The sequence below is a fragment of the Veillonella infantium genome (assembly GCF_002959895.1).
Taxonomy (GTDB): Bacteria; Bacillota; Negativicutes; order Veillonellales; family Veillonellaceae; genus Veillonella; species Veillonella infantium.
The window spans coordinates 1-57,671 of record NZ_PPDD01000001.1; the positions used below are offsets into that span (position 1 = coordinate 1).

General features: G+C 39.9%; 54 protein-coding genes (1 of these 54 running past the window's edge). 14 read left to right on the top strand and 40 right to left on the bottom strand.

Annotation, left to right across the window (positions count from 1 at the left end; genetic code table 11):
- Nucleotides 1–173 precede the first annotated feature (173 nt).
- The gene (locus VCHSUH03_RS00005; RefSeq protein ID WP_105093592.1) at nt 174–458 is read right to left on the bottom strand and encodes a PepSY domain-containing protein; all 285 of its coding nucleotides are present in this window, start codon (nt 456–458) and stop codon (nt 174–176) included.
- A gap of 233 nt (nt 459–691) precedes the next feature.
- On the opposite strand from VCHSUH03_RS00005, the gene VCHSUH03_RS00010 reads away from it, so the two are divergent.
- Nucleotides 692–1,879 (top strand): multidrug effflux MFS transporter, encoded by a 1,188-nt coding sequence (locus VCHSUH03_RS00010; RefSeq protein WP_105093593.1) that lies wholly within the window; start codon nt 692–694, stop codon nt 1,877–1,879.
- Nucleotides 1,880–2,497: 618 nt separating this feature from the next.
- On the opposite strand, the gene VCHSUH03_RS00015 is transcribed toward VCHSUH03_RS00010, so the two are convergent.
- The 22 genes from VCHSUH03_RS00015 to pduB (VCHSUH03_RS00120) all read right to left on the bottom strand — a co-directional run bounded on the left by VCHSUH03_RS00015 (nt 2,498) and on the right by pduB (VCHSUH03_RS00120) (nt 23,676).
- Nucleotides 2,498–6,751, bottom strand: coding sequence for a 2-hydroxyacyl-CoA dehydratase (locus tag VCHSUH03_RS00015; RefSeq protein ID WP_105093594.1), 4,254 nt, complete (start codon nt 6,749–6,751; stop codon nt 2,498–2,500).
- A 476-nt stretch (nt 6,752–7,227) separates the two neighbouring features.
- On the bottom strand, nt 7,228–8,346 hold the full coding sequence (locus VCHSUH03_RS00020) for a 1-propanol dehydrogenase PduQ (RefSeq protein ID WP_105093595.1): 1,119 nt from the start codon (nt 8,344–8,346) through the stop codon (nt 7,228–7,230).
- A gap of 11 nt (nt 8,347–8,357) precedes the next feature.
- Nucleotides 8,358–9,791, bottom strand: a complete 1,434-nt coding sequence (locus VCHSUH03_RS00025; RefSeq protein ID WP_241536878.1) for an aldehyde dehydrogenase family protein — start codon at nt 9,789–9,791, stop codon at nt 8,358–8,360.
- A gap of 128 nt (nt 9,792–9,919) precedes the next feature.
- Nucleotides 9,920–10,186 (bottom strand): EutN/CcmL family microcompartment protein, encoded by a 267-nt coding sequence (locus VCHSUH03_RS00030; protein ID WP_024066335.1) that lies wholly within the window; start codon nt 10,184–10,186, stop codon nt 9,920–9,922.
- A complete protein-coding gene (gene pduM / locus VCHSUH03_RS00035; RefSeq protein ID WP_105093597.1) occupies nt 10,173–10,664 on the bottom strand; it encodes a PduM family microcompartment protein in 492 nt (163 codons plus the stop codon). Before pduM ends, VCHSUH03_RS00030 begins: the two co-directional genes overlap by 14 nt.
- A gap of 1 nt (nt 10,665) precedes the next feature.
- Nucleotides 10,666–11,505, bottom strand: coding sequence for an ethanolamine utilization protein EutJ (eutJ, locus tag VCHSUH03_RS00040; protein WP_233188216.1), 840 nt, complete (start codon nt 11,503–11,505; stop codon nt 10,666–10,668).
- A gap of 10 nt (nt 11,506–11,515) precedes the next feature.
- Nucleotides 11,516–12,136 carry a phosphate propanoyltransferase gene (gene pduL, locus VCHSUH03_RS00045; RefSeq protein ID WP_105093598.1) on the bottom strand — a complete coding sequence of 207 codons (621 nt, stop codon included), beginning with the start codon at nt 12,134–12,136 and terminating at the stop codon, nt 11,516–11,518.
- Nucleotides 12,137–12,142: 6 nt separating this feature from the next.
- Nucleotides 12,143–12,418, bottom strand: coding sequence for a propanediol utilization microcompartment protein PduA (gene pduA, locus VCHSUH03_RS00050; RefSeq protein ID WP_005385294.1), 276 nt, complete (start codon nt 12,416–12,418; stop codon nt 12,143–12,145).
- 26 nt (nt 12,419–12,444) lie between these two features.
- Nucleotides 12,445–12,888 carry a BMC domain-containing protein gene (locus VCHSUH03_RS09590; protein WP_105093599.1) on the bottom strand — a complete coding sequence of 148 codons (444 nt, stop codon included), beginning with the start codon at nt 12,886–12,888 and terminating at the stop codon, nt 12,445–12,447.
- A 22-nt stretch (nt 12,889–12,910) separates the two neighbouring features.
- Nucleotides 12,911–13,753 carry a propanediol utilization microcompartment protein PduB gene (pduB, locus tag VCHSUH03_RS00060; RefSeq protein WP_105093600.1) on the bottom strand — a complete coding sequence of 281 codons (843 nt, stop codon included), beginning with the start codon at nt 13,751–13,753 and terminating at the stop codon, nt 12,911–12,913.
- A gap of 2 nt (nt 13,754–13,755) precedes the next feature.
- Nucleotides 13,756–14,037 (bottom strand): propanediol utilization microcompartment protein PduA, encoded by a 282-nt coding sequence (gene pduA, locus VCHSUH03_RS00065; RefSeq protein ID WP_005385289.1) that lies wholly within the window; start codon nt 14,035–14,037, stop codon nt 13,756–13,758.
- A gap of 44 nt (nt 14,038–14,081) precedes the next feature.
- Entirely contained in the window at nt 14,082–15,089 is a 1,008-nt protein-coding gene (locus VCHSUH03_RS00070) for a nicotinate-nucleotide--dimethylbenzimidazole phosphoribosyltransferase (protein WP_105084998.1), read from the bottom strand.
- 18 nt (nt 15,090–15,107) lie between these two features.
- Complete coding sequence (locus tag VCHSUH03_RS00075) at nt 15,108–15,548, bottom strand: EutP/PduV family microcompartment system protein (RefSeq protein ID WP_105093601.1); 441 nt, start codon at nt 15,546–15,548, stop codon at nt 15,108–15,110.
- A gap of 13 nt (nt 15,549–15,561) precedes the next feature.
- Complete coding sequence (gene eutS / locus VCHSUH03_RS00080) at nt 15,562–15,924, bottom strand: ethanolamine utilization microcompartment protein EutS (RefSeq protein ID WP_038117203.1); 363 nt, start codon at nt 15,922–15,924, stop codon at nt 15,562–15,564.
- Between the two features lie 85 nt (nt 15,925–16,009).
- Nucleotides 16,010–16,732 carry an MIP/aquaporin family protein gene (locus VCHSUH03_RS00085; RefSeq protein WP_105093602.1) on the bottom strand — a complete coding sequence of 241 codons (723 nt, stop codon included), beginning with the start codon at nt 16,730–16,732 and terminating at the stop codon, nt 16,010–16,012.
- A gap of 10 nt (nt 16,733–16,742) precedes the next feature.
- Nucleotides 16,743–17,798, bottom strand: coding sequence for a cob(I)yrinic acid a,c-diamide adenosyltransferase (locus VCHSUH03_RS00090; RefSeq protein WP_105093603.1), 1,056 nt, complete (start codon nt 17,796–17,798; stop codon nt 16,743–16,745).
- Between the two features lie 27 nt (nt 17,799–17,825).
- Nucleotides 17,826–18,200 carry a glycerol dehydratase reactivase beta/small subunit family protein gene (locus VCHSUH03_RS00095; RefSeq protein ID WP_105093604.1) on the bottom strand — a complete coding sequence of 125 codons (375 nt, stop codon included), beginning with the start codon at nt 18,198–18,200 and terminating at the stop codon, nt 17,826–17,828.
- Nucleotides 18,197–20,023, bottom strand: coding sequence for a diol dehydratase reactivase subunit alpha (locus VCHSUH03_RS00100; RefSeq protein ID WP_105093605.1), 1,827 nt, complete (start codon nt 20,021–20,023; stop codon nt 18,197–18,199). Before VCHSUH03_RS00100 ends, VCHSUH03_RS00095 begins: the two co-directional genes overlap by 4 nt.
- 18 nt (nt 20,024–20,041) lie before the next feature.
- Nucleotides 20,042–20,572: a diol dehydratase small subunit gene (locus VCHSUH03_RS00105; RefSeq protein ID WP_105093606.1), complete on the bottom strand. Its 531-nt coding sequence runs from the start codon at nt 20,570–20,572 to the stop codon at nt 20,042–20,044.
- Nucleotides 20,573–20,583: 11 nt separating this feature from the next.
- The gene (locus VCHSUH03_RS00110) at nt 20,584–21,282 is read right to left on the bottom strand and encodes a propanediol/glycerol family dehydratase medium subunit (protein ID WP_105093607.1); all 699 of its coding nucleotides are present in this window, start codon (nt 21,280–21,282) and stop codon (nt 20,584–20,586) included.
- Nucleotides 21,283–21,291: 9 nt separating this feature from the next.
- On the bottom strand, nt 21,292–22,953 hold the full coding sequence (locus VCHSUH03_RS00115) for a propanediol/glycerol family dehydratase large subunit (protein ID WP_105093608.1): 1,662 nt from the start codon (nt 22,951–22,953) through the stop codon (nt 21,292–21,294).
- 21 nt (nt 22,954–22,974) lie between these two features.
- Nucleotides 22,975–23,676, bottom strand: a complete 702-nt coding sequence (gene pduB, locus VCHSUH03_RS00120) for a propanediol utilization microcompartment protein PduB (RefSeq protein WP_105093609.1) — start codon at nt 23,674–23,676, stop codon at nt 22,975–22,977.
- A 480-nt stretch (nt 23,677–24,156) separates the two neighbouring features.
- On the opposite strand from pduB (VCHSUH03_RS00120), the gene VCHSUH03_RS00125 reads away from it, so the two are divergent.
- Entirely contained in the window at nt 24,157–25,047 is an 891-nt protein-coding gene (locus VCHSUH03_RS00125; protein WP_105093610.1) for a PocR ligand-binding domain-containing protein, read from the top strand.
- Nucleotides 25,048–25,151: 104 nt separating this feature from the next.
- On the opposite strand, the gene VCHSUH03_RS00130 is transcribed toward VCHSUH03_RS00125, so the two are convergent.
- From VCHSUH03_RS00130 to VCHSUH03_RS00155, 6 genes are all read right to left on the bottom strand, one after another.
- Complete coding sequence (locus tag VCHSUH03_RS00130) at nt 25,152–25,973, bottom strand: MetQ/NlpA family ABC transporter substrate-binding protein (protein ID WP_060924427.1); 822 nt, start codon at nt 25,971–25,973, stop codon at nt 25,152–25,154.
- Between the two features lie 369 nt (nt 25,974–26,342).
- The gene (locus VCHSUH03_RS00135; RefSeq protein ID WP_105093611.1) at nt 26,343–27,656 is read right to left on the bottom strand and encodes a DUF389 domain-containing protein; all 1,314 of its coding nucleotides are present in this window, start codon (nt 27,654–27,656) and stop codon (nt 26,343–26,345) included.
- Between the two features lie 9 nt (nt 27,657–27,665).
- Entirely contained in the window at nt 27,666–28,703 is a 1,038-nt protein-coding gene (locus VCHSUH03_RS00140) for a nicotinate-nucleotide--dimethylbenzimidazole phosphoribosyltransferase (protein ID WP_105093612.1), read from the bottom strand.
- Nucleotides 28,704–28,811: 108 nt separating this feature from the next.
- Nucleotides 28,812–29,684, bottom strand: coding sequence for a hypothetical protein (locus tag VCHSUH03_RS00145; RefSeq protein ID WP_133159302.1), 873 nt, complete (start codon nt 29,682–29,684; stop codon nt 28,812–28,814).
- A gap of 208 nt (nt 29,685–29,892) precedes the next feature.
- Nucleotides 29,893–31,212: a dicarboxylate/amino acid:cation symporter gene (locus tag VCHSUH03_RS00150; protein WP_105093614.1), complete on the bottom strand. Its 1,320-nt coding sequence runs from the start codon at nt 31,210–31,212 to the stop codon at nt 29,893–29,895.
- Between the two features lie 207 nt (nt 31,213–31,419).
- Nucleotides 31,420–32,592 (bottom strand): iron-containing alcohol dehydrogenase, encoded by a 1,173-nt coding sequence (locus tag VCHSUH03_RS00155; RefSeq protein ID WP_105093615.1) that lies wholly within the window; start codon nt 32,590–32,592, stop codon nt 31,420–31,422.
- Between the two features lie 148 nt (nt 32,593–32,740).
- Between VCHSUH03_RS00155 and VCHSUH03_RS00160 the strand changes: the two genes are divergently transcribed.
- Nucleotides 32,741–34,300 carry a hypothetical protein gene (locus VCHSUH03_RS00160; protein ID WP_105093616.1) on the top strand — a complete coding sequence of 520 codons (1,560 nt, stop codon included), beginning with the start codon at nt 32,741–32,743 and terminating at the stop codon, nt 34,298–34,300.
- A gap of 135 nt (nt 34,301–34,435) precedes the next feature.
- On the opposite strand, the gene VCHSUH03_RS00165 is transcribed toward VCHSUH03_RS00160, so the two are convergent.
- The gene (locus VCHSUH03_RS00165) at nt 34,436–34,951 is read right to left on the bottom strand and encodes a flavodoxin family protein (RefSeq protein ID WP_105093617.1); all 516 of its coding nucleotides are present in this window, start codon (nt 34,949–34,951) and stop codon (nt 34,436–34,438) included.
- A gap of 430 nt (nt 34,952–35,381) precedes the next feature.
- Here VCHSUH03_RS00165 and VCHSUH03_RS00170 point away from each other — a divergent pair, with 430 nt between their 5' ends.
- Together VCHSUH03_RS00170 and VCHSUH03_RS00175 are read left to right on the top strand one after the other, a co-directional pair.
- A complete protein-coding gene (locus VCHSUH03_RS00170; protein ID WP_105093618.1) occupies nt 35,382–37,664 on the top strand; it encodes a ribonucleoside-diphosphate reductase subunit alpha in 2,283 nt (760 codons plus the stop codon).
- A gap of 149 nt (nt 37,665–37,813) precedes the next feature.
- A complete protein-coding gene (locus VCHSUH03_RS00175; RefSeq protein ID WP_105093619.1) occupies nt 37,814–38,842 on the top strand; it encodes a ribonucleotide-diphosphate reductase subunit beta in 1,029 nt (342 codons plus the stop codon).
- Nucleotides 38,843–38,924: 82 nt separating this feature from the next.
- Here the strand turns inward: VCHSUH03_RS00175 and VCHSUH03_RS00180 are convergent, their stop codons facing one another.
- The 3 genes from VCHSUH03_RS00180 to VCHSUH03_RS00190 form a co-directional block, all read right to left on the bottom strand.
- Nucleotides 38,925–39,563 (bottom strand): hypothetical protein, encoded by a 639-nt coding sequence (locus tag VCHSUH03_RS00180; RefSeq protein WP_105093620.1) that lies wholly within the window; start codon nt 39,561–39,563, stop codon nt 38,925–38,927.
- 438 nt (nt 39,564–40,001) lie between these two features.
- Nucleotides 40,002–40,460 carry a DIP1984 family protein gene (locus tag VCHSUH03_RS00185; protein WP_105093621.1) on the bottom strand — a complete coding sequence of 153 codons (459 nt, stop codon included), beginning with the start codon at nt 40,458–40,460 and terminating at the stop codon, nt 40,002–40,004.
- A gap of 85 nt (nt 40,461–40,545) precedes the next feature.
- Nucleotides 40,546–40,962: a GNAT family N-acetyltransferase gene (locus tag VCHSUH03_RS00190; RefSeq protein WP_105093622.1), complete on the bottom strand. Its 417-nt coding sequence runs from the start codon at nt 40,960–40,962 to the stop codon at nt 40,546–40,548.
- Between the two features lie 476 nt (nt 40,963–41,438).
- Here VCHSUH03_RS00190 and aroF point away from each other — a divergent pair, with 476 nt between their 5' ends.
- From aroF to VCHSUH03_RS00230, 8 genes are all read left to right on the top strand, one after another.
- Entirely contained in the window at nt 41,439–42,452 is a 1,014-nt protein-coding gene (gene aroF / locus VCHSUH03_RS00195; protein ID WP_105085021.1) for a 3-deoxy-7-phosphoheptulonate synthase, read from the top strand.
- A gap of 74 nt (nt 42,453–42,526) precedes the next feature.
- Entirely contained in the window at nt 42,527–43,579 is a 1,053-nt protein-coding gene (gene aroB / locus VCHSUH03_RS00200; RefSeq protein WP_105093623.1) for a 3-dehydroquinate synthase, read from the top strand.
- 106 nt (nt 43,580–43,685) lie between these two features.
- Entirely contained in the window at nt 43,686–44,954 is a 1,269-nt protein-coding gene (gene aroA, locus VCHSUH03_RS00205; RefSeq protein ID WP_105093624.1) for a 3-phosphoshikimate 1-carboxyvinyltransferase, read from the top strand.
- Between the two features lie 72 nt (nt 44,955–45,026).
- Nucleotides 45,027–46,121, top strand: coding sequence for a chorismate synthase (gene aroC / locus VCHSUH03_RS00210; protein ID WP_105093625.1), 1,095 nt, complete (start codon nt 45,027–45,029; stop codon nt 46,119–46,121).
- Nucleotides 46,108–47,247, top strand: a complete 1,140-nt coding sequence (locus VCHSUH03_RS00215) for a bifunctional chorismate mutase/prephenate dehydratase (protein WP_105093626.1) — start codon at nt 46,108–46,110, stop codon at nt 47,245–47,247. The genes aroC and VCHSUH03_RS00215 overlap by 14 nt, the downstream gene beginning before the upstream one ends.
- 123 nt (nt 47,248–47,370) lie before the next feature.
- The gene (locus VCHSUH03_RS00220; RefSeq protein ID WP_105093627.1) at nt 47,371–48,606 is read left to right on the top strand and encodes a shikimate kinase; all 1,236 of its coding nucleotides are present in this window, start codon (nt 47,371–47,373) and stop codon (nt 48,604–48,606) included.
- A gap of 264 nt (nt 48,607–48,870) precedes the next feature.
- Nucleotides 48,871–49,485, top strand: coding sequence for a type II toxin-antitoxin system RelB/DinJ family antitoxin (locus tag VCHSUH03_RS00225; protein ID WP_105093628.1), 615 nt, complete (start codon nt 48,871–48,873; stop codon nt 49,483–49,485).
- Nucleotides 49,482–49,772 carry a type II toxin-antitoxin system RelE/ParE family toxin gene (locus tag VCHSUH03_RS00230; protein WP_105093629.1) on the top strand — a complete coding sequence of 97 codons (291 nt, stop codon included), beginning with the start codon at nt 49,482–49,484 and terminating at the stop codon, nt 49,770–49,772. Before VCHSUH03_RS00225 ends, VCHSUH03_RS00230 begins: the two co-directional genes overlap by 4 nt.
- Before the next feature lie 23 nt (nt 49,773–49,795).
- Here the strand turns inward: VCHSUH03_RS00230 and aroD are convergent, their stop codons facing one another.
- From aroD to VCHSUH03_RS00245, 3 genes are all read right to left on the bottom strand, one after another.
- On the bottom strand, nt 49,796–50,590 hold the full coding sequence (aroD, locus tag VCHSUH03_RS00235) for a type I 3-dehydroquinate dehydratase (protein WP_105093630.1): 795 nt from the start codon (nt 50,588–50,590) through the stop codon (nt 49,796–49,798).
- Between the two features lie 321 nt (nt 50,591–50,911).
- Nucleotides 50,912–52,144 carry an MFS transporter gene (locus VCHSUH03_RS00240; protein ID WP_105093631.1) on the bottom strand — a complete coding sequence of 411 codons (1,233 nt, stop codon included), beginning with the start codon at nt 52,142–52,144 and terminating at the stop codon, nt 50,912–50,914.
- Nucleotides 52,145–52,282: 138 nt separating this feature from the next.
- Complete coding sequence (locus VCHSUH03_RS00245) at nt 52,283–52,702, bottom strand: RrF2 family transcriptional regulator (RefSeq protein ID WP_105093632.1); 420 nt, start codon at nt 52,700–52,702, stop codon at nt 52,283–52,285.
- A 143-nt stretch (nt 52,703–52,845) separates the two neighbouring features.
- On the opposite strand from VCHSUH03_RS00245, the gene VCHSUH03_RS00250 reads away from it, so the two are divergent.
- Nucleotides 52,846–54,213 carry an NCS2 family permease gene (locus tag VCHSUH03_RS00250; protein WP_105093633.1) on the top strand — a complete coding sequence of 456 codons (1,368 nt, stop codon included), beginning with the start codon at nt 52,846–52,848 and terminating at the stop codon, nt 54,211–54,213.
- A gap of 109 nt (nt 54,214–54,322) precedes the next feature.
- On the opposite strand, the gene VCHSUH03_RS00255 is transcribed toward VCHSUH03_RS00250, so the two are convergent.
- The 4 genes from VCHSUH03_RS00255 to VCHSUH03_RS00270 all read right to left on the bottom strand — a co-directional run.
- Nucleotides 54,323–55,651: a hypothetical protein gene (locus VCHSUH03_RS00255; protein ID WP_105093634.1), complete on the bottom strand. Its 1,329-nt coding sequence runs from the start codon at nt 55,649–55,651 to the stop codon at nt 54,323–54,325.
- 67 nt (nt 55,652–55,718) lie between these two features.
- On the bottom strand, nt 55,719–56,384 hold the full coding sequence (locus VCHSUH03_RS00260; protein ID WP_241567112.1) for a hypothetical protein: 666 nt from the start codon (nt 56,382–56,384) through the stop codon (nt 55,719–55,721).
- A gap of 89 nt (nt 56,385–56,473) precedes the next feature.
- Nucleotides 56,474–57,235, bottom strand: a complete 762-nt coding sequence (locus VCHSUH03_RS00265; protein WP_105093635.1) for a hypothetical protein — start codon at nt 57,233–57,235, stop codon at nt 56,474–56,476.
- A 234-nt stretch (nt 57,236–57,469) separates the two neighbouring features.
- A protein-coding gene (locus tag VCHSUH03_RS00270; protein WP_105093636.1) for a pyridoxamine 5'-phosphate oxidase family protein crosses the window boundary here: on the bottom strand, nt 57,470–57,671 show its 3' portion. It continues 311 nt past the right edge of the window; only the last 202 of its 513 coding nucleotides appear in the window; its start codon lies beyond the right edge, outside the window — the gene reads right to left on this strand; it ends in the stop codon at nt 57,470–57,472.

Genomic DNA, 57,671 nt, shown 5'->3' on the forward strand with positions numbered 1-57,671 from the left:
AATATTCTTGGTGTTTCTTATATTTTAAAGGGGCTGCAACTAGAATGCGGTAAAACCGCATTCTGTTACAGCCCCTTTTTTGTTGCCACATATGAAAATACTACATATAACATGACTTAATGATACTACAGTTTAGATTTCACTAATTTGCTACATATAATTGTAACAATCTATTAATAAACCTCTTGCTCTACTTCCCACTTAGTAAAGGTTCCAGTATCTGCATCTATTTCAAAATCATATTCATAACCGTTATAATGTATTTCACCTTCATACTCTAAACGACCATTCTCATAATCACGATTGAACTCGATTACATTTGCAACTGTTGCTCCTGGCACACGAGCTAATGCACTCTGTACAGCCTCATCAGAACTAATAGCTTCTACAGAAGAAACTACAGTAGTCCCTAGTACAGCCACTACAGCCAAAATCAAAAATTTTGTCATTTTTTTCATATAATTCTCTCCTACACACATAAATTGAATTAATATTCTAAATATAAATAATATCAATTATTGTAATTGATAAGAAAAAAGATAGCAAATCATAATTATTAACAAGAAAAATCTATAGAAATTATCTACCAATCATGTTACAATACATCGTATCAAATAGAAAAAATTAAATGCAGTCTGCGAAGTGCGATTCGCAGGCTTTTATTTTTCCCATTTTAAGATAGGAGGATTTTATGACTCAAGAAAATTCTGCTAAGGTTTCCTTTATCTTGGTAGTATTCCTTGGCATGTTAACAGCTATTACACCGCTCGCAACAGATCTGTATTTACCTGCATTACCGATTATGCCTGGAGAATTAAATACAACAGCATCAAATATTCAAATGACCATAGGTGTTATGACCTTTGGCGTTGCCTTAGGTCAATTATTTGGTGGGCCTATAAGTGACACAATGGGCCGTAAAATGCCACTTGTTGTAGGTAACTTACTATGCGTTATTTCTAGTATTATTTGTGCCTATGCACCAAGTATCGAAATACTTTTACTAGGAAGATTTCTACAAGGTTTAACCGGATCTGTAGGCGTTGTAATTGCCAAAGCCATCGCTCGAGACTTTGCATCCGGTCAAGAATTAACAAAACTTTTTGCCTTACTCATGATGGTTAACGGCCTCGCACCAGTCCTTGCACCGTTAGTAGGTGGTCAACTGCTCTTATTTACTACATGGCGTGTAATCTTTGTTATCTTAGCAGTATTCTCTGCTATTCTATTGGTAGGCTCTTTTCTTTTCCGTGAAAGCTTACCAAAGGAAAAACGCGTTACTGGCGGCCTTGCTACGGCTACAAAGAACTATCTTACACTAATTAAAGATAAACCCTTCCTAGGACAATCTTTAATTCAATTCTTTGCTTTCGGCGCTTTCTTTGCCTATATCTCAGGTTCATCCTTTGTATACCAAAATATATTTCAACTATCTGCTCAAGAGTTTAGCTATTTATTCGGTATTAATAGTTGCGGCATTATCTTAGCCAGTGCCATTAGCGGACGCGTAAGTAATGTCGTAACCTCTCGTCAACTACTTACATTCAGTCTATGGGAACTTACAATTGGCTCTTTACTATTCTTAGTAGCCATGATTTTTGAATGGTCTCTCATTCCTGTAACAACAATTCTATTCTTTACTGTGTGTACAGTATCCCTATTCGGTTCCGCCTCCTTCTCTATGGCGATGACAAACTATGGAAAAATGGCAGGCAGCGCCTCTGCTATATTAGGCTTTGCAAGCATGTTTGCGGCAGGCATTGTATCTCCACTCGTTGGTATTGGCGGCGATCATACGGGTATACCAATGGGGATTACAATGCTAGTATGTGCAGCGCTTTCCTTATTGTGCTTGTATGGTTTAGTAGGAAAAGAATAATCTCTTTTAAACATTTGTGTAAGTCCTACAATGGGGCCCCGTTACAATAGAATAAATTTTGTATAAAAACAGCGGTACCTTCTTCTTGCTCAGTACGTCACTTCGTTCCGTAAAATCGCTTCGAAAAAGGTACCGCTATTTTTATTAATTTTTGCTATGAAGATGTCCCATTGTAGGACTATCAGACTATAATTAAAATATATTAATTCTTTTTTACAAATACACTAAGCACAATAAAGGAAAGCACCTGTCCAACTGATTGTAGAAAAGAATACAGCCCTCTCTGCAGCGATTTTATGGAACGTAGTGACGTACTGAGCCAAGAGAGGGCTGTATTTTTTCTATACCAATAATATGCAGTTGTATTCGGGCCCCATTATAAAATGAAAGCACCTTATCGCTTATTTACAATAGCTCTATCTCAACTCCTCCCCACTGCACTAGTTATATTTTCAATGGGACATCTTCATAATGGGTGTATATAGAAAAGAACACAGCCCTCTCTGCAGCGATTTTACGGAACGTAGTGACGTACTGAGCCAAGAGAGGGCTGTGTTTTTTCTATACTAGTGATATGTAGTTGTCACGGGGCCCCATTGAAAATATAACAGAGCACTCTTATTCAAACATTGTCGATAGTAGTAGTTTCAACCGATTTGCTTGGTTTACTGCACTGGAGCCTGGATCGTAGTCGATGGCAGCAATGCGCACGTCTGGGTAGGCAGCGGATAGTGTTTTAACCATGCCTTTACCTGTAACGTGGTTTGGTAAGCATCCGAATGGTTGCAAGCATACGATTTGTTTAGCCCCTTTTTCAATGAGGTCAATCATATCGCCGGTGAGGAACCAACCTTCACCGCATTGGTTACCAAGACCAATGTAGTGAGCCGCTTCTTTTGCTACTTCTGTCATACGTTGTAGAGGGTCAAAGTTTTTAGACGCTGCTACTGCTTTAGCGTATGGCAAGCGGTAGAGTTCAAGGGCTTCACGAGCCAATGTACCAAAGAAGCCAGATAGCCATGTGCCATCAAGGTGTTTAGCACGGTATGTGCTGTCCATTGCGCAGTATAAGAAGAAATCTAATAAACCAGATGTAACGACTTCGCCACCTTCTTTTTCAATGAGTTCATTGATATGGTTGTTAGCACTTGGGTGGAATTTAACGTAAATTTCACCTACGACGCCAACGCGAGGTTTTTGTACATCTTTATTAACCGGCAAGTTATCAAAGTCATGAATGATTTCTTTGATGTACTTATTATACTGACGAAGACTTGCAGATGTAATGTTTTCACGTAATTTTTTAATCCAGTAATCACATAATGCATCTGTAGAGCCCGGGTTAGTTTCGTAAGGACGTGTAGCCAATACGCATTGCATGAGGGCATCACCGTAAACAACAGCTTGAATCATGCGATGCAAGAAACCTTTTGTCAATTTAAAGCCTGGTTGACGTTCCATATCGCTTGCATTAAGAGATAGGATTGGCACTTGTTTCATACCAGCGTCAATCAACGCTTTACGCAAATAACCAATATAGTTTGTAGCACGGCACCCACCACCTGTTTGAGAGATGATAACAGCTGTTTTATCGATATCGTATTTACCAGATAATAGTGCAGACATGAGCTGCCCTACAACGATAATCGCTGGGTAACATGCATCATTATTGATATATTTCAAGCCTACTTCAATATCGTCACGCGTTGGAGCTGGCAACATTTCAAAGTTATAGCCTTCATTTTTGAGGACTGGATCTAAGAGGCTAAAATGCAATGGTGACATTTGTGGCACCAAGATTTTATAGGTCTTACGCATTTCCTCTGTGAACACCACGCGATTATAATCGTAGGTTGGCAATTGTTCTTCCACCACTTCTGGTGCCTCTGGGTTGTGATGACGACGCAAGCTACGTTCCATTACAGATTGCAAGGAACGCAAACGAATCGTTACAGCCCCAAGGTTTGTACCTTCGTCAATTTTGAGTAAGGTATGAATCTTATGGTTTGCTGAAAGTATATCTTTTACTTGATCCGCTACGATAGAATCGAGACCGCAACCAAAGGAGTTAAGCTCAACAATTTGGAAGCCTTCTGTTCTACTTACGAATTCAGCAGCGCGGTATAGACGGCTATGGTAAGACCATTGGTCTACAACACGTAGATGCTTAATTTCATTACCAAGTGGCGCAACGCCATCTTCTGTAAGAACAGCCATACCAAGGGATGTAATAAGCTCTGGAATACCGTGATTAATACCAGAGTCCAAATGGTATGGACGACCAGCCAATACGATAGTAGGAATTTGTTCTGCTACGAGGCGAGATACTGTTTTCTTTGTCGTTTCACGGTAAGAAGCCTTACAATTTTCTTGTTCTTCCCAAGCTTTTTCAACAGCATTAGCAATATCTTTCTTCTTGAGATTCAAGAAGTCCAATGCTTTCACAAGAGCAGGAACAAGAGATTTCTTATCAGCTAATGGCAAGAATGGTGCGTGGAATGGAGTATCTCCCAGAACCTCCTGCATGTTGTTTTTGATAAGCTCTGGATAGGAAATAACCATTGGACAATGGTAATTATTGTCGCGGCTAAATTCCTTAGGACCATGTTGAATACAAGGGTACCAAACAAAGTCTACCTGTGCATTCGCAAGATCACGAATATGACCATGAACCGCTTTTGCTGGATAGCAAGCTGTATCGGATGGGATTGTATCGATAGCCTTGTTGTATTGGTCCTTTGTAGTGTAATCGGAAAGAATTACTTCGTAGCCAAGTGTATTAAAGAATGTAAACCAGAATGGAAAATCCTCGTACATATTAAGGACGCGAGGAATACCTACGCGCATTTTACCTTCGAACTCTGGAATATTTTTCTTCAAATAATAGTCGAAGTAACGACGCAATTTAACGTCTACTAAGTTAGGAACAGCTTTGCGTTCCTCTTGAATCATACCGCCCGCACCGCGGTCACAACGGTTACCCGTTACGTAGGTACGACCGTCGGAGAAAGCGTTGATGGTAAGCATACAATTGTTAGAGCAAAGGCCACAATTGCGCATTGTCGTAGATACTTGTAAGGAGTTAAGGCCATTGCTATCGAGCAAAGTACTTTTTTCCTTTTGTAACTCTTCTGCCGTTTCAGCTGCAAGAAGAGCCATACCATAAGCACCCATCAAGCCAGATACGTCAGGACGAATTACTTCTACACCCATCAATTTCTCGAAGGCACGCAATACGGATTCATTGTAGAATGTACCGCCTTGTACAACGATATGATCGCCCAATTCTTTAGGATCTTTTACCTTAAGAACCTTGTAAAGGGCATTTTTAATAACAGAGTAAGCAAGGCCTGCTGCGATATCTTGTACCGTAGCACCTTCTTTTTGAGCCTGCTTAACTTTAGAGTTCATAAATACGGTACAACGAGAACCCAAGTCGATTGGCAAGGATGCCAATAAACCTTCCTTCGCGAATTGATCGATTGGAATGCGTAGACCGGATGCGAATGTATCGATGAAGGAGCCGCAACCAGAGGAGCACGCTTCGTTCAATACGATATCTTCGATATAGCCATCGCGAACCTTACAGCATTTCATATCTTGACCGCCGATGTCTAAGATAAAGGATACATCAGGGCAGAAGTAACGAGCTGCACGATAGTGAGCCATTGTTTCTACTTCACCAATATCGATGCCAAGGGCACGTTTAAGAAATGCCTCGCCGTAACCAGTTACACCAGAATGCGCAATATACGCGCCTTTTGGTAACAGTTCATAAATCTTCTCGATCATTTCACGAGATTTTTCTAATGGTTTACCATGGTTAGGACCATAGTGAGAGAATATGATTTCCTTATTACTATTGATGAGAACGACCTTAAGAGTAGTAGAACCAGCATCGATCCCAAGGTAACAAGGGCCTTGCGCATCTTCAATATTCGCTTTTGGCGTTACAGCCTTAGCGTGACGAGCGCGGAATTCTTCTAATTCTTGTTCATTTTTAAATAGAGGTTCTACACGATCTGTAGCCTCCATAGGAATACCGATGAGGGCACCAATTTCCTTTGTTAATTGACCAACCGTAATCTCACGACAGTCTTCTTTCATCAAAGCCGCCCCTAAGGCGATGAATAATTCACCGTTTTCAGGGATAATGCGATGAGCTTCATCTAGTTCTAAGGTATCGCAGAAACATTGACGAAGTTCGGATAAGAATGTTAACGGCCCCCCAAGGAATGCTACATTACCTTCAATTTTATGACCGCATGCAAGACCCGCAATTGTTTGGTTTACAATAGCTTGGAATACGGATTTTGCAATATTTTCATGAGATGCGCCTTGGTTTAACAAAGCTTGTACGTCTGTTTTAGCAAATACGCCACAGCGTGCTGCAATTGGATAAATCGTATCAGCATTCATGGCCAATTGGTTAAGACCAGATGCATCAGTTTGCAATAAAGTCGCCATTTGGTCGATGAAGGCACCTGTACCACCTGCACAAGAACCATTCATACGGTGTTCTGCCGTTTGACCTAAATAGGTTACCTTCGCATCTTCACCACCAAGTTCGATAATAACATCAGTTTCTGGATACAACGCTTTTACAGCACGTGTTTCAGCAATAACCTCTTGCACGAATGGAATGCGTACCTTTTCAGCCATCGCCATACCACCAGAACCTGTAATACATACATGAACTTGATCATTTTCATGGCCCACTTGAGCCTCTTGGAGCAAGGTATATACGGTGTCCAAAATGTTTGCATAATGGCGTATGTACTTTTTATACAAATAATTATCGTGTTCGTCTAATAGTACAACTTTAACCGTTGTAGAGCCCACGTCAATACCCATGCGTAGCATGTGTTGCATAAATACCTCTCTTTTCAAAAAACGTATGACCACACAAGATCATACTCATATTGTGAAAGTAGTACATTGAGCATGAATCTAAAATAAAATGCACCAAACATCTAATTAAACTTAGATAAGGATAGGCTTTCACAAAAACATCTAATTTTTTAAATATCCTATACATATTATACAACAAATGTAGATAAAATCTATGTTTTTCTATATTCCAATGAGTTATATGGAATATGACTAAACTTGAATAACACCTCTACATCGAGATAGGATGTAAAATTTATTATATCATTCTAAGATGAAAAAAAGTGTATCTAACAGCACATAACTTAAGCAACAAATAGGTAAATATTATTTCTATTTCTATTTCAATTAACAAGAATAAGGGAATACAAAAAGAGGCTTCCATGAAATCATTGAAGCCTCTTGTATTTGTATTGTTCATTATATACTTTTGAGTTTTATTATTCACTCTATATAGGTTACAAAACCTTTTTATATAATCCAATAAGATCATCATGGTTAGCTGGGTATGGATTAAATCTATAACACATATCCTCTAGTGCTCTATCTGCCATGAGGTTAAGTTTTGGTTCAGATGTAGCCTTATCTACACCAAATTCAGTCAGTGTCATTGGACATTCTAAAGTTCGTTGTAGTTTTATAATCGCCTCTAGTAATGCACCTATTTTATCTCCATCGGATGCTTTATGCGATGCAAAGCCCAACTTAGCAGATAGATGGGCATATTTCTTGGCCACCTCTTGGTTACGAGAGCAATTAAATCCAATTACATAAAGCAAAAGCATACTGTTAGCTAGACCATGAGGCACATGAAATTGTCCTCCCAACTGATGAGCCATGGCATGAACTATACCTAATCCGGCCTTGTTAAAGGATAGACCTGCTAAACATGAAGCCTCATGCATAGACATTCTATCTTGCTCTGTTGCTGTTGGCTTATGACATCTTGGTAAGTAAGTAAAGACTAGCTCAATCGCCTGTTGTGCCAACGCATCAGTAAAATTATTTGCAGCCGTTGCTACATAGGCTTCCAATGCGTGAACTAGCACATCCATACCACTGAATGCAGTAACACTTGGTGGAGATGTTTTTACAAATAATGGCGTTAATAATGCTTCATCTGGTAATACCGCATCATCCACAAGAGGATATTTAATTTGTGTTTCACTATCTGTAAGAACAGCAAAAGAGGTCACTTCTGATCCAGTTCCACTAGTAGTAGGAACAGCAATAAAGGATTTGATATCCATATGCTTTAACTTACGACCAAAGTAAGCAATGCCCTTACTCATATCGATACAGGAGCCCCCACCTATGGCAATGATTACAGTTGGTTTAATGCCTTCCATAAACTCAATACCCTTTACTACATGCGTTATGGGTGGATCAGGTACTACATCAGTGTAGATGGTTACCTTATTTTTACTATCCATTAACCCCATCACATACGTAAGACTTGGAGAATCTTTTAAAAATGGATCGCATATGATAAGGATAGATTCATTAGAAAACTCTGTAAGACGATTCAATGAATCTGGCCCTGCATAAATCTGGGTTGGAAAAGTCCATTGATTCATATGCTCACCACCTATCGAATATTAAATCCTGTTGTTAAACAACATCTACGACGTCGCGCAAAGCAACGAGCCGATGTAGTAGATTCCCCAGTAGGTGTAGCAATTGTAAAGGTTGTCGTCCCCTCACCACTAAATCCAAGCCCTGCATAGGACGGACCATTCTTAACAAAAATGGAAGTTTTCATTTTACGAGCCATCCGGTTGAGACGTTCCATATTCAAGGAATGCATTGTGGCCGTATGATGTAAGCCTGCTTCTAACATCAAGCATACATCAAGACCTTCGTCAAAGCTATCTACTGTAACAACAGGTAAAATAGGCATTAACATCTCAATTACTGCAAAGGGATGATTTTTTGGAGCCCGCATGATAATTAACCGTGGATCACCATTGTACGGAATATGTGCTGCATCAAGAATAACGCTTGCATTTTTACCGACAAATTTTTTGTTTGGTGTTCCATTCGGTAACACTGTTAAATCGACTAGGCGTTGAACATCTTGTTTATTTTCAAGGAGAACACAACCTGCTTTTACCATTTCTTGAACTAGCTGTGGCTCGATTTGGCGCATGGCTACAACGCTCTTTTCAGCGATACATAGAATATTATTATCTAGACTAGCGCCAAGAACAATATCTTGAGCGGCCTTTTTAATATCTGCCGTTTCATCTACAAAGGCCGGTGGATTGCCTGCACCAGCACCAATAACCTTTTTACCACTTTGAAGGGCTTGTTTTACTACGCCAGGACCTCCAGTAACAACTAATAGGCTCACATCTGGATGTAGCATCATCTCTTGAGCAGACTCAATAGATGGTTCTCGAAGTGTAACAATAAGGTTTTCAATACCAATCGATTTGGCGATGATTTGATTAAGTTCACTAACTAGCAATCGACTAAGATGCTTAGCACCAGGATGAACACTAAAGAATACAGCATTCCCTGCGGCTAGCATACCTATTGTATTACATATTAATGTTTCCGCTGGATTCGTACTTGGCGTAACAGCACCAATAACACCATAAGCAGACAATTCGTATAATGTCATACCATTATCGCCTGTTTCACACTCTGTAACGAGATCTTCTACGCCCGGTGTTTTATCGAGTGTTAGATTTAATTTTAGTACTTTATCCGCAACGCGACCCATCCCCGTTTCTTCAACGGTTTTCTGAGCCAACTCTTGTACTCGTGGACGCATGGCAGCACGGATGTCTGCTATTACCTTTTCACGGGTTGCTAAGGTGCAATCTTCAAAGCGCGCTTGTGCTGCTTTTGCAGCTTGAATTGCTTCATCAACTGTATCAAATACACCTGGCTCAACTTGACCTCTAGGCGCTTGTTTAATAGGTTGTGATGAGGCCATTTCTTGCTTTTGCCCCTGTAATACATCTATAACCATGGAGCGGATCATTTCTTTCAACTGTGTATTGTTTTCCATCATGAACCTCCATATAGGTTGCATTGCTGATGCAATGACCATGTCAACTAACGGTGTACACAATCAAGGATACATTCATGATGTGACACAATAACTAGGTTTAACTCTGGCACCAGCTATTTCCTATACAATTATTTTTCAAAACTATCAATAATACCCACAATAGCACAATCTACTGCGGTGCCTTTATCATCTTCGAAAATATGCCGTGCCGATGAGCCTCGAGTTAGAAGCACATATTCACCTTCACCAGCACATACTGTATCGACGGCGATTTCTATGCGCCCCGTCAACTCTTGTTCTCCATCGAGAATATCAACCATCATCAGTTTCATTCCCTTTAGAGATTCATGCTTTTGAGTAGATACAATACTACCCACAACTTTACCGACTTGCATACTTCTCGTTCCCTTCAATTATTGTGATACCTAAGCGCTCGATTTCATCTCGAGCAGCCATGGTAAACCGTTGTCCCCTATATATGACGATAATAGACTGACTTTCACAAGATTTAACAAAAGAGGTCGTTATCCACGCTTGATGACTGGCATATATAGGACGACCAAATTTATCTAGAAATTTGATAGGCCAATCTAGAATGACTGATGGATTCATCAACGAGGTTACAGGAACTGCTAGGTGTATCGTCACCTCACAGTCATAGGCTAATGCACGATGCAAATAGGCAACCCAAGGCACCAATCTATCGCACATTAACTCTCGTATATGACCATAATCTATACCACTGAAAGAAATGAGTTGATTCTGCAACAATATATGCTCATCATAGCTATTGCACTCTGTGACCATAAAAGTAGCAGTGGATGTCATGCGCTTTTCTAGGCGTTCTAGCACCAGTTTAACTAATGCATCCATATTAATGCTCACTTCCCATGGCAATCCCTAAGGGCGTTACAAATTCTGGATACAGTGGCTTATGAACAGGTAACCCTATATATTGACTGAAAGTCTTTGTGAACTCCTCAAAATTAGAGGCGCCGCCCACAACAACAATAGGAGTCCCCTTTTCATAGCCGCCCTCATGTAACGCACGCTTAGAAATAGCTGCCATTTTTTCAACTACAGGCCGTATGGTTGCATATACATCACGTTTATTCGCTTCATTGCGCTTATAAGCTTCCGCTTCAGGAATAGAGATGCCATAGGCCCCGCTAATAACAAGGTTCATATGGGTACCTCCTGTAGGCTCATCTACGGTATATACAACTCGGCCATCTTTTAAAATGCTTATGCCCGTAGTACCACCACCGACGTCGATAACAGCGCCATCGGTGATTCCTAGCACATTAGCAGCAGCGGTAGGCTCGTCTAAAATGCAGGTTACTTCAAAACCGGCACTTTCAAGAACATGACCTACTACCTCTTTATTCTTGCCTATCGTTCCAGGTGGAACAGCTGCTGCGGCATATACAAGCTCTGTGCCTAAGGCAGCTTCCGCCTTAGCCTTTAAAGCTCTCGTAATTGTAACAGCTCCTACATAGTCAACTACAAGGCCATCTCGAATAGATTCGTTGTATTCAAAAGCACCATATATAGGTTTACCTTTATCGTTTACTACGGATAGGACAATAGATGATGTACCAAGGTCAATTCCTACGCGCAAATTTTTTTGATTATGAGAGCTCACTTGTTTAGACTCTACAAGATCAGAGAACTCTTGCAAGGTATTATTTGCCTTTTTCAAACCTTTCATCATATCACCTACTTTACTGTACAATTCTCGCCATTACTGTACCTTGTACATTGGCAGCATTTGCCTCATCTGTATCAATATGGAGTTCTAGAACAAATCCCGGTACGGCTCGAACGATGACATCACCAAATACAGTTGTGCGCTCTGATGTTTGAATTTCAACATTTACGCTGTCGCCATCGTTTACAGAAAGCCGTTTCGCATCATCAGGAGACATATGAATATGCCGTTTTGCAACGATGCAAATAGGTTTTGTAATTTCCCCATTTTCAGTACATAGAGTAATCTCTACGGCTGATTCTAAATGACCAGATAGCACAATAGGAGGTTTTATACCCAATGCACGGGCATCGGTCAAAGATACCTCTACTTGTGACTGTTTTCTAAGAGGACCTAATACGCGGACATTTTGAATGACCCCTTTAGGCCCCACTAAAGTAACTGTTTGTTCTGAAGCAAACTCTCCAGTTTGTTTTAAGTCACTTTTTTTAGTAATAGCCTGGTTAGGGAATAATATATCCCAGTCCTCCTGACATAGATGGACATGTCTATTGCTCACACCTACGGGAATGGACGATTCGAACATGGCTTCGATCACTTCTCGTACGATAGCACGAATCTGTTCCCGATCCATAAGCCATTATCCTTTCTTAGGTAAGATTAATTCTACATCGCTATGAGGGCGTGGAATAACGTGAGTAGATACTACTTCACCTACTTTTTGTGCTGCTGCACAGCCCGCATCAACAGCCGCTTTTACAGCGCCTACATCACCGCGAACCATTACTGTTACAAGACCGGAACCGATTTTTTCAGTACCTTCTAATGTAACGTTAGCTGCTTTTACCATTGCGTCAGCCGCTTCAATTGCGCCTACTAAACCTTTTGTTTCTACCATGCCTAATGCGTTATTCATGATAATCTCCTTTATTATTTACTACTTTATTTCTTTTTAGGGTTGTTCTTTGGTGTTGTTTTCTTTGTACCTGTTGATTTAGAACTTTTCGGTTCTATAATCGTGGATACTATCTCATCTAACACCTCAACAACCTTTTCATCTAATTTGGGTTTCTCTGTTCCATCAGCTACCTTAGCCGGCTTATCTGTAAAATCATCATTAAAGGATTCTACTAAACCTTCTGCAGGTCGAGGAATTACTTTGTGAGCTACATACAAGTTCATACCTTTTGTAATCGCTATACCTGTTTGAACAGCTGCTTCAACAGCTGCCACATCACCAGTTACCTTTACGGTCATCCAGCCAAGTCCTCTCGCCTTTTCTATTCCTATGAGCCGTACATTTGCAGCTTTAACCATTGCATCTGATGCGGTGATAGCCCCCAGCAAACCAGCTACTTCTAGTAACCCTAGTGAATCTTTCACCATGCCACCTCCCGACGTTTATTCATTAGATGATGTAAGCATTACCTTTGTTTTTAGGTCTTTCTCCCATAGTTTCTAGTAACGCTAACCCCACATCACGTGCTGCTTTTACAGCTTGTTTAACAGCGCCAGAGTCACCAGAAATTAGTAAAACAACTTCATTAGACATATCTGAGCTCGATGGAGACTGATAATCTACCACATCTACATTAGCTGATTTAACTGCTGTATCTGCCATAACTACACCTATTGCTGCTGGGGCACCTACTAATAACCCAAAGGCTTTACCTTCTGGTGTCCCAAAAGCAGTGACTAAGGCTTCTCCTGCACGCGCTGTATATTGGACCTCCACATGGCCTGCGTCATTCATATATACTTCGCCAAAGGTGCGTTCTAATTCACGTAATGCTACTTCCACAGAACGTCTTACATCGGATACGTCATCGCCACCAAATATGATAAGGGAACCAGAACCAGCGCCACCTTTCATATCACGGGCCAGTTCAATGCTAACAATCTCTGTATTCGTTGCTTTTACAGCTTCATCAGCGGCCATAATTTGCGGCCCTGCACCTGTACGTGAACCTAAGATACCGATGGATCGATATGACTTAGTGAGCTTCATAGCTTCCAATACTTGACTATCAACATTGGCAATTACGAGACCAATTGTATCGCCTGTTGTAGTGCTACCTACGTGTTCAGTAATCATAGAAGTTTGTAGTTGACTTACAGCAGGTGAACTTACATGTGCCGAAGCACATGATGCATTACTAGTGGCGCCTGAAGTTTTGCTTAAATCAGCACTATCGATACGCATCAATACGCGCTTTAAAATCTCGTCTACCAGACTTTTAGTATCGGCCATAATTATTCACCCTTTGTTGGTAAAATACCTTCTACATCTTTATGTGGTCTTGGAATTACATGAGTAGAGATAACAATGCCTACCCGTTCTGCAGCAGCTGCACCTGCGTCTACAGCAGCTTTTACAGCACCTACATCACCACGAACCATAACAGTAACGAGACCAGAGCCAATTTTTTCATTGCCTACGAGTTCCACATTAGCTGCTTTAAGCATTGCATCAGCTGCTTCAATAGCACCTACTAGACCCTTAGTTTCCACCATACCTAATGCTTCTTGTGTCATCTGTTTTCTCTCCTTTTACAAAACATAGAGCAAAGATTACAAATTTATTTTTCTAATAGTTCCACCATGGTACCTATATTCATAAAAGCAAAGTGCGCTGTTTTAAGTAGTTGTACCATGAGTACAGCACCAGTACCTTCACCTAACGCCATTTGTCCATGGATTGGAACTTCATCAAGACGAATATTGGCATAAGCCAATGCTGCGGCCATCCCTACCTCGCGAGAATAATGAGATGGAATACCGTATAATGGAGCGTCTCCATTCATTTGAGTAGCACAAGCCATGGCAACTGCTGTAATATATCCATCGATTACAAATGGGATATGTAAGTCTGTACAAGCTACCATAGCACCTGTAATCGCGGCTATATCAAAGCCACCTACGCGGCTAATTACCTCTTTAGGACTATTTAAGTGTCCCTTATGATGAGATAATGCAGTACGTACAAACTCTCGTTTTTGATTCATGTACGCCTCTTCATCAGGGCCAGATCCAGGACCTACAGTTATCCGTGGGTCTAGTTTTGTAAGACCACTCAGGACAGCTGCTGAAGTAGTCGTATTACCAACACCCATTTCGCCAAAGGAAAATAGATTGATACCCGATTCTGCATAGTAAACAACTCTGTTATATCCAGCTTGATATGCTAGGTCAAACTCTTCAGCACTCATAGCAGCACCATCTAATATATTCTTTGTGCCTTGAGCTACCTTTCGATTTATCCCAATACCTTGTGGGCACGCAATGCCTACATCTACCACTTCATAAGGAATATGGTTAAAGATACAGTAATTAGCAACTGCACTTTTACCATCAATCATATTCTGAGACTGTTTGCGAGTAATCTCATAGTTATAACCGATTAGGCCATCTACGGAAATACCATTATCTGCAGAAAAGATAATATGCTGAGCCTGAATCTCAGGTTTCATATCTTGCCAAGCGAGACACATTTTTTTGAAATATCGTTCCCATAGACCCAAGCTTTTTGGAATGATCGCCTTATTTAAAATAAATTGATTAAGTTGTTCTTCAAACACTTTGTCCATGGAAAAACCTTCTTTCAACTAACCGTATATGTAGTTACATAATTGTTTTAACGACTCTTCGTCGTGAACTGATATTTCAAAAATCTTAGTGGCTCCCGCTAGTTTAAGATTGCGCCGAGGCGCTTCAACATCTTTACCCATATCCACCTTTGATACAACCCCTATAACCTCACGATTTAAGGAGTTTCCAAAATTTGGTGGGAATATGGTTGTTTCATCACCTGCAGGAATCATGAAAATCACTATGTCCGCATCATAGGCGTGCAAGATAATGCCTCGATAGTAATTAGGATTCTCCATATATTCTCCAGGGGTATCGATGAAGTTTCCTACTCTCGTTATGGCTTGTGTCTTATGATACGTAGCCGAGCCATGAGTAATCGTATCTGCTAATGTAGTCTTACCACAACCGCTACGACCTACTAGAAGGATGCGTTTTTCTTTCTTTTCGGTGCTCATAATTACCCTTTCATTAGGATCTTGTTAAATCCGTTGGGAAGAATCCTAATATGCGTTGCAGACCTTCAATTACGCTGCGCAAAGCAGATTCAACAGCAGATACATCACCAGTTATGAGAAGTGCCCCTGAAAATCTATCGATGAAACCGATTTCGATATCACCAGATTTACTTGCAATATCGGCTGCAATAATGGTCCCTTCGCCAGGTGTTATGGTAAGAATTCCAATGGCATTGCGCCCTTTTTCCTCAAGCCCCATTTTTCTAAATAGATCTGGCTTAGGATTGGCAATAACATGGGCTATCGTAACCTGCTTTCCAGGTACAAACTCTTGTATGATGCGCTGTTTTGCATCAATTACCTCTTGAAAGGCCATATAATCTCCTCCTAATGTAATATGTATTCTTTAAACTATACTGACATGTTATAGTTTGTCGTTGTTTTATATACTCTAGCTATAGTTAAGGTGCCACTAATTGGAAGAACAACACGGCTAAGCTTGCCCCAATCAATGGGCCAATAAATGGTACCCATGCATATTGCCAGTTCGCAGTTCCTTTATTAGGAATCGGTAATAAGAAATATGCTAATCGCGGACCAAAGTCACGGGCTGGATTTAATGCATATCCAGTAGTTGCACCAAAGGACATACCAATGGATGCTACCAAAATACCGATGACCATAGGTGCTAAACCATCGGCCATTTTTCCTAAGCAGAGAATCGCTAGCATAAACATAAATGTTGCTATGATTTCAGATATCAAATTGAAAGGTTTATTATCGATTGCTGGACCTGTTGCAAAAATCCCTACACAGTTTCCTTCGTCAGGACCGGTTACTTTAAAGTGTGGATAATAGAATAATGCAGCAATGGCAGCGCCTGTAAAACCACCTGCAATTTGAGCTATGGACATGGGAATGACTTGATCCCAAGGGAATATACCTGCTACAGCAAGAGCAAAGGTAACGGCAGGGTTCAAATGCCCCGGGCCACCAAGTGTAATCCCTACATATACACCAAAGGCTACGGCAAATGCCCATCCGAAGATAATGTGTAGCCAGTTAGTACCAAAAATACTAACAATGGTTTTCTTTAACAAGATAGATGCATTGGTAGTATTACCAAATGCAATTAAAACGGCAGTACCAACAAACTCACTAATATACATTTGCGTTACGTCCATTGTTTTCACCTCATTGAGTTAACAGAGATTGTAATGCATGAGATGCAATGTCCATATCCTGTGCCACGGTACCACCGCTAATGCCGAGTCCACCAATCATCTTTCCATTAATCATGATTGGATATCCGCCACCAAAGGTGCAAATTTTACGGTTTACCATGGATTCTATGTTGAATAGATCGCCATCAGGCTGTGCGCTTGGATGTATTTCATGAGTTGCTGATTTAAGCGCCACTGCGGTGTACGCCTTTGCCTGTGCGATGTCGTTACTGATGAGCAATGCATCTGACATACGTTGGAAATACATTAATACACCGTTTGCATCTACTATAGATACAACGATAGGTACGCCTATGGACTGAGCGTAGTCCAATGCCGCTTGTGAAAGCTTCGTCATAATACGCTCTAACTCTGTCCCAGTTGACATATAAATAACTCCACTTTCAGCAGTATGCTCTATATTACTTACGCATTGATTGCTTTCTGTCAGTATTTCCTCACGACTAGTTGCTACACGTTCTGAAACGCGTTCTACAATTGTTTCTACAAATTGTATATAGTCTTCCATGCGAGCCATGATATATAGAGCATCAGATAGTCGATTAATAAATTTACGAACCTCATCGCGAATAGGTTCTACAGAACCTAAGCTTATAAGCAATCGTTCACCACGACGACAAATGGTACGCGCCACATGTAGCTCTGCAGCAGATAGATAATTTCCGCTTAATATAAAGCTATGTTGCTGTGGCAATCGCTTTGTATAGTCATCGATCATGTATTCCAATTCGCTTATATCTTGTTGTGAAATTAGATTGCTACTTTCACTTAGATTTTCCACATGAGGCGTAGCTATCTCCGCACATAAGCGGAATAGCTGATGTTGTAATGTGTGAAGCACATGTTTATTGTCTGGTGAGACGACTAATTTCTCACATACACTAACCTGTGCATTTAATTCATCAAAGGTTCCATATGTGTCCACACGAAGTGAATTTTTAGGTACTCTAGTGCCATCAAATAAGGCCGTTGTACCTGCATCACCGGTTTTCGTATAAATAGCCATATGCACCACCTCTAAAGTTAGTTAGATTTAAAAAGCTACTTCCAATCGTTCATCAGAAACGAAAGGATTACCTTTTACAAGGCGGGCTGCATTGACACCCAAGGTGCGTAAGCTATTTGGATATTGAGCATAGCTCGTAAGTCGATAAATAAATTGATGCATTGGTATGTTTTTATAGGTCAACACAATCGCCTCATCATCAACGCCTATCCCAACAGATAAAGCGGAATTACGAGATGCTAGGTCGGCCAATGTCATATGCGTACCACTATGGGACTCAATGACAACAGGAAGACCTTCCTCTTCAATTCCATATAGTACGGGTTTTAGTATATCCTCACTGATATGCTCTGTAGTATACAGCAATATGGTTGGCTTACTGACGATACTTTGATCCATCATAGGCCTCCCTTCTGTACATAGGATAATACCAATCCTGTTGCTACCGCATTTCGTGCCCCTTCAACGCCTCGAATGTTGCCTCGCCCCGCTACTAATGCATATTGTGAAAGTGCATCGGTTACGAGTTGAGGAATTTCAAAGTCTAATGCAGAACCACCTACGATAACTACGAATGGTATATCTCGCACATTATGAGTAGGACTAACAGATGCCAAAGCGCGGAGTGAATTTGTGACAAATACCCGTTTCTTTGCGGTTTGACGAACACGCTTAATCGTTTCTAGAGGGATATCTCGCTCTACAGGAACGAGCCCATCTGGCGTTACGATAACAACGCGGCCAAACAATGCTGCCGAAAGTGGTTCATTAAAGAACTGCACCGTTCCATCTTCGTGACGAATGTGATATACACTGAGTACTTGAGCCAATGGGTCTCGTTTGATGGCTTCTGCAATATGCATATCCTCTAAACCAAGTTCAGAATTGATGAGCATAGTTACCATATTTCCTGCCCCTGCAAGATGAATGGCTTTAATTTTTCCTTCTTGGTTAATGATGGATGCATCAGTTGAGCCTGCCCCTAGATCGAGTATGGCCATTGGTTTTGCTGTCCCCGGTGTAGTCAAAGCGCCTAAGATAGCTGATTCAGCCTCTTCACCACCGATTTCAACTGGTACGCCTAACTCTTTTTCTACCTGCTTTGCAATAATTTCCATTTGTAGATGATCTGACTTAACCATGGAGGCAATGCCTACGGCTTGTTCCATAGAGAACTCCCCTGCAAGGCCGCCCTTTACATTGATAGGAACAGCTACATCTACGGCTAGCAAATCTTGGATAAATACATCTTGAGGGGATTTATTCGTCAATTGAGCCATTGTAAGGCGAACCTTTTCAAGCATGCCACCTACGTTCGTACCGGCTTCACCACTAATATCATCGATAGGATGAACAGATTCGAGAGTTTCCATAATCCTCTCTGCCCCAGCAGATACATCAACGGATACAGTTCGGTCATTCCCCATAACAATGATGGATCCTGCCGGTATTACCCGCTCCTTAACGTCCCCTGCTGGTGTTTTGATGACTACAGCTGAGCGATTTCCGATAAGAGCTCTAGCGATAGGTACAATATTCTTTGTTTCCTCTGGTGAAAGCTCAAATACAGTGGCAATTCCATAAGGATTCGATAATTGTGATACTACTTGCCCCGGTTCTACAACCTCTACAGCAGAAAGCATGCCCATTGGGATTTTATCGATATACGCAACCTCGTCTACGATAGGAATTTTATGATCCAATCGATTATTAACGAGTACGCCGTCATCGGCTTGAAGAATAGCAGCTCGAATATCATAACCTCGCTTACAGTACGCATTAATTAGCTGTGCTATCAATTCAAAATCGATAATCTTTGGAGCTACCACGATGTATGGCTGACCTTGTGGCTTATCAATCAGTTGCTCAATGGGAACCGTATAGCCTACTCCAAGGCCTAGACCACCTGGTGTTTTAGGATTGTGACCAATCATGGTAGATTCCGTAATAATCGTTTCTGTAATCGTTTCCATAGCCACATCACCGATAACTGGTGTAGCCTCATTAATGCGAACTAAGTCGATGTCTCGTAGTGTAAGATTAGCAGACCTGATTAGCGACTTGAGGGCATCCATGAGACCTACGATATTTTCGCGTGTTCCTTTAATGCCTGTGGTACTAGCTATTGCAGAAGATAAGAACTTTACCTCGCCATTGCTATGAATTTCGGCCAAGGCCGCTTCTGTTGTAGAGTTTCCGATATCGATGCCAACAATTCGTTTCATAATGACATCTCCTATAGGTTAATTATCACCTTTAAGTTTTTTACGACGTTCGTAATTTTCTGCAGCTTCTCGTACAAAGTTTGCACAAATTGGAGCCCCTAAACCATCAAGTTCGCTAGCAATATCTAACAGTTCTTGTTTGGAAGAACGATATGGACGAAGTGCATTATACATTTCAAGTAAGCGTTTATCACTTACCTTCGTCATTTCTGCAGCGCGAGAGAAGTTGAGTTCAATTTGATCTCGCCCCCCAGCCTTAGCAATTTGACCTTGGGCTTTCAAAATAGATGGAGAAATTTTTAAATCGTCCATTGTAATATGTCCAGCCATTACGTTATCCATCGTAATATGGCTTAAGTCTCGACCTTGACCAAGATCAATCCATTCTGGATGTTTTTTAGCAATCGGATAATCCTCGATGGTAGCCACCCTATCTACTGTATTAGTTGTAGATGATGTATGAGGCGCAGAGTATTGTGTGGTATTTCCCTTTGCCCCTTCTATTTCAGATACGATCTGCCGGATTAAGGCTTCTAATTCGTTAGCCATAGTAAACCTCCTTATACAGTGACACGAACTTCATCAGCTGGCTTACCTTTTACTACATGCTTAGTTTCCTTGATATGAAGCAATGCAGATAATGCTTGGTATTTTGGACGAGCCATTTGATCGTTCAATGTTGGTACTGGTGTTGGGGATTCGCCCTTAGCATATTTAGCAGCATTTTTACCGATAGCACGGTATGTTTCAGCTGTTAATAGAGGTGCTTGAGGGAATAATTCCAAATTTGAAAGTGGTTGTAAATCGCGTTGGTGAATCAAGGTTGTACCTTTAGATTGAATACCGATGCATACACCAGATCCAGAAATAGAATCGCCTTCAACGGCTACAGCCGCTACGTCAGAGGAACGGTATACGCGAATTACACGAGCTTTTAAACCTTCTTCTTCGATACCAGCTACTAATTGGCGAATTACCTCTTGATGCGGTACACCAACGATAGTTTGTCGTTGACTACGGCCAAAGGCAGGGCCAACAGCAATAACTACTTCATCTGCGCTTGTACCAGGTTGTGCAGGGCCACCAGTTTGGAGCCAGCTATCGTCACCAGTTGGATCTTCATGTCGAGGAGCCGCACTTGGTGTTGTGCTTTCACCAGCACTAGCCTTGAATTGTGGTGCTTCATGAACACCACCCATTTCTTGTAAAACGTCTAGGATAATAGAACGTAATACATCTCTGTTAATTTCAGCCATCATGACACCTCCTTATATATCCCGTGGATCAATGGCGTTTGGAATATCTTTAATGCGTTCCCAATCTTCACCTTCCACACGATAACCTGTGCCAACACCTTGATAGTCATTTCTATTGTTAATCGCGGAGATAACATTGAAATCACGGTCAAAGATGGCCGATGTTTGTAAGTAATCGCCGGAGATTTTTTGTTTTAATAGATTCAAAATACTTTGTGCTACATCAGGATGACCTTCTTTAGCTAAGCCTTTTACAAAGTCAACGCCTGTAACACCGCGGTTCAACAAGTCTTGAGCCGCTTTAATATCTGCAACCTTGTCGCGAGGAGGCATATCTTTAGAGCCATTCGCATAAGTAGCAGCCTCTACCTCTTGATCTGTAATCGGAGGCAAACCTAATGCTTTGAACAAAGCTTGTAGTGCACGAGCCGCTTTATTACGAACTGCTACTACTTCTTCTTCACGAGCAGGAATAAGACCGCCATTTACTTTTAGGTCACGTTGGATAATTGTCCAGTCATCATAGTCTTCTGCATCCCAGTTAGAACCAGCAAACATGTTGTCATAGTTTGGTGTAGAGCTATAACCAGAGCAAATGAAGTCAGTGCCAGGTGCAAATTGCATCAATGTACGAGCTGTTCTACGCAAATCAGAATGACTGAATGTTTGGTCATTACTAGATGCACATTCTAGGTCAAGCATAGCTGCTACAAGGTTTTCTGCTAATACAGCGCGGATACCAGAAGGTACAGCTGCTGGAATACCGATACAGCTTACAGAACCATTTTGGATACCTTGTACGCCGGCGCCTTTTGTGATGTATAGGCAACGGATTTCAAGATATAACATAGATTTACCTTCTGCTTGGCCCATTTGTACTTCAGAACCTGTACCAGAGGTGAAGCGCATTTTAAGACCACGAGATGCATAAGCAGATGCGAGGAATCCTTTAGACCACGGTGTATCATCACCATCGGTAAATACGTCTTCTGTACCATATACGGAAATTGTTTCTGCATATGCTGTGAAGCCACGCATGCCAAGTTCCAATTCTGTTGCTTCTTCCAAGGAGCATTGTGTCAATACACCTGGGCGACCACATTGAGAGCCTACGAGTAAGCTAATCGCATTAAGTGGTGCGTAACGAGCAACGGCTACTGTTGTTTCTTCTTCTGCGAATCCACGAAGTGCACCTTCCGCAGCATCCGCTGCGATTTGCACTGGATTGTCGTTTACGTTCGTTACATGGGCTTGGTTAGCCATTGTACGACGAGCACGCATTTTTTGCATACATTGCATCATTTCAACAACGTTCATAGAAGAAACAACTTCCAACATTTTCGCTGGAGTAATAGATTTACAAATCTTAACGATTTCTTCACGAGGTACTGATGGTGTAAGCATCATATTAGCAATCTCTTTTGAATCCTTTGTCATTGCTTCTTGAGCACCATCGAGAACGATACCGTAATTTGCAATAAATGTATCGATAAGATCAAAATCTTCGCGGCGTTTACCATCGAGTTCAACGATGCGTCCACCTTCGATTTTGAGGCTAGGCTTTGGATCTTGAGGAGATTCCATGGCTATAAAACCTTCCTCTACCCATTCCTTTACATAACCATCCTGATTGACAGGACGTTGACTTAAGACTTCGAAACGTTTTGATTTCATAGGGCATACCATCCTTTCAGATTAGATATAGGAAGGGGCTCCGTTCACTGGTTCGTCACCCATCGTACCTAGCAATTTCTTACCTACTTCACGAGCAGAGATTACTGCTTGTCGTACAGCCCCAGAATCACCAGAAATTTGTAAAATAACTTCGTTAGAATTGCTTGTGCCTGCAGAAGGAGATGCATAACCAATTACATCAACGTTAGCAGATTTAACAGCTACATCGGCCATGACTACACCAATAGCTGCTGGAGCGCCTACGATAAGGCCAAAGGCTTTACCTTCAGGAGCACCAAATGCTGCATTTACTGCATGGCTAGCGCGTGCTGTATATTGAAGTTCAAGATGTCCCGCATCGTTTGCGTATACATCGCCAAAGGTGCGTTCCACTTCAGCCAATGCAACTTCAATAGCACGTTTTACATCGGATACATCATCACCACCAAAGATGATAAGAGAGCCATGACCTGCTCCACCTTTAGTATCACGAGGTAATTCAATGCTAACAATTTCAGTATTGGTTGCTTTTACTGCTTCGTCAGCTGCCATAATATGAGGGCCTGCACCTGTACGAGCCCCTAAAATACCGATAGAACGATATTTTTTCTTCAATTGCATCGCATCTAATACTTGTTGATCTACATTAGCAATTACGAGACCTATAGTATCACCAGTTTTGCTAGTCCCTACAAATTCAGTTAATCCACATGTTGTCGCCATAATACCCTCCATACGTATAATGAAAGTATCTATGTACAGAAAACTATGTTGCGGTATACCATTTTATATTTTTTATCATTTCTTTAATCATTCATATGTATGCAACCTTAAATTCTGTACACCATATATTACTATAGAGCATGCCTTGCTATTCAGTCACAACCCATCGGACTCAATCCTTTCTAAACACATGTACTATAAGGCTTTATCTACCTTTATTATAAAAATTATTAAATGCAACTTTTTTATGTATATTCGTAAAATGCGATTTTTCTATTACAAAAATACGACAATCCTGTTATACTTATACATGTAAAAGCAAGAAATAACGTAATTTTATAGGTATATGAATTTTAGGTGGTATGTCACTTTTCTCTTTTCTCAGGTTTAGAGCCTACCCTTTAGATAGAGAGCAAGTAGAGCTATTTTAGCGGTGTGCTTACTAGCCCTCTTAACACATTTGTGATTGGAGGTTTTACCATGATTTGTACGAATGAAGATACTAAGCTTATTAATGAAATCATGCGCGATTTCACAAACATAACAAAGATTGCGGCTATTTTTGTTAATAATCGTGGAAAAGTGTTATCTCAAGAATATAACTTTTCCCCTTTTTGCAAGGTTGTAAGGCGCAATCCAATCTATGCCAAGCGCTGCAATCAATGCGACTTATATGGTGGCCTAGATGCTACAAAAGAACTATCATCCTGCCCGTATCGCTGTCACATGGGCCTCATCGATTTCTCTGTTCCGGTTATGAAAGATGGAGCCATTTTAGGTTTTATTATGGCAGGTCAAACAAAAACAGAAGATACGACAATCAAACCTATTCTTCCTACCCAAACCGATTGGCATGATGACACCAAACTTCGTGCATTATATCAGACCTTACCAGTTTTGACAGCCGAACAAATTTACAGTGCTACAAAGGTTTTACGGATTTTGGTTGAACACTACTTCCCATTTAACGATGCCATAGCAGAAGAGATGCCTTATGAACAATTGCCAGACTTTGTGGAGTCTGAACGACCTATTAACCGTCCAGAAATTCGAAAGGCTATGTTATATATAGAAAAAAATCTGAGCAAACGAGTGTCGCTCAGAAGGATTTCGGAACATATTCATTTAAGTGAGTCCTACTTCTCTAAGATTTTTAAAGATGATACGGGACTTTCAGTAGTGCAATATATAACACTATTACGCATACAAGAAGCAAAAAAACTATTAGTATATTCCCAACTAACAGTTAATCAGATCAGTAAAACATTGGGCTATAACAGAACTAGTTATTTCTGTAAAATTTTCAAAATGGCTACCACTGAAACACCACATTCATATCGGAAAAAATATGCAAAACCAATTGATGCATAATATAATAAAAAAGACGTAACAGCAATGGTGTTACGCCTTTTTCGTATCTATAGAGTTTGTCATGAGAAGGTATTGTATCAGATACATATATTATTAACGATCAATTAGAACGCTGGGATGATAGCTCCCTTGTAGTGTTCTTCGATGAACTTCTTAACTTCTGGAGATTGTAATGCTTTAGCTAATTTTTGGATAGCTGGTTTATTTTCATCACCAGGGTTAACAGAAAGAAGATTTGCATATGGAGAGTCAGCTTTTTCTACGAATAAGCCATCTTTTGTAGGATTAAGACCAGCTGGCAACGCATAGTTAGCATTGATTACTGCTGCATCTAAATCTTGGATGGAACGAGGAATTTGAGCTGCTTCTAACTCAGTAATTTGAATATTTTTAGGATTGCTAGTTATATCAAATGGTGTGTTAGTCAAACCAGTTGGATCTTTCAAAGTTACAAGACCTGCACTTTGCAACAAGAGAAGTGCACGAGCACTGTTTGTTGGATCAGATGGAATTGCTACTTTTGCACCATTTGGCAAGTCTTTCAAGTCTTTAATTTTTTGAGAGTAAATAGCCAATGGTTCAATATGAACTGGTGCAAAGCTTACAAAGTTTGTACCATGATCTTTATTGTAGTTATTTTGGTAAGGTACGTTTGCAAAGAAGTTTGCATCTACTTCATGGCTAGATAGAGCCATATTTGGTTGGATGTAGTCTGTAAATTCAACGATTTGTAAGTCTACACCTTCCTTAGCCAAAATAGGTTTAACTTGTTCTAAAATTTCGGCATGAGGTACAGGATTTGCCGCTACCTTTAATACCTCTTTAGAGCCACTAGAGCTCGCGTTATTTGTGGAAGAGCCACAACCACTAATCAATAAGGACGCACCTAGTACGGCCGTCGCTGCTAATGCTAACCATTTTTTCATGTAATCCTCCTATCTACGATGAAAACCTACATCTCGGACGAGGACTCATACGTATATAACATTTGTAGATATTATAATAAATTTATTTTTCTTATCTTATATCTACATTTGATTATTTAATAATTTCGATGTAGTAAGTATATCAATTTAATTCCTACTCGTATAATAGATTTTATATATGCATTAATATAACTTTAATCTATAGCAAGATAAGAGTAATTACATTTAGCTATACCAAGTACATAAAAACGGTACTAAGCTGATTCCCCGTACTACTAGGTAATATACCTAATAGATTCAATCAAACTTAGTACCGTTATACATATCGCTCTATATAATAAACAATCTAATCAAAATCAAAAAATCAACTTATTGAGTTGACGTTGTTTGCTCCACAGAAATAGTTACAGGTGCTGATAATTTAGCCTCTAACCAAGCTTTTATTCGTTCCAAATCTGCATCAGATACAGTGGATGTAGTATGGATAATCACCATATAGCGACTTGCTTTAGGCTGTTCTAGATTATCTATTAAAGGCATGCCTTCCACTTTGCTTACAAACGGGAATAACGCCTTTGCTTCAGCCTCTGTCGTTTTCATAGTATTTATCGTTTCACTTACTAGTTGATAAGTCGGCTGGTACAGATTACTCAATTTTTTATATGTTTCAAGGTTCTCTGAAGATTTATTCAAACTTGTCTTATCCATAGTAGAGTTTTTCTCATCTACGCTATTAACAAATTGGAGTGTATAAGAGTGTAAGTACTTATACTGCTGTAACTTGCCTTCCAACTGGGATTGTTCCTCTGAAGTCACAGGAGCGCCTATAGCTACTATGTCTACTAGCTTATTCGTTCGATCCAATGAATAATCAATCACTTGTCGACGTCCAGCTTGATTAACATCATTCTTAATAAACTGCTCTAAATGATTTGACTCAGAATACTTGATGGTCATATCATAGCCTGCATAAATACTTGGTATAGCCATAATAAGACCAATCACAAGAAATATTAGCTGATTACGACGAATAAGCTCTTTGTCTTGTTTATGGAATGGCAAACTATATACACCCTTTAAAACAATAAAAGTTGCAAAGAAGATGAAGAATGTATTTATAAAGAATAAATAGGCAGCCCCAAAGAAATAGTGCCAATCTCCATTAGCAAGTCCATATCCTGCCGTACATAGTGGTGGCATAAGTGCAGTCGCAATCGCAACCCCTGGGATAACATTATCTAAGGTCTTACGCGTTTGCCCAATAATCCCAGCTAACCCACCAAATATAGCAATAAGTACATCATAAATACTCGGTTCTGTACGCGCTAATAGTTCAGATGTAGCAGTATTAATGGGAGAAATATAAAAATACAAAGCAGATGCCAAAACAGCAATCGTAATCTGTAAGGACAATCTTAAAATACCACTTTTTACAACTGTAAAATTAAGCGTAGCGAAGCCAAAACCAGTTGCTAAAATAGGTCCCATCAACGGCGATATAAGCATAGCACCAATAATAACTGCCGTACTATTCATATTCAACCCAATAGAGGCAATAAATATGGAGAGGATCAGGATAACTAAAGCAGGTCCCTTAATCTTAGCCCCACCTATCAGTCTTTTAGCGATAGTTGCATCATCAGCTCGCTCAAAATGTATATCAAAGTACTTATTTATTTTCATTCGTCCTCCTTATAATTTCATCAAATCAGCAAAGGTGCCTACATGTACAAACATATGCTGTGTCGTTTTGAGCATTTGTACCATCAAAATGGCTCCTGTCCCTTCCCCCATCGACATTTGGGCTTGAATAGGAACTATGTCTTGTGTAATACCTACCTCAGCTAAAGCTAGCTCTGTTCCTTTTTCACGAGAGTTATGAGATGGCAATGCATAATCCTTAATACGAGTATTCATGTGTACTGCGCAAGCTGCCGCTACAGACGTAATAAAGCCATCTATGACAAAAGGCTTTTTAAACTCAACACAAGCCAGCATAGCCCCAAGAATAGCAGCAATATCAAAGCCCCCTACATGGGCTACGATTTTACGAACTCTTTCAGCTTCACTGTCAGAAACGATACTAGCCTTATGCTTATCTAATACAGCGCGCACAAAATCTATTTTACGTTTCATCAAATCTGGTTTATTCGGCCAAGAACCAGGACCTACCGTTTCAGTGGGATCAGCTCCAGTTAAGGCAGACAACACACAGGCAGAAGTCGTCGTATTACCAAGTCCCATTTCCCCAAAGGAAAATAAATTGACTCCTTGCTCTACATAATATTGAACCCGCTCATAGCCAGATTGAAAAGCACTATTAAATTCATCCTCAGTCATAGCAGGATGGTTTAATATATTCTTTGTCCCCTTTGCGACCTTGCAATCCACTCCGATACCATCATCTGAGGCAATTCCTACATCCACAACTTCATAAGGAATGTTGTTAAAGTTACAAAACTGTGTAGCCGACGAACGACCCAAGAGCATATTACGCGACTGCTTTTGCGTTACCTCATAGTTATAACCTACATAACCTTCCATATTACAACCATTATCGGCAGAAAATATGATATGCTGAGGTCGAATTTCACCATCAATCTCACCCCACGCCGTACAAATCTTGCGGAAATAATCCTCCCACAAGCCAAGGCCACCAGGAATTAGACATTTCGGTTGAAGAAATCTATTCAATTGTTCCTCAATTGGTAATACTGACTTATCTTTCATTCTAATCTCTAGTCTGCACAGAATATGCCAACTAGCCTTCTGTTAATTCGATATTATTCTATATAGAAGTATAACACAAATTATATAATTAGTAATATAAGGTTTGTACTAGTACTCATATATACGAATTATCCTCTCATCAGGGAATAATCTATGCTTTTTAGCCTTAAACTCTGGATTGTTATTAGAATCAAAATATTCAATTGTATTTCTTAACTGCTCATGAGTAAAAGGACTCGTACTTGGATTATATACAAGCTGATTAAATACAGCATACCGTCCATCATATGCAGCAAATAGTAAATTAGATTTCTTATCTGGATTGTATGAATCCACTAACATTCCAGGCAAGCCATTATTCCATACCGCTGAATAAGTAGGATTTTGTAAATCATCAAAGATTCCCCACATACGCCAATATACTTGCAATGTGTGATAAAAATTATACTCTTTATCTACAAGCACCTTATTTTCTATATCTTTACTATCAGGATGATCTACATCTAAAGGAATAATCTGAATAGAATACCAAATATCTCCTATCTCATACACTATAAAAATATTGTTATCTAACATATAGAACATCTTCAACTCTGCACCTTTAGGAATGCGGAATGTCATGCCTTTACGAGTAATTGTGTCTGTATATGAATCTATATCCTTTAAACTCTTCTTACAAGGAACCTTCCTTCCCACAGGATACGATAAAAGAGTAGTCTTTTTCTCATCATGAATGAGCTTATCCGTTGAATGATACAATCTTCCCCGAATCAAACTTAACTCTTGGGCATACGTTTCATCATCACGTAAATACCCCTTGGCTATATCCTCGGACTTCATTCTTTCCAAATGTCTTTGTAGATCAGCTTCAACTTCATTATTAGTTTTTTCATTACTAATACACTTCTCTTTAGCACCACTAGATGTACCACCATGAGTAACTAGATCTTTTGCATATACTGTTGAAAGCACAGCACTCAAAACTAACACTCCAGCAAGGCATGAACATATCCTCTTCACAATACAACTCCTTAGTCTTATAAGAACCACTATAATCAATATCAATCTCTACTAGTATTGTACCTTTTAATACTTATAGAGTCATCAAAAAAGGTTATCCCATTACAGGATAACCTTTTATTTGACTCATATAATTAAGTAATTTCTTTAATTTATTTAACTGCTAACATTAAGCACCTTGGAATTGTGGCATATCGTCGCCGCTAGAGTCATCCAATTTACCTTGAAGGTCATGGTCAACCATAGCACATACAGACGCGTCAGACCATACGTTTTCAGCAGTTTCAATCATGTCGATAATCGTATAAATTGGCAAGATGATACCGAGCAAGCCGATTGGTGCACCGATGGAGCTCATCAAGGACAATGTTAGGAAGTAACAACCCATTGGAACACCAGCATTACCAATAGCAGCAAGAACAGCAATGAATAACCAAGCAATCATTGTGCCCATAGTTAATTCAATACCTGCGTTTTGCATTACGAATAAGGATGTTACAAGGATGAAAGCTGCGCAACCATTCATATTAATTGTTGTACAAATTGGCAATACGAAACGAGCTACTGCAGGGTGAGCTTTCAAATTATCTTCAGCAGATGCCAATGTTACTGGCAATGTTGCAGCAGAGGATTTAGTGAACAACGCAACAGCTACAGCTGGGGACATTTTACGGAATACGTCCACAGGGTTCAAGCCACGGAACAACAAGAACAATGGAATTACGATAAAGAATTGGATCAAGTTACCACCGATAACAACAGCAGTGTATTTACCTAAAGCACCAACGATTACGCCCGCTTCGATTTGAGCAGATAATTGACCTGCGAATGCAAGGATACCAATTGGTAATACATAAAGTAAAGCTTTAATCAATGTGAAGAGCAATTCTTGTAATCCGAATAATACTTTCAATACTGCTTCGCGACCTTCTGTACGAGGCATAAACGCAAAAGCTAAACCAACAGAAGCGGAGATAAACATAACAGATAATACGTTACCTTCCAAATATGGTTTCAAGATATTGTTAGGAATAACGGATAAGAAATGATCATAATATGTTACGTGACCTAATTTTTCAGGTACTTGCGCTACACCGGCACCAATTACATCAAGTGGTAAGTTACCTGGCGCAATCCAAAGGAATAAACCAAGACCAACAGCGGCTGCACAAATTGTTGTTAACAATGTATAGGTGACAGCATGACCAAAGATACGTCCTGTATCTTTTTTAGCACCTAGCATAGATAATGTAGTAATTACTGCTAATGATACCGTTGGAATTGCGATGAATTGGAATAAACGTGTAAACACAGCTGCAATAAAATTAAATAATTCATTTAACGCTGGAATATGTTGCCATCCCAAGATAGCACCGATGATTAGTGCGCCCATCCATAAAATGAACTGACGCAATTTGCCTTGCCCACGACTTTTTAAGGTAATCTCTTGCGCTAAGGCATCTACATTTTTGTTATTTTGATCTGCCATAAAAACACCTCTCTAAAAATTAAACTACTTGAGACAAAAAAAGAAATCCCAACCCTAGGGCTGGGATTGTTGATACATCCTAGTCTCTTTAAATCATATTATAAAGATATGTTTTAAAGTTGTCAATTCCAATACTTGAATATATAAGAATATATTCAAGTATTGTTCCAAATTTTATATACAAACTCTCTCCTATAATGACAACACTTAGAACATTTTCTTATACAACGCTTCAATATCTTCACGGCTTATTTCAGCCACTGTATTAGCAATATTGCCTGTAGCAACAACGTATACATTATCTACAAGCCAAGGAATGTCTTTTTTCATAAAACCTAGTTCTGTAAGGTTCGTTGTCAAATCTAATTCGTGCACAATTAAACGTAAGGCTTCACCTAGTTCGGAGCCATCGCCGTGGTTAAAGATACGAGCTAATGCACCGAATTTATCAGGGTTTGCACTCCATGTATATTCCACTACAACAGGTTCAATAATAGCAAGGCCTACACCATGGGTAATATCTTTAAGGCCACTGGCAGGGTGTTCCATACCATGGGCCAAGGTTACACCTGCCGTATTGATTACCATCCCACCAATGGTGCTAGCAAGGGTTACCGATTCCCAAGCTTTTGTGAGTTGTTTTTCGCTCAGAACGTCAGTTTTACCATCTGCAACGGCTTTCACATGTTTATATAGAGGTACGAGGTATTGTGCCAATAGCATGACTGCATAGTGAGACAAGGCATCTGTAAAAGGTTGCGCCGTTTTAGATGTATAGGCCTCGATGTTGTGGCATAGTGCATCAAAGCCTACAGATGCCAATACATGAGGTGGCATTGTACCCATTACAGCAGGGTCTACAATAGAAACCTTTGGCACAATAGCATTGCAGCGTAAGGATTTCTTATCACCTGTTTCAGAATTAGTAAGAACACCAAAACCGTTGCCTTCAGAGCCGGTACCACAAGTCGTGGGAATAACAATAAGAGGCAGCGCATTATCACTTGTTTTACGGTTGAAAATATAGTCGTTAATATCACCTTCATTCACCGCCATAAAGGCAATCCCTTTGGCACAGTCCATGATGGAACCACCGCCGATAGCAATAACCATATCACAGCTTTCAGATTTAGCTAACGCAGCGCCGTCTAAGGCTGTCGTGGTCAATGGATTGGCATCCACTTGATCAAACAATACATGGCCGATATGAGCCGCATCAAGCTTTGCTACCACTCGATCATATAAGCCAGATTTTTTAGCACTTGTACGACCAGTTACAATAAGTGCTTTCTTGCCATACGGTGCAGCAAAATCAGCAATATTATCTACTTTATTCCAACCAAATTGGATGTTTACAGGTAAAAAATAAGAGAATTCCATGTGACAACCTCTTTTCTTTGAAAACTAGTTCTTAATGTTATTGTAAAGGATATTTAAAAGCATGTAAAACCTCATAGGGCTTTCACCAGAAAACAGGTATACTAATAATAAGAGGGGATATTTATATTTATAGAGGGAGAGAACATCTATGAAATTTGCTATTAAACATGTATGGTCTTCGCTGCGGGACCTAGCAACGCAGTCGCCTATATTACTGGCATTGATTGCCGTATTTTCATGTACTCCGTTGTATATTGAACAAGATTGGTTTTCCGACATTGATCTTAAGCTTTACTCACTGTATTTCTTTATCGTTATATTACAAAGCTATATAACAAGAGCCCGAAAGTTTTCCATATTATATACCTTGGCAAGTATCGGAATCAGCATTGGCCTTTATATGCTTCACGAAACGTACGGCTATGTGCGGGGTATTGAACTGGCTACAGAAAATATATCGTACCTATGGCTGTACTCCATGATCGCCTTGTATTTCACATCGCCTGGTGAACACTACATCGGTGAAATCATTAACCGCATCAAGCGGATTGGCATCACCCTTGTTACGTCTACTTTATATAACATTGTTATCATCATGAGTTTATGGTTCTTCTTCATCATCGTGGACCAACCATTCAACTTTGAAGAAACCATTTTTAAGGTACTCGCATCCATTAACATATTCATTTGTCTATCTATGGTATGTTCTTACAAAGAGGATCCCGCAGGTCCTCCAACACCAAACTCATTTTTCACTGTTGTGTTCGGCATCATCTTGCCTAAGGCGTCCATTATTACAGGCATTCTAGCTAACATCTATTTGGTCTTGATTCTGTTAGGGCTTCGAGAGGATACGCGTTTCTTCTACACCTACTATCCATATGTAGCTATTTTTTACCTATTCTACTTGGCTAGCTTTAGAACTAGTGAAAGTAGCAGAACACAGCAAATCCTGTGCTTCTTGTTCATTACGTTAACTACATTGTGCTTAGCCCTTATCGGTAAGCGTGTTATTAATGAACCAATCCTCTGGCTCAATACAATTTACGTAAGTGCATTCAATCTAATCTTCTTAGTACACAATGTATATTCTCTGGTGAAAGGTTTAAAACCTTCTGTACACACAACCGTTATGGCTCTAGCCTTAGGTACTGTCCTTTTGACGCCATTCATAGGCTATACATCGTATCGTGAATTTGTGACCTATACTAAAGTCGATGGCGAATGGCATGCAAGCCTACCAATAGCTGCTACCTTTGACCCTAACTTCACGGACTACGGCACACCGTATGTACCTGTGGACGATCTAAAACTGCCAGATACAAATCCAGTAAATGGCAGACGCGTTGAATATATTAATTTTGATGCTTTGTCTGCACCAAAGGTTATTTCTATTGCAGGCTACGATAAATACATTGAAAACATTGAATTAATAGTCTATGAAAAAGACCTTAAGGAATATGAAGTAGAATCTGCCAACTTCGACTCCATCTCCTTCAAGTTCCTCAACAAAGGCCTTGATTTAGAGGTATCCCTACCAAATGGAGTAACAGAGGTCCATCACATTTATGATAAGTTCCTTACAGTTGATAAAACAGCTATCGATCCTGTCATTATAGAAGGCAATGGATATAAGCTATTGATTACGTCGTACTTCATAAACCAATTCGATACACGTAAACTTAAATTTAATGTACTTTATAATTAAGCATTTACTACAATATAGTAATAATTACAACATCATATATAAATATGACAAAAGCAGTACCCCACAGGGGGTACTGCTTTTATGCGTTAACTACGTTTTATATTTACTTGTTAGCTAAGCTTTATATTGGATTTGTTAGCTAAGCTTTATAAGAATATCATTAGCAAAATCTTGTGCTGCTTTAAAGTCTACTTCATTCGGATGTACTGCAGCTTGTTTATGACGTGCATCCCGATCAGCGGATTGACCGTGGCTATGCCCTTTAGGAAACATCTTATACATCATTTCGATAACCTTAGGATCTACCTTACCTTGGCAGATGAAGGTTCCTACAGGCTCTACGCCATCGGGTAAACAATTTGCTGCATTGATTAAACTTTCCTTAGCATGTGCCATTTGCGGTGGTACGCCAGCTGTTGCAAATAGAGCAATGTGAGAGTTATGCAATGTGCCTAGTACATCACGGGCTTCTTTATTAGCTGTCCCTTTATCCACCCAAAATCCTGCAAATACAAGATCATAGGATGATAGATCGGTTGGTAACTCTTTCATAGATACGCAAAGTGTATCTGCTGGCAATACGCTAGTAATAGCCTCTGCCACTTGTTTAGTATTTCCCGTAAGGGATGAATATATAACAATAGACTTCATGTCTTACCTCCTATTTACTATATATCTATTATAGGACATGTATGACATGCTTTTAATAAAATAAATCACAATAGTATATAGAACGGAATTTTATATACTGCCACGTACTATTTAACTATTCTCAAAAGAGATACATCATTCAAAATCATCATATATGCTCTTTATATAATACTTTCTAGCTTTTATAACTATATCGATAAATTTAAGCATACTATATTTATAAATTTCTAAATGTCAATATTGAATGTATAGAATTTTTTCGCTATAATCGTAACATAATGTATAAGCTTAATAGGAAAACTACAACATATAGTAGTTTTCTTATTTTTCTGATTAGACTTAACTTAAAGATATTTTATACTTTTCAGTCTAATCTTATATATGCTTAGATTAACAGTTTTATTACTTTTAAGACTCAAGGGGAACAGTAATGGAGATTATGATCAAGAAACGGGATGGCCATTTCGAGCCTTTATCCGTTGAAAAAACGAAACGTATGATTGCCTTCGCATGTTTGGGGTTAGATTCTTGTGATCCACTAGAATTGGAAATGGATGCGAAGTTACAATTCGTTGATGGCATGACAACTAAAGAAATTCAAAAAACTTTAGTACAAACAGCTATCGAAAAGGTTATCTCTAAAAAAGACGACGGTTTCGGCAACCAAGTTAATAAAATGAACCAAGATTGGCAGTTTGTAGCAGCTCGCCTCTTCTTGTTCGATCTCTATAAAGAAGCAGCTATCACTCGTCGTTATAAAGCATTCGGTTATGGCAACTTCCCAAATCTTGTACATATGCTTGTAGAAGAGAAAAAATACGCTGACTTCTTCGTTACAGAATATACAGCTGACGAATTGCAAGAGTTAGGCGATTACATCAAACCTAAACGAGATTACCTCTTCAACTATGAAGGCCTTAAATTATTAGCTGACCGTTACTTGGTAAAAGGCTTCAATAAAGAAATCTTTGAGTTACCTCAAGAACGTTTCATGGCTATCGCTATGCACTTGGCATTAGTAGAAGGCGAAAACAAAGTAAAATACGCTAAGAAATTCTACGATTTGATGAGCCAATTAAAAATGACAACAGCTACACCTACATTAGCAAATGCGGGCACACCATTCCATCAATTGTCCTCTTGCTTCATCTCTGGTGTAGATGACAACTTATGGTCCATTTACGACGTAAATAGCAAGTTCTCCCGCGTATCTAAACACGGTGGTGCTCTTGGTATCTACCTTGGTAAAGTTCGTGCATTGAACTCCGATATCCGCGGTTTCAAAAACTCCTCTGGTGGCGTTATTCCTTGGATTCGTTTATACAATGATACAGCTGTTGCCGTTGACCAATTAGGTAAACGTAAAGGCGGCGCTACCGTAACACTTGATATTTGGCACAAAGACTTCTACGAGTTCGTAGAGCTTCGTACTAATAATGGTGATGACCGTCGTAAAGCACACGATATCTTCCCTGCCATCTCCGTTCCAAACATCTTCATGGAACGCATGATCGGCCGTGAAAATTTCACCCTCTTCGACCCTCATGAAATCTTGGCTGTAAAAGGCTATGCTCTAGAGGACTTCTATGACACAGACGATAACAAAGAGTTCACGAAACGTTACCTTGAATGTGAACAAGATCCGAACTTACATGGCATCGAAGTACCAGCACTAGACATGATGAAAAAAATCATGCGCTCTGCTGTTGAAACTGGTACACCATTCATCTTCTTCCGCGATACTGTAAATGCTGCAAACCCAAACAAACATGCAGGTATGATTTACGCATCTAACTTGTGCCACGAAATCGCACAAAACGTTGGCTTCACAAACCTTGCTGAAGAAATTATCAACGAAGACGGCACTATCACTACAAAAACAAATACAGGCGATATGGTTACATGTAACTTGAATTCCATCAGTCTTGGTCGCATTTCTGACGAAGAATTAGAAGAAAATATTGCTCTTCAAATCCGCATGTTAGACAATGTTATTTCTATCAACCAGGCGCCAGTACCAGAGTCTCGTATGACATCTGATAAATACCGCGCTATCGGTCTTGGTACTTCTGGTTACCACCACTACCTTGTAAACCACGATATCCAATGGGAGTCCGATGAGCACATTGAAGTAGCGGACAAATTGTTCGAAAACATCGCGTACTATGCTATCAAAGCTTCCATGGAATTGGCGAAAGAAAAAGGTGCATACCCTGCATTCAAAGGTTCCGAATGGGAAAGTGGGGAATACTTCACACGTCGTGGCTACACATCCGATCGTTGGAAACAATTGGCTGCAGACGTTGCAAAATACGGCATCCGCAATGGTTATTTGATGGCCGTAGCTCCTACAGGTTCTACTTCCAACATTGCGAATACAACGGCTGGTATCGACCCTATCTTCAAAAAATTCTTCATCGAAGAAAAGAAAGGTTCTTTCACACCAAAAACTGCACCAGATTTGAACAACAAAACATTCTGGCTCTACAAAGAGGCGCATACAATCGACCAACAATGGTCCATCAAAGCTTGTGGCGTACGTCAACGTCATATTGACCAAGCACAATCTTTCAACTTGTATATCACACCTCAAATGAAAGCGAAAGAAATCCTAGATCTTTATGTTGAGGCCTACAAACAAGGTATCAAAACAATCTACTACATCCGCAACCAATCTCTTGAAATGGATGAGTGCACTAGCTGCTCCTCTTAATAGTTAAAAATATCATTGCTATATTTTACAAAAACTATACACTATAAGTAGAGAGCACTACACTTGGGAAAGATACTTTCACCAATACTATAAATCTGATGACGACCTATAGCAGTATAGGTCGCATCGTTGTATAAAGGAGTCCTACTATGGATAAAAAACTGATTTTCAACGAACATGGTGACCGTGGCACCCAATCTATGATTGGTGGCAATACCACAAACCTTCGCGAATGGAACCGTATCAAGTACGACTGGGCAAACCAAATGTACCGTACGATGCTCAACAACTTCTGGATTCCTGAAGAGATTTCCTTGAACGAAGACGTTAAGCAATTCCCATACTTAACAGATTACGAACGCCGTGCATTTGACAAAATCATTGCGTTCTTGAACTTCCTTGATTCTATTCAATCCGAAAACTTGCCTAACTTGAGCCGCTATATTACAGCCTCTGAAGTGGCATCTTTACTAAATATTCAAGCATTCCAAGAAGAAATTCACGCTCAAAGTTATTCATACATTTTGGACACTGTAACGAATCCTATTACACGTGACAAAATCTATGACGAATGGCGTACAGATAAAACATTACTTGCTCGTAACCGCTTCATCGCTGATGCATACCAACGTTTCAGCGACGATCCTAGCGAAGCAAACCTTATTCATACAATCATTGCTAACTATATCTTAGAAGGTATCTACTTCTACTCTGGTTTTAGCTTCTTCTACACATTGGCACGCCAAGGTAAAATGACAGCTACATCTACTATTTTCAAATATATCAACCGCGACGAAGTAACTCACCTTGTGTTATTCCAAAACATCATCCGCGAGTTACGCCGTGAACGCCCTGATTTATTCACACCAGAACTAGAGGAAAAAATCACCGACATGATTCGCCAAGGTACAGAGAACGAAATCGCTTGGGGCCAATACATCACTGATGATAAAATCCTCGGTCTTAACAATGTTCTTATTGAACGCTACATCAAATACCTTGCAAACATCCGCTTAGAAGCAATCGGCTTGCCTCATCTATACCCTGAAATCAAGGACAATCCAATGGAATGGATTGAAAGCTTCTCCAACTTGAATAGCACAAAAACTGACTTCTTCGAAGCAAAAGTTACAAACTATACAAAAGCAGCGGCATTTGATTTCGATGATTTAGAATAATAAAAAAATGATAAAAGAAAAAGTGATTCTCACGATGGGAGAATCACTTTTTTCATTATAAAGGTTATTCAGTTAATAACGGTTAGCCAGCTGTATATGGGCCGAATCGACCTGCAAATAGATAGGAACCCATTTTACCAAGTTTGGCAGCAAAGATAGAAGCTACGATACCTAAAATAATCATAATCCATGCGTTATCAGCATTTACACCATTAGCAATAGCGATGTAGGCTTGTGCACAGGAAAGAATAAAGTAGATAACTGTTAAGTAAATCTTTGCTTTAGGAATTTTAGATGTTCCTGTTTTGTAACGTAATTTACTACCAATATAACCAGAAATACCACCAATAATAACGAGAAGTGGTAAAATCATTGCTACTAATGTAATGGCAGGGAATAATACATTTGCAATAGATGGAATCAACAATGCAATAACAGGTACTAAGAAAGAAGCTGCTGTTGCTGCGATTGGGAAATGTACCGCAATTGGATGTAAATGAAGATCTAGCAATTTTTCACGTTTTGTATCAATGCGACGTGGCTTGTAATCCATCCAAACTGTTGGAGGAAAACCACATGTTGGACAAGGTTGATCCCTGTACTTAGCATCCTCAATATATCCACATACACGGCAAATTATCCATTCGGTACCTTGTTCAGGTGTTGATTTAGCTGCGGTAGAACTTGTTGCTGCCGTAGCTGCTTTTTGTTCTGCTGTCATAATGAAATCTCCTTACTTAAGAAATTCTATATAATTAAATAATGATTATTATTTAATTATATTATACCATAATTCACTAAGTAAAAAGTAAAATTTATATACTTATCAAAAAATTAAATATATCGTAGTGCTAACATACCTATAATCAAAGGTAGCGGTATTTGATTTCCATAAATTAGAATAATAAGAAAAAAGATACCCAATCCAGATCTTTGAATTAGGTATCTTTTTATCGTTTATATTTAGAAATAGTCCCCAACGCCACCCTCGTTTGTACAGTTGACACGTGGTAATACATTGTAAATTGTATCAATACATTTGTGCGCAAATAGGCCTACACTGTAGATTTTTATTCGCCCCATGAATGTATTCATCAAACGCTTGGTAAAAGCAAAATTTTTGTGTCCACCCTGTTTCAAACTACCAACTATATAGATATTAGCTTTCAATCAATTCGGTGGTCCAGTTAGCAGACTGCAATAGATTGTCTAATAAACGAACTTGTTTTGCGATGCGATCAGCTTCTTTTTGGATATCTCTGACATTGACGGTCGGGATTAATTTGATTTCAGACCCTCTCGCACGAAAATTGATACTACCTGCGCTAGACGCCAATGTCCGATAAGCACTTAGACGCAATGCAGCACTATCTTTTTCCGCAATAATTTCAGTAATAGAACGACCTTCTACAATAGTTTTGCAATTTGTTAAATTAATATGTGCAATTAACTTTTGTAGTCTAGTTACACATTGATCTAATGTTTTTAAAAGCTCTTCAGGGTTCTCATTCGGTGCTTCCCCTTCTTGCACTAAACTATTTTGAGTCAAACGAAGCTCTAAATCACTAATTTTATAATTCAAATCAGATCGCTCTTGTAATGCTTCTGCTAGTTTCATAAACTCTCACCTCATATTTTAAAATATATGGATATTAATATACTGACTGAACTAATACAAACTATTATATTTAGTATCTAGTTTCTTATAATACTTTCCGCATCATCACATGTGGACAGCCTTCATCAAGGTATTCCTCGCCTTCTGCCTTATAGCCAAGAGATTCGTAGAATGCTTTTGCCTGTACTTGCGCTGATAAGGAGCAGGTCTTAAATCCATCGCGGCGAATGCCGTTTTCTGCGGCCATCATAATCTTAGTACCTAGATGTTGTCCACGATACAACTTACGCACCGCCATACGGCCAATATGGGCATCACCTTCTTCGTTACTTGGGAAATAGCGACATGTACCTGCTGGCTTACCATCTATGGATAAAAGTACAAACTTTGCAGTCTCATCGATTTCATCGAACTCGTCTTCAAAACCCTGTTCCTTCATAAACACATCGATACGAATTTGTTTTATTTCATCAGTTATATGATCTAAGATTTGAATAATCATAGGTAACCCTTTCGCAGAATAAGTATATTTATAAAAATCGATTTAAGCTTATTACGAAACATAATATAAACACTGAAAACTTCTTATTTTTATTATATCAAAAACACGCTTAATTCCAACAAACATCTTAAATTCTATTAATTCCCACAGCCAAAATATTTTAAAACTTCTATGAAATTTAATTTTAAGTATTGCATAATCTTATCATTTGGGTTTATACTATACCCAACATTTTAGAAAGGAGCAACCAAAGATGACTAACCAAATTAGCCTCGCTACAAAACAATACTTTTATTGGTTCTTTATCCAACGTACGGGTAAGGAACTATTTGTGGTACGCTAATTAAGATTGAGTCATTATTAGTTGCTTAGAATAGTAAAAGGGCTGCCCGTATTAAACTACGGGTAGCCCTTTTTTGTTTGCTATCCCGTATGGTAAGCCCTACTATTCACTGTAGTTATAAGGAGGAATTATCATGATTATTACATTGAAACAAAACGCAGCAGAAACAGAAGTATCTCGTTTACGCAGTGAATTAGAGGAAAAAGGCTTCATTATCCATCCTGTAGAAGGTGCACGCTATAATATTTTAGGTCTTATCGGAGACACAGCATCCCTCGATGCTCGTCAAATCGAGTCCCTTGATTTCGTAGATAAAGTAACTCGTATCCAAGAACCATACAAAAAAGCAAACCGTAAATTCCATCCAGACGATTCTGTAATCAACGTAGGTGGTGTATTGATCGGTGGTGGTCACTTCGCAGTAATGGCTGGCCCTTGCTCCGTAGAAACACCTGAACAAGTATTAGAAACTGCTAAAGCTTGTAAAGAAGCTGGCGCTACAATTCTTCGTGGCGGCGCTTTCAAACCTCGTACATCCCCATACTCCTTCCAAGGCATGGGCCCAGAAGGCTTAGAATTATTAGAGCTTGCTAAAAAAGAAACAGGTCTTCCTATCGTATCTGAAGTTATGGATATTTCCCAATTACAGTACTTCGATAACGTAGATATGCTTCAAATCGGCGCTCGTAACATGCAAAACTTCACACTTTTAAAAGAAGTAGGTAAATTAAACAAACCAGTTCTTTTAAAACGTGGTTTATCTGCTACATACGAAGAATGGTTGATGGCTGCTGAATACATCATGTCTGAAGGCAATGAACAAGTTGTATTATGTGAACGTGGTATCCGCACATTCGAAACTAAAACGCGTAATACATTAGACGTAACAGCAATTCCTATGATGCACGAATTATCTCACTTGCCAATCATCATGGACCCTAGCCACGCTGCTGGTATGAGTCGTATGGTTCGCCCACTTTCCCTTGCATCCGTAGGTGGCGGTGCAGACGGCCTTATGATCGAAGTTCACAACGATCCATCCAAAGCATTATGCGACGGCCCTCAAGCATTACGTCCAGACCAATTCACTAGCCTTATGAAAGAAGTTATCGCATTGCGCCAAGCATTGGTAGAATGCACTAAATAATCTCACATACCACACAAATAAGCTAGTATCCGTTATAATAGATACTAGCTTATTCTTTTAAGAAAGGAACCGTTATGACTCGCATTCATATTAACGCCTCCACACCGTATGACGTCGTCATCGAGGAAGGCGCTTTACAACGCATCACCGATTATATTAAACCGTTAAAACCAAATTGCCGTGTTATCATCGTCAGCGACAGCAATGTGGCACTGCACTATTTGGATTCTGTGAAAGCTAATATGGAACATGCGGGTTATACTGTTTGTGATTATGTATTCCCTGCTGGTGAAAGCTCCAAAAACGCTCATCAACTCATCGATTTAGTGGAGTACATGGCGGCCCAATCATTAACACGCAAAGACCTTCTCATTGCCCTTGGAGGCGGCGTAGTAGGTGATATGGCAGGCTTTGCAGCAGCTACCTATCTACGTGGGATCGATTATGTACAGGTGCCTACCTCTCTTTTAGCCGCTGTAGACTCCTCTGTAGGCGGTAAAACGGCGGTCAATCTAGAAGCAGGTAAAAACTTGTGGGGTGCTTTCAAACAACCTATCCTTGTCCTCTGTGATCCTACAACACTTAACACCTTGCCAGACATGGAGTGGAAAAATGGATGCGGAGAAATTATTAAATATGGTTTCCTTGATGTACCAGGGTTATTAACCCAACTCGAGCATAAGCCATTAATAAAGCATCGTGATAGCGTTAGTGCCGTTATCGCTCGTTGTGTTCAAGCAAAGGCGGATATCGTAGAGCAAGACGAACGTGAATCTGGTGTTCGTGCCCTCTTAAACCTCGGTCATACCTTTGGTCATGGTATTGAAAAAGCGAGCCACTTTGAAGTCCACCATGGCTACGCCGTTGCTATTGGCATGGTCCTTATGGCGCAAGGTGCTGTCAAACATGGAGAGTTAGATAAAGTGGCGTTAGAAAAATTAAAGGCTCTCATCGAAGCACACGATTTGCCAACTACTATGACCATACCAAAAGAAGAAATCCTGGCAGCTGCTAAACATGATAAAAAAAGCGAAGGTGCTACTATAAAAATCGTTATTCCTACTAGTTATGGTCATAGCGAGCTCAAGGTTGTCACCCACGAAGAGTTAGCAACCTATCTTGATTAAGATAACTTATCTATTACGATTAAGTTATCTAAGGTTTCTAGTACCTACAACCTACATAATTGTTATTTGTAATATAAGGTTTACCTAATATTTAAAGGAGATTTATATGCATTCCGTAACGAACGCCATTCCTACAGGAACGATTGCGTCCATCCCAGCAAAAGCACATGCACACCGCGCATTAATTTGTGCAGCCCTTGCTAACTCTCCATCTACTATACTATTGAGCCGTACCTCTAAAGACATCGATGCTACTATGGACTCCTTGCGAGGCTTAGGTGCTCACGTAATATATAAAAATAATATTGTCACTGTTACACCAGGGCCTGTCCCAGCAAAGGGCAATGTAGTACCTCACGAATCAGGTACTACATTACGGCTCTTATTACCTGTAGCCGCATCCATCTGTAACGATGTAGACGTAGATGCGAAAGGTCGTTTACCAGATCGCCCTCTCGAACCTATGCTAGGCGAAATGAAAGCGCATGGCGTAACATTCTCCCAGGATAAACCACCTTTTACTATGACAGGACGTCTCCAAGGTGGTAATTTTTCCATGGTAGGAGATGTGAGTAGCCAATTTTTCTCTGGCTTATTGTTGGCGGCTCCACAAATTGGCTTGTCCACCATCACCTCTACTACACCATTACAATCTAGTGATTATGTAACATTGACGACTGAAACAATGCGTGATTTTGGCGTAGAGGTAGAACATACCTTGCCAGACGCAAACATTAATGAGGCTTTTACAGTTCCATTTGGGGCCTCCTTCATAGGCCGTGATAATTACCAAATCGAAGGCGATTGGTCCAATGCCGCCATTTGGATGGTAGCAGCTGGCATGACGGGCAAACCAATTACCATTACGGGCATGAACAAGAATTCCGTACAAGCTGACCGCCGCATCATGCAAGTCATGATTGATGCAGGTTGTGATGTAGCATGGGATGGTATGAATGTAACGGTTACAGGCCGAGCGTCAAAACCAATTCATGTAGATCTTGAGCAAATGCCAGATATGTTACCAGTTATGGCTGCTCTTGCATGCTCTATTTCTGGTGAAAGTTCCTTTATTAAGGGTGCTCGCCTACGTTTAAAAGAATCTGATCGTCTTGTAGCTGTTGCCAATCTCGTAAGAGATCTAGGCGGCACGGTGCGTGAAGACGGCGATGACCTATATATCATCGGTAGTGGTATACTTAAAGGTGGACAAGGCGATTGCGTGAATGACCATCGCCTCGTTATGGCAGGCACATTGATGGCCCTCATCAGTGAAAATCCTGTTACGTTAAAAGATAGCGAAGCTATCACAAAATCCTATCCAGACTTCTTTGAGGACTGGAATTTACTTGGCGGTAATGCACAACCGTTATAAATTGCAAACCATATCCGATGTGCTTTAATAGATAAGAATAGTAGTACGTACTATATAGTAGGAGTTAATATAATGGCATCTAATTTTGGTAAAACCATACAGGTATCTACCTTTGGCGCCTCTCATGGATACGCTATCGGCGGTATCGTAGAAGGCCTACCTTGTGGACATACCATCGATATCGATGAGTTAAAAGCCTTTTTAAAGCGCCGTGCGCCAGGGCAAAATCAATTAACAACACAGCGTAAGGAAGCCGATGTGCCTGAATTTTTAGCAGGTATTGTAGACGGCATGCTCAGTGGTTCTCCATTGGCATTTATGATCCGCAACACATCTCAACACTCTAGCGATTATAATAACTTACGCGATATCCCTCGCCCCTCTCATGCAGATTTTACAGCTCGTATGCGCTACGGTGACAAGGTAGATATGCGTGGTGGCGGTCACTTCTCAGCACGCCTTACAGCACCACTTTGCGTAGCTGGTGGCATCGCCCTTCAACTATTACGCGAAAAAGGCATCGAAATCCACGGCCATTTAAAACAAGTGGAAACCATCCAAGATGCTCCTATCGATATGGTTCATCCAGATATGAAAGCACTTGGTACTATCTCGACAGAGCCAATTGCTATGCTCGATGCAGATAAACGCACTGAAGTAGAAAACCTTGTAATGAACCTCAAAAAAGATGGGGACTCTACAGGTGGCATCGTTGAAGTCGTTGCTACAGGTCTACCAATTGGCCTTGGCAATCCAAACTTTGACGGCATCGAAAACCGTTTAGCTCGCGTTATCTTTGGTGTACCAGCCATTAAAGGCATCTCCTTTGGCGGTGGCTTTGACATGTGTGCTAAGCTTGGTTCCGAAGTGAATGACGCTTTCACCATAGACGGCGACAAGATTACAACGATAACGAATAATAGCGGTGGCGTCCAAGGTGGTATTACCAATGGTTTACCACTTGTTATGCAAGTGGGTATCAAGCCAACTCCATCCATTTATAAAGAACAACATTCTGTATCACTTTCTCAAAAAGAGGACACATTGCTCACCATTCAAGGTCGTCACGACCCATGCGTGGCTCTTCGTGCAGTGCCTGTTATCGAAGCTGTTACGGCCCTTGTTATTCTTGATTTCTTAGGAGATATTGACCATGAACTTAGATGAAGTACGCGTTAAAATTAACGATATAAACGACCAAATGCTCGCCCTCTTCAAAGAGCGCATGGAACTCTCCAAGGATGTTGCGGCAGCGAAAAAAGAAATGAACAAGGCTATTTACGATGCCAAACGGGAACGAGATATCCTCGATAAAGTAACTCGAGATGCAGGCCCAGACCTCGACCTATACGCACGCCGTTTCTTCGAAGCATTATTTAGCTTGAGCCGTACGTATCAGTCTGAACAATTATTCCAAGATAATGAGTTCACAGTAAAAATGAAAAAAGCCATTGAGCAGTCCCCTACCTTACCTCCACAACGTGGCAGCGTAGCTTGTGCTGGCGTCTTCGGTAGCAATGCCCAAGTAGCGTGCGATAAATTATTACCACTCAGCCAAATTCACTATGTAACAGGATTCCGTGCCGTATTCGACGCTGTTGAGTCTGGAGAATGTCAATTCGGCGTATTACCTATCGAAAACAGCTCCAATGGTTCTGTAAAAGAAGTGTATGACCTTCTAGAAGATCGTAAATGCTATATCGTGCGCGGTACACGCCTTTGGATTTCCCACGACTTGCTAGTAAAAAAAGGTACGAAATTAGAAGATATTCATACTATCATCTCCCATCCTCAGGCGTTGGGCCAATGTAGCCACTTCCTAGATACATTAGAAGGCGTAGAGTTGCGTTCCTTCGACAACACAGCTCGTGCAGCACAAATGGTGGCAGCCAGTGATGATCCAGGCGTAGCAGCTATTGCAGCACCGCAATGTGCAGACTTGTATAACTTGTCTCCATTGATGCGCAATATCCAAAATAGCGATAACAACTATACGCGCTTTATTTGCATTAGCAAGGACTTCCATGTGTACCCAGGAGCTAATAAAATCTCGGTGGTAACCACAGCAAGCCACGCTCCAGGTGGGCTTGGTACATTACTTACCAAGTTTGCTAATATCGGCGTAAATCTAACAAAACTCGAATCTCGCCCTATCGTAGGCCATAACTTTGAGTTCTTGTTCTACCTCGATTTAGAAGCATCCTTAGCAGATCCAAAGGTATTATCTGTTCTAGCAGAGCTTCATACATCACAAGATAAGTTCCGCTTGCTCGGTAATTACCCTGAAAACTAATATATTCATTCCTACTAGTCCCTATTAGGGCATATATAGTACAATGAATATAGTTATAAAACTCCAATGGCTAATAGGTACCAGCCTATTAGCCATTCTATGTATATTGACCTAGGAGGTCCTATGAAATTTGGTTTACTTGGCCGTACGTTGGGCCATAGCTTTTCCCCTCACATTCATAGTGTGTTAGGAAATACTAATTACGAATTATTTGAACGAGAACCGAGCCAACTACAAGAGTTCTTTGATGATCAGGAATTACAAGGCATCAATATTACCTTCCCTTACAAGGTAAATGCTCTTGAGGCTTGTGATGTAGTTGACCCTCGTGCAGAGCGCATTGGCTGTGTAAATACGATGGTTCGCAAAGACGGTAAATGGCATGGCTATAATACAGACTATGATGGCTTTGTATTTACCCTACAACATGCTGGCATCGATGTAGCTGGCAAGGAATGTATCATTCTAGGCGATGGTGCTTCCTCTGCTACAGTTCACGTAGCACTTGAGGATTTAGGTGCTAAGAGTATCACTCATTTATCTCGTAAAACAGCTCCGTTCTACGATGATGCACCTAATTACTACGAAACAGCACAGATTATTATTAACTGTACACCTATCGGTATGTATCCTCATAATCCGGCTAACCTTATCGATATTACTCAGTTTTCTAAATTAGAAGGCGTTGTAGATCTCATCTACAATCCACGCCGTACGATTTTGCTTTTACAAGCAGAAATGATGGAAATTCCGCATTGTGATGGCTTGCCATTCCTCGTGGCGCAAGGCGTTGAGGCGGCTAACCATTTCCAAGGTGAAAGCTTTGGTACAAAGGAAATCGAACAAATCCTACGAGATATGCGTCGTGAAAAGGAAAATATCATTCTCATCGGCATGCCTGGTGTAGGTAAAACAACTGTTGGTAAAGCCCTTGGAGAAGAAATGGGCCGCACTTGCGTTGATGTGGATCAAGAACTAGAAAAAGAAATCGGTGATATCTCTGCCTATATTACAGAACAAGGGGAACCGGCCTTCCGTGAAAAAGAGGCGGAAATGATTGCGAAACTCGGCACTCAAACAGGCCTCGTTATCTCCACTGGCGGTGGCTGTGTAACAGTGCCTAAAAACTACGCACACCTACGCCAAAATGGTCGCATTTACCAATTAACACAACCAGTAGAAAACCTATCTACCTCCGGTCGTGTACTTTCTAGTGGCGGCATCGAACGCTTACGCGAACTGGAAGCAACTCGCACACCAATGTATGAAAGCTTTGCGCAATGCATCGTAGAACATAATCGCAATGCACCAGAAACAGTAGCAGCTATCCTAGAAGACTTTGAAGCAAACTTATTGTAAGAGCATTTACATCTGTATTTCTAGATAAAACTAAAACTCATATCATGACATCAATGATATAAACTGAAAAGCAGTAGCTATCCTAAAGATAACTACTGCTTTTTTATGTGTCCTATGTATTATATATATTTGAAAAAGCTACCATTTGCAATTACAATGTAATTACATTTAAAATTCAAAAAACTTAAATACATTTTACTATAAAATCAGCTCTATAACCGAAACATTACAGACACAAAGAAAAAGAATACTAGGAGAGATACTATGAAAACTGTAAACCTACAAGTCCGCATCAACGAAGATTTAAAACAAGAAGTATCTAGCATATTAAAAGCACAAGGTCTATCCTATACCTCCATGCTTGACGCACTATTTCGTCAAATCATTAAAGAACGTCGCATTCCGTTTGCCATTGCATTACCAACGGCACCGATAGATGAAAGACCTACACCAAGCACGATCAACAACGGCACCTATGAACAACCACAAACTACATTAAAAGCCTCGGATACTACAAGTACATATGGAGCCAGTCCGTCAAATGAGATAGACATAGCCTTCGACACAATCGATAAAACAGGTGTTCTTAACATCCGCATTAATCCTAAAGTAAAGACACTTACTACGGCAATCCTAAAAGAAATGGGATTAACCATATCATTATTGATTACACTAATCTCCAAACAAATACAGTTTTTAAAAGCAATTCCTAATTCGGTAAACAAGCCAATTGCTTGTGACTCTATGAATGCAGACTTTCTTACTGACGAAGAAATCAATCAACTACTAGAGTTGTCATATATAGATATGGAACAAGGTAACTTAATTTCAGCTGAAGATCTTTTTGAGCAACTAAAGAAAGAAGGTCTTCTTTTATGAGCTATAAAGTTTTATTTAGTAAACTTGCTGAAAAAGAAGTGAAAAATATCATTATAAATTTAAAAGAATTTACTCAAGATTTGAATCTAATTCAACAACGACAAGCCGAAATTCGGAATGCAGTCTTTTCACTTGATATTTTCCCTGAACGATATCCTATATATAAGACTAATAATGGAATATATTATTTTCGAAAAATGGTGACTAAACATTATATTATCTTATACTCTATAAAAAATAAAACTGTAATAATTAAGAAAGTACTAACGCAAGGTATGAGTATATAAAAAGTCGGCTCTCGCCGACTTTTTTAATGCACTTTTACGCGTTTATGTTGTTGTTTATCAAAAACGCCATCTACGTCGATGGTATCGAGGATGCGTTTTAGTTCATGTACATCGATTTGACCTGGTGCCGATGCTTTACCAGCAGAGGCAAAGGTCATAGCATTACCAAACAATGCTCCTGCTGTACGTGTAACAGCCCCCAATGGTCCCATAGCCATCGTAATGATTGGGTCAGATGGATACAAGGCTTTAACTTCAGCCGTTGCTTCAAGGAGGGTTAATACGTCCCCAGTTGTATGAGGCATAACAGCCATCTTTGGCACATCAGCCAAGAAGTCTTTCATTTGAATGAGACGATTTACAATAACCTCATGGCTTGGTGTACCATGGAAATCATGATTACTCATAACTATGGTTACACCATGCACCTTGGCGAATTCTATCGTTTTAAGCATTCTATCTTGATCAAAGAATAGCTCGATATCAATAGCATCCACTAATCCAGTCGGAATAAGGCGCTCTAGCATTGTAAAGTAATCGTGTGTAGAAATAGATTTCTCACCACCCTCACCTTTTGTGCGCCAAGTAAATAACAAAGCACGACCTTTTAACTGAGGTTTGATGAGCATTAACAGTTCAATAATAGCGTCAATGGAGTGGGCCCGCTCGTAATAGTCAATGCGCAGCTCCACTACATGACACGGTGTATTACATGCAACCGCAGTGGCATCTAAAATTTCTTTCATTGTTGTGCCCACAATAGGAACACATATTTTTGTACCCTTTTCACCGAGTACAGCATGACCGATACGGACCATAATAACTCCTTTCCGTCCCACACGGTGAGACAAATGACTTACCTTAAACTTAACTATATACCAATATTTTAGTAAAAGCAATCAATCCGCCTATATTGGATTGCTATTCACTAAAAATGTATGAAAGCCTGTCATTATGCACTAAAATAGTATTTTTAGATGAACGATTAATATCATTTTTTGTTATATCCTAGTATCTTGATTTTATTGAAATTAGTCAGATTATTTAGATTTTATAAGCAACCACTAAGATAAAAAGATACCTTATTCAATCGCTAAAGCAATCGAACAAGGTATCTTTTAAATCACCGTCAAAATATATTAATCATGTTGTACAGATAACTTTCGAGCTTGGAAGCCCATATATAGTAATAGCAAACCGGTAATACTAAATACATAGGATATGCCAATGTAGGTGGATACTATACTTGCAAATACAGGGCCTACCATGGAACCAAATTGTTGTGCTGTAGTAGTCATACCAAACATGCGTCCCCTAAAGTTTGGGTCAGTATTGAGTGTTACCGCTGCACTCAAGGATGGGTTAATACCTACTATACAAGACCCAATGAGTACTTGTAATACACCAAACCACCAGATACCTACTGGTAAGCTTTGAAGTAATAAAACGATACCACTACCAATCATACAATAGGAAATGGTCTTAAAATAACCACGACGTTCACCAAGACGAACCCATAGATTTGTCGTCAAGGAACCTGCTAGACCACCAATACTAAGGATTGTACCCGAAATAATAGCCGCCCCTTCCATAGTGCCTTGCATATCTCCTACATAGAGCGCCAAAATAGGCTGCAGCATCATAATAGCACATTGCATAAAGAAGAAAATCCATAATAACCGTACTAATACAGGCTGTTGTTGGACTGCTTTAAAGTCTTCACGCAAGGATGTAGATTTTGTAGCGTGAGTAGCTTGCTCTTTTTCATCAGAACCTACAGAATGTAATTTTGGTTCTTTCACAAAAAATAATACTGCCAAAGTCGCAATAAATACCGCAATACCTGATACATAAAATACAGGCCGCATGCCTACAACACTTTCAACGGCACCACCTAAAAATGGACCGATGACATTGCCTAAGATAAGACCGGTTTGGAATATGCCTAGTGCTCTACCAACTTGTTTCTCATCCACACTAAGGGACACCATGGTCATTGCCGCCGGATAAAATCCATTAGCAAAACCAACTAAGGCCCGTCCCATGAGTAATTGATATTGGTCTGTAACTAAGCCAATTAATACATAACAGATAGCGATGGCAAAGCCTGCACGCAAGGCCATCCGTTTTTTCCCTTTATTATCAGCAATCTTTCCCCATATAGGAGCCATAATGCCGGCGATAAGGAAAGTGATACCAAAGACGAGCCCTGACCAAAGAGCTACATCATCTTTCGGAACCCCTAGTTCCAACAAATATATCGGCAAGAAAGGTATGATCATGGTGTAGCATATGGCAAGGACGGTCATACTAGCTGTAATAATCCATACATTGCGCATACCTCCACGAATATCGTATTCAGTTGTACTCATATTGACCTCCCCTCCATATAGAAAGAAGAGCCGCATATGAAACGCGACTCTTTCAATAAAATTACCTAAACAATAGCCATGCAAGCCAGTGTGCACGTAAAAATTACATCCCCTAAACCAATCCTAGGGAATCACCAACTATACCTCTGGGAACTTGTGATCCATCACATCTTGTAAGGAAACACGTTCCATAACATGGCGGAATTCTGCTTGTAAATGTTGCCACAACGGTGCCGTCAAGCAATCGTTAAACATCGGACATGGCTCTACATCGTCTTCTAAGCAAGATACGAGAGCAATGGAATCCTCTGCGGCATATAAAATTTCATATACATTGTATTCAGCAGGTAATTTCACCAAGCGATATCCACCGTATTTGCCACGTCCACTTTTAACGAGGCCAGCGGAGGACAAGCGAGATACAATCCCCTCTAAGTATTTATCGGAAAATCCTTGGCGTTCTGCAATTTCACGGATTGGAACGTTTTTTTCTACTCCATGTTCTGCAATATCTGCCAATATCCGTAAGGCATAACGCCCTTTAGTAGATATTTTCATAAGTTAACCTCTAAGTCATTCATAATATATTTATAGTATATCACAAATTTATACAAAAAATGGTGGGAAATATGATACACTATACATATATCGAAATATTTTATTTGGGTATTTTTTAATTTCATATGGGAGGATGTTATCTAATGTTAGATAAACTATTTCAACTCAGTGAACGCGGTACAACTGTTAAAACCGAAATTTTAGCTGGTATTACTACGTTTATCACGATGGCGTACATCCTATTCTTGGCGCCAAACATTCTTAGTCTTGCAGGCATGGATAAAGATGCAGTCCTCATCGCTACAGCCTTAGGTGGTGGTCTTGTAACGATTGCTATGGGTTTATTCGTAAACTATCCGATTGCCCTCGCTCCAGGGGTTGGCCTCTTAGCCTTTTACTCTTTTACCGTAGTTCTCGGTATGGGCGTATCCTGGCAAACAGCATTAGGTGCGGTGTTCATTTCCGGCCTCGTATTCCTCGTATTAACACTTACATCAATACGACAAATGATTGTTGAAGGCATCCCCGCCTCTATGAAGGTTGCCATTACCGTTGGTATCGGCCTCTTCATCGCTATCATCGGCTTAAAATTATCCGGCTTAATGGCTATCTCCATTAGTTTGTCTCCAAACTCCTTAGGTCAAGTTGTGCAAACGCACGGTAATTTAGTGCCGCCTGCGTCCGAAGCACTCTTAACGCTTGGTAATTTGCACAGTGGCGAAACATTGTTGGCTCTATTCTCCCTCATCTTTACAGCTCTATTGATGGCTCGTAAAATTCAAGGTTCTCTCTTGATTGGTGTGGCAGCAACAACAATTCTTTCCTACGCTACTGGCCTTTCCACAATGCCTGAGAACTTCACTGTATTGGCAGTGCCTGATTTCTCTAAAGCAGCATTCCTTCAATTAGATATTCCTAGTGCTCTCCACATGGGCTTAATCACGATTATCTTCTCCTTCACCTTCGTAGAATTGTTCGACTCCATGGGTACCTTGATTGGTACTGCAACAGAGGCGAAAATTGCAGATCCTAAAACTGGTAAATTCCCAGGCCTTGGTAAAGCTATGACTGTCGATGCAATCGGCGTTAGTGCTGGTGCATTGCTCGGTACTTCTACGATTACTGCCTTTGTTGAAAGTGCGGCAGGTGTAGGTGCTGGTGGTCGTACAGGCTTAACAGCTGTTACAACAGGCGTATTATTCTTAATCTGCTTATTCTTAGCTCCAATCGTATCCTTGGTGCCAAATGCAGCCACATCTCCTGTTCTTATCATCGTTGGTGCCCTCATGTTGGGTGCTATCAGAAATATCGACTTCGATGATTGGACAGAAGGCTTCCCGGCATACCTAGTTATCGTTTTGATGCCTTTCACATACAGCATTGCTAACGGTATCTCTGCAGGTCTCGTTGCATACCCTCTACTCAAGATCATTTCTGGTCGTGCAAAAGAGGTTAACTGGATTATGTACGTATTGGCGGTACTCGTTATCATACGCTACGTATTCTTCTAATTAATAACTAAGAGAACCTATCTCCAAAGATATTAATAAAATATCTAGGAGATAGGTCCTTTTTTATGTACTCTTTTCTTAGGAAAAACTAATACCAGGTACTAACGAATTATTTTACACCGATTAAGTCTGTACGATTTGGATCGATATCTTTTAACGGCACTACATGATCTCTATAAAAATCTGCTTCAGATGCTTTCACAGGCACTTGGAAGAACAAGAAATACGCCATATTATCCTTGTACCACGTAACACTGCGCACTAAGCCCTTATCTACATCACCTGTATAGTGAACGTCGCCTATTGGAGTAGAGTCAGTCCACTGTACGTCATGATACTCCAATGGAATATATTCTTCAGGCCAAACCGTATCCATAGAGTAACTCATGCGGAAGACCATAGTATGAGTTACCCAACGGCCACTGCGTTCTTGGTACTCTTCACCTTGCTTCCAATATACAGTTTCTAATACATCATTGTCATAAAAATGTGTAGCATAGTATGTATAGCCAAACGGTAAATAACTTGGTACAGATACGTCATAGGACACCTTATGAGATGCATTAATTACACCGCTAGGTAAGCCCTTGGATTTGCTCGTAAGTATAGGCCATACAGAATTTGTATGTGTACGCACTGGTAAAGGAATCGATTCATAAGGAGGCCAATCTATTTTAACATTTTGTTTACCCTGTTCTTCAACATTTTGTTTAATAGGTTCTTCAATATTTTGTTTATCATTTCGATCACCACGTAATCGAGTATCATCAGCGGCTACGTTACTCAAAGGACCTACAGAGTCTACAATTTTGCTTACAAAGTCTTGGTTTCTTGAAGAAGCAAAGTAAAGCATATGAACTTTATTATCTTTTTCCCAGTAAGCAATTTGAATAGCGTCTTTTCTAGAGCCTAATGTATTTACAGAAATTCCATTAGGGGTAATAAAGCTAACTGCATCCTTAGCTTTATAATTTGTCTTTTCTAATATAGGTGTTACCACTGTATCGATAACCCACCCCATACGATATACAATATCTGTATTAGAGAAGGTTAATTTCGGCCCATATTCTCCATCACGGCCCGTTTCTGTATATACGATTTCTAATACGTCATGGTCCTTGGCCTTTACATCGCGCACTGCATAGTCTTTAGGCATATAAGACGGCACTTGTAATGGATAACCAAACTCCTGCACGGCACTTTCAATATTAGTTTCAACTATATCATAATCACCAACTTGATCATACCAGAGATAACGATCCATAAGTTTTTGATTATCATCGATAATTTTCTGATTATCTACATCTCGTTCAACAGGAACGGTATTACCATTTTTATCTATTAACGGGTATGTAGCACTAACTGGCTGTCCCCCAAAGGTGCTTACTGCTGTAGCCATCGTAGCACATAAAATGGCAGCTCTTATTATTTTCTTCATATTCTCTCCTCTTTGAGCGGTTATACACGTTTCCGCTTTATTCCAAGTAAATCACTACGTGACATAACTATATTTTTACAGGCTCCACATGTTCCTTATAGAATTCCGCATCAACTGATTTCACAGGTTCTAAGAACAATAAGGAGTATGCCATACCGTCCTTTGTCCACGTAATGCTACGGATCAGTTGTGCTGCTGGATCACCGGTATAAAAGACTTCACCGGATTCACCTTGTTCAGACCATTCAAAGTCCTTATACTCAGCAGGAACATACGGTACATCTTTTACATCGTTCACGGAATAGCCCATTCTATAAACAAAAATACTACCGAGATTTTTCTTACCATCTCTATATGTTTGAGCATTTTTTATAAAGTATACAACCTCTAATACATCATTTTTGTCTTGCCGCACTGTATAGACTTCATAACCATAAGGGATATAGCTAGGTGCCTTAACCTCATAAGGAAGCTTCTGTGCTGCCTCTTTTAGATTGCCCTTAAAAGTATGCGCCTTTTGTGTATTCTCTATAGGCCAATCATGAAAGTGCCACTGTAAATGGTCAGTTCTAGGCTCTACATTTTTAAAATTATGTCCTAGCTTATGTGTTTGAGTAGATACAGACTGATCTGTAGTATTAGAGGTATACACAGTTTCTGCTGTTGCCATTCCTACAGATAGTAGCCCAGTAGCGATAACAGCTAAAACGGACTTGTACATTGTTTTTCTCATATTTTTTCCTCTTTATAAGCGACTACTAATTTCGCCGCTATACACAATATATTATTGTAGATACAGTTTGTATAACATCAGTGTATCTGCTAAGGAATCATTCGTTCTTTATCGTATTCATCTCTTGTTTTGTTTGAAATCTTCGTAACCGGATAGTTTCCTAACAATTCATAACGTGAGCTATCTATAGTTTTTACAGGCACCACATGTTCCTTATAGAATTCTGCGTCAACTGCTTTCACAGGTTCTAAGAAGAATAAGGAGTACGCCATGCCGCCTTCCGTCCACGTAATGCTACGGATTAGTTGTACGCCTGGCTTACCTGTATAATACACCTTGCCAGATTCACCTTGTTCAGACCATTCATAGTCCTTGTACTCTGCAGGAATATACGCTGTATCTCTTACGGTATCCAAGGAATATCCCATTCGATAAGCCATAACATTAGTAATAAATTTATTCCCATCCTGGTAGATAGGCCCGCCTCTTTTGTAATATACAACCTCTAAGACATCATTTTGATCGTGACGCGCTGTATAAAGCTGATATCCAAAAGGTATATAACTAGGTACTTCAGCCTCATAAGGCAATTTCTGAATAGCCTCTGCTACCCCCTTAAAGTTACGAGCACTGTCTTGAGTCATCATAGGCCAGCCTACTAATTGCGTTCTTGGTATTTGTATAATCGGAGAAGCATTATTCATGTTTGGCGTAACATTTTTAGACTTAGATGCGGCCTCAGAATTATTAATAGATATAGACTGATCAACAGTATCTGCGGATACATAGCTTATAGATACTAAACCCACAGCTATAGCAGCTAACATCGTCTTACACATTATTTTTCTCATATTCTCTCCACTTATAAAAAAATATAATATACTTCACACATATAATGATATATTTTCTTATTTATATCAGAATCTAGCTACCGTTTCTGTAGCTCTAGCTACTTCATAAAACTTTTATCTTTCCTTTTGTGAAAGCATAGGCATCATCAACTAATGTATCTAATGCTTAGGTTCAATATAAAAAATCCTACTGAACGCTATATCATAATAGAGTTCAATAGGATTGTTGTGTCATTATTTAGTTAATGGAGGCATAATAGTATCTTGTTCAAGTTGTCTTCGCCTTTTGGCCGTATAGTCGACAATTTTAATTTGAACTACGCCCACAGAGTTTACCATGGCTTCCGTAAAAGTAAATTCACGACTTGTCTGATGTTTCATCAATACTTGTAAGCCATGAGACTTTTCATCAATAGCCTCTAAATAAGTAGCCTCT

Bases quoted from the DNA above. Each gene is read 5' to 3' on its own strand.
- VCHSUH03_RS00005 (WP_105093592.1), bottom strand. From the start codon at position 458: ATGAAAAAAATGACAAAATTTTTGATTTTGGCTGTAGTGGCTGTACTA.
- VCHSUH03_RS00010 (WP_105093593.1), top strand. From the start codon at position 692: ATGACTCAAGAAAATTCTGCTAAGGTTTCCTTTATCTTGGTAGTATTC.
- VCHSUH03_RS00015 (WP_105093594.1), bottom strand. From the start codon at position 6,751: ATGCAACACATGCTACGCATGGGTATTGACGTGGGCTCTACAACGGTT.
- VCHSUH03_RS00020 (WP_105093595.1), bottom strand. From the start codon at position 8,346: ATGAATCAATGGACTTTTCCAACCCAGATTTATGCAGGGCCAGATTCA.
- VCHSUH03_RS00025 (WP_241536878.1), bottom strand. From the start codon at position 9,791: ATGATGGAAAACAATACACAGTTGAAAGAAATGATCCGCTCCATGGTT.
- VCHSUH03_RS00030 (WP_024066335.1), bottom strand. From the start codon at position 10,186: ATGCAAGTCGGTAAAGTTGTGGGTAGTATTGTATCTACTCAAAAGCAT.
- pduM (WP_105093597.1), bottom strand. From the start codon at position 10,664: ATGGATGCATTAGTTAAACTGGTGCTAGAACGCCTAGAAAAGCGCATG.
- eutJ (WP_233188216.1), bottom strand. From the start codon at position 11,505: ATGATGAAAGGTTTGAAAAAGGCAAATAATACCTTGCAAGAGTTCTCT.
- pduL (WP_105093598.1), bottom strand. From the start codon at position 12,136: ATGGATCGGGAACAGATTCGTGCTATCGTACGAGAAGTGATCGAAGCC.
- pduA (WP_005385294.1), bottom strand. From the start codon at position 12,418: ATGAATAACGCATTAGGCATGGTAGAAACAAAAGGTTTAGTAGGCGCA.
- VCHSUH03_RS09590 (WP_105093599.1), bottom strand. From the start codon at position 12,888: ATGGTGAAAGATTCACTAGGGTTACTAGAAGTAGCTGGTTTGCTGGGG.
- pduB (WP_105093600.1), bottom strand. From the start codon at position 13,753: ATGGCCGATACTAAAAGTCTGGTAGACGAGATTTTAAAGCGCGTATTG.
- pduA (WP_005385289.1), bottom strand. From the start codon at position 14,037: ATGACACAAGAAGCATTAGGTATGGTGGAAACTAAGGGTCTAGTAGGT.
- VCHSUH03_RS00070 (WP_105084998.1), bottom strand. From the start codon at position 15,089: ATGGACAAAGTGTTTGAAGAACAACTTAATCAATTTATTTTAAATAAG.
- VCHSUH03_RS00075 (WP_105093601.1), bottom strand. From the start codon at position 15,548: ATGAGCACCGAAAAGAAAGAAAAACGCATCCTTCTAGTAGGTCGTAGC.
- eutS (WP_038117203.1), bottom strand. From the start codon at position 15,924: ATGGCCTTTCAAGAGGTAATTGATGCAAAACAGCGCATCATACAAGAG.
- VCHSUH03_RS00085 (WP_105093602.1), bottom strand. From the start codon at position 16,732: ATGGACGTAACGCAAATGTATATTAGTGAGTTTGTTGGTACTGCCGTT.
- VCHSUH03_RS00090 (WP_105093603.1), bottom strand. From the start codon at position 17,798: ATGGCTATTTATACGAAAACCGGTGATGCAGGTACAACGGCCTTATTT.
- VCHSUH03_RS00095 (WP_105093604.1), bottom strand. From the start codon at position 18,200: ATGATGGATCAAAGTATCGTCAGTAAGCCAACCATATTGCTGTATACT.
- VCHSUH03_RS00100 (WP_105093605.1), bottom strand. From the start codon at position 20,023: ATGAAACGAATTGTTGGCATCGATATCGGAAACTCTACAACAGAAGCG.
- VCHSUH03_RS00105 (WP_105093606.1), bottom strand. From the start codon at position 20,572: ATGGCTAACGAATTAGAAGCCTTAATCCGGCAGATCGTATCTGAAATA.
- VCHSUH03_RS00110 (WP_105093607.1), bottom strand. From the start codon at position 21,282: ATGATGGCTGAAATTAACAGAGATGTATTACGTTCTATTATCCTAGAC.
- VCHSUH03_RS00115 (WP_105093608.1), bottom strand. From the start codon at position 22,953: ATGAAATCAAAACGTTTCGAAGTCTTAAGTCAACGTCCTGTCAATCAG.
- pduB (WP_105093609.1), bottom strand. From the start codon at position 23,676: ATGGCGACAACATGTGGATTAACTGAATTTGTAGGGACTAGCAAAACT.
- VCHSUH03_RS00125 (WP_105093610.1), top strand. From the start codon at position 24,157: ATGATTTGTACGAATGAAGATACTAAGCTTATTAATGAAATCATGCGC.
- VCHSUH03_RS00130 (WP_060924427.1), bottom strand. From the start codon at position 25,973: ATGAAAAAATGGTTAGCATTAGCAGCGACGGCCGTACTAGGTGCGTCC.
- VCHSUH03_RS00135 (WP_105093611.1), bottom strand. From the start codon at position 27,656: ATGAAAATAAATAAGTACTTTGATATACATTTTGAGCGAGCTGATGAT.
- VCHSUH03_RS00140 (WP_105093612.1), bottom strand. From the start codon at position 28,703: ATGAAAGATAAGTCAGTATTACCAATTGAGGAACAATTGAATAGATTT.
- VCHSUH03_RS00150 (WP_105093614.1), bottom strand. From the start codon at position 31,212: ATGGCAGATCAAAATAACAAAAATGTAGATGCCTTAGCGCAAGAGATT.
- VCHSUH03_RS00155 (WP_105093615.1), bottom strand. From the start codon at position 32,592: ATGGAATTCTCTTATTTTTTACCTGTAAACATCCAATTTGGTTGGAAT.
- VCHSUH03_RS00160 (WP_105093616.1), top strand. From the start codon at position 32,741: ATGAAATTTGCTATTAAACATGTATGGTCTTCGCTGCGGGACCTAGCA.
- VCHSUH03_RS00165 (WP_105093617.1), bottom strand. From the start codon at position 34,951: ATGAAGTCTATTGTTATATATTCATCCCTTACGGGAAATACTAAACAA.
- VCHSUH03_RS00170 (WP_105093618.1), top strand. From the start codon at position 35,382: ATGGAGATTATGATCAAGAAACGGGATGGCCATTTCGAGCCTTTATCC.
- VCHSUH03_RS00175 (WP_105093619.1), top strand. From the start codon at position 37,814: ATGGATAAAAAACTGATTTTCAACGAACATGGTGACCGTGGCACCCAA.
- VCHSUH03_RS00180 (WP_105093620.1), bottom strand. From the start codon at position 39,563: ATGACAGCAGAACAAAAAGCAGCTACGGCAGCAACAAGTTCTACCGCA.
- VCHSUH03_RS00185 (WP_105093621.1), bottom strand. From the start codon at position 40,460: ATGAAACTAGCAGAAGCATTACAAGAGCGATCTGATTTGAATTATAAA.
- VCHSUH03_RS00190 (WP_105093622.1), bottom strand. From the start codon at position 40,962: ATGATTATTCAAATCTTAGATCATATAACTGATGAAATAAAACAAATT.
- aroF (WP_105085021.1), top strand. From the start codon at position 41,439: ATGATTATTACATTGAAACAAAACGCAGCAGAAACAGAAGTATCTCGT.
- aroB (WP_105093623.1), top strand. From the start codon at position 42,527: ATGACTCGCATTCATATTAACGCCTCCACACCGTATGACGTCGTCATC.
- aroA (WP_105093624.1), top strand. From the start codon at position 43,686: ATGCATTCCGTAACGAACGCCATTCCTACAGGAACGATTGCGTCCATC.
- aroC (WP_105093625.1), top strand. From the start codon at position 45,027: ATGGCATCTAATTTTGGTAAAACCATACAGGTATCTACCTTTGGCGCC.
- VCHSUH03_RS00215 (WP_105093626.1), top strand. From the start codon at position 46,108: ATGAACTTAGATGAAGTACGCGTTAAAATTAACGATATAAACGACCAA.
- VCHSUH03_RS00220 (WP_105093627.1), top strand. From the start codon at position 47,371: ATGAAATTTGGTTTACTTGGCCGTACGTTGGGCCATAGCTTTTCCCCT.
- VCHSUH03_RS00225 (WP_105093628.1), top strand. From the start codon at position 48,871: ATGAAAACTGTAAACCTACAAGTCCGCATCAACGAAGATTTAAAACAA.
- VCHSUH03_RS00230 (WP_105093629.1), top strand. From the start codon at position 49,482: ATGAGCTATAAAGTTTTATTTAGTAAACTTGCTGAAAAAGAAGTGAAA.
- aroD (WP_105093630.1), bottom strand. From the start codon at position 50,590: ATGGTCCGTATCGGTCATGCTGTACTCGGTGAAAAGGGTACAAAAATA.
- VCHSUH03_RS00240 (WP_105093631.1), bottom strand. From the start codon at position 52,144: ATGAGTACAACTGAATACGATATTCGTGGAGGTATGCGCAATGTATGG.
- VCHSUH03_RS00245 (WP_105093632.1), bottom strand. From the start codon at position 52,702: ATGAAAATATCTACTAAAGGGCGTTATGCCTTACGGATATTGGCAGAT.
- VCHSUH03_RS00250 (WP_105093633.1), top strand. From the start codon at position 52,846: ATGTTAGATAAACTATTTCAACTCAGTGAACGCGGTACAACTGTTAAA.
- VCHSUH03_RS00255 (WP_105093634.1), bottom strand. From the start codon at position 55,651: ATGAAGAAAATAATAAGAGCTGCCATTTTATGTGCTACGATGGCTACA.
- VCHSUH03_RS00260 (WP_241567112.1), bottom strand. From the start codon at position 56,384: ATGAGAAAAACAATGTACAAGTCCGTTTTAGCTGTTATCGCTACTGGG.
- VCHSUH03_RS00265 (WP_105093635.1), bottom strand. From the start codon at position 57,235: ATGAGAAAAATAATGTGTAAGACGATGTTAGCTGCTATAGCTGTGGGT.